This is a genomic window from Edaphobacter sp., assembly GCF_028283685.1.
Classification (GTDB): domain Bacteria; phylum Acidobacteriota; class Terriglobia; order Terriglobales; family Acidobacteriaceae; genus Edaphobacter.
Genome location: NZ_JAPWKF010000008.1, coordinates 115343 through 172872 on the forward strand (window position 1 = coordinate 115343; position 57530 = coordinate 172872).

Below are 57530 nucleotides of genomic sequence, written 5' to 3' on the forward strand. Positions count from 1 at the left end.
CAAGATGCTTGCCAGCCCGATGTTCGAGCGTTTGCTGATTGGTGGATGGAAGATCAACGGCATCTTCCAGGCGCAGTCGGGTAACCCGTTTACGGCGGTCAACTCAGCGACGACAGCTCAGTCGCTGACGTTCCGCCCCAACATGACCTGCAATCCGAACAGCTACGCGAACCGTGGCGTAGGAGCGACGGGCACGACGTTCTTCAATACGTCCTGCTTCTCGCTGCCGGCTCTCGGGGCGAAGGTCAACAACAGCCAGTCGGGTAACGAGCCGCGCGGTGCGCTGCTTGGACCTGGCTTCAATACGACGGATGCATCGATCTTCAAGATCTTCCGTGTCACGGAGACTCAGCATGCGGACATCCGCTTCGAGGTCTTCAACGTCTTCAACGAGGCGCACTTTGCGCAGCCTGGACTGACCTACGGCGCTTCCACCTTCGGGCGGATTACGTCGACGGTCGGAAACGACTCGCGCGTTGTGCAGATCGCGTTCAAGTACGGTTTCTAACCGGTGATGGCCCGGACCGCGGCAGTTCGGTCACGGTTCGGGCCATCACCAGCACCACAACGTGGATGCGCTCACGGGCGCCGAAGCGTTTTATGAGGCACTACATGTCAGCATCAGCGGTATCGTCAAAAGTTCAGGACGCAATCTGTAGCAGCGTGGATCAGATCAAGGACGAGATGATCTCGTTTCTGCAGGATCTGGTTCGCGTGCCAACGGTGAATCCGCCGGGCGAAAACTACATTGCGGGCGCCGAGGTGATCGGCAATCAGCTGAAAAAGTTCGGCTATGAGACGAGCTATATCGCTGCAGAAGGTTTGAAGGAACATACGGCGGCACATCCTCGCGTGAACGTCTTCGGACGGATGGCGGGATCGGTGCCACGGCCGTCCTTACACTTCAATGGACATTTTGATGTTGTACCGGTAGGGGATGGGTGGACGAAGGATCCATTCGCCGCGATCATCGAGGGGGGGAAGCTCTATGGTCGCGGCGTGTCGGATCAGAAGGCGGGCATCGCCGCCTCCATCTATGCCGTAGAGGCGATTCGCCGGGCGGGATACAAGCTGCGCGGCACCGTGGAGCAGAGTGGCAGCGTGGATGAGGAGAGCGGCGGCTTTGCCGGCGTGGCGTACCTCGCGCAGCAGGGCTGGCTGGGCAAGGACAAGAACGACTATGTCATCATCACGGAGCCGACGGATACGACGCGCGTGTACCTGGGGCATCGCGGGGTGTACTGGTTCAAGGTGACGACGCATGGGCGCATCGCGCATGGCAGCATGCCTCACCTGGGCATCAGCGCGATCGATCACCTGGCGGACTTTCTGCATGGTGTAACGCATGATCTTAAGCCGAAGCTGGCGACGCGTAAGACGGCGATCCCGGTTGAGCCGCCGAAGTCGCGGTTTGCCAGCATCAATGTGAACTCGGTCTTCGGCGGGCAGCCGGAGGAGGGGACGCAGTCGCCGTGTGTGGCTGACCGTTCGGGCGCGATCTTCGACCGGCGCTTTCTGACGGAGGAGTCCTTCGATCAGGTGAAGGGTGAGGTCGTCGAGATGCTGGAGACGTTCAAGTCGGCGAATCCGGAGTTCAACTACACGATGGAAGACCTGATGATCGTGCATCCGGTGCATACGGACGAGAGCTGCGACCTGGTGCAGACGCTGGGGAGCTGTATTGAACAGATCGCAGGCGCGAAGGCGGGTATGGCAGCCAGCCCGGGTACGTATGATCAGAAGCATGTGGTGAGGATTGCGAACGTGGCGCAGTGTGTGGCCTATGGGCCGGGGCTGCTGGCGCAGGCGCACCTGCCGGATGAGTATTGCATGATCGACGACATTGTGACATCGGCCAAGGTGATGGCGATGACGGCGACGCAGCTGCTGGGCATTGAGTAGTACGAAACGGATTAGTACGAAACGGATTCAGGGGGCAAGGGCATGAATGTTTATCTCGTCGCGTTGCTGGGCTACTCCGTCTTTCTGATGGGGCTGGGCATCGTGATGAGCCGGCGGGTGAAAAACTCGTCGGACTTCCTGGTGGCGGGGCGAAGCCTGTCGACAGGAAGGCTGTTTGCGACATTCCTCGCAGCAAATATCGGAGCAGGCTCGACCGTGGGGGCTACGGGCCTGGGCTACCGGATGGGAATGTCGGCATGGTGGTGGGTGGGCTCGGCGTGTATCGGCACGCTACTTTTGTCACAGCTGCTTGGTCCGAAGCTTTGGACGATAGCCAAGCAGCATAACCTGGCGACGCTGCAGGATTACCTGGAGTTTCGCTATGGCAAGTCGGTCAAGGCCGTCATCGCCGTACTGTTCTGGTTCGGTGCGCTGGCAATCCTGGCCGGTCAGCTGATCGCGATTTCGTGGATCCTTAATACTGTTGCGGGCATTCCCAAGTGGGAGGGGTGCCTGATCGGCGGTGTGGTGGCGATTGTGTACTGCACGGCAGGCGGTATGATGTCGTCGTCGTTCGTGAACATGTTCGAGCTGGCCGTAACGATGTCGGGTCTGCTGCTGGCGGTGCCGTTCGCCATTCATGCCGTGGGCGGCTGGTCGCACATGCATGACGTGATCCTGGCGAATACGGGAAGCGCGGCCAGGACGGAGCAGCTGTTCAGCATGACGGGAGTTGGGGCGAAGCAGATCCTGGCATGGCTGGCGATTCTGGTGCCGTCGTTCATGATCTCGCCGGGTCTGGTGCAGAAGGTATATGGCGCGCGCGATGTGCAGGCGGTGCGCCGCGGTGTGGGGCTGAACTCCCTGGGGCAGGCGGTGTTTGCGTTTGTTCCGGCGCTGCTGGGTCTGTGCGCGCTGGCGGCTCTGCCGCATCTGCCGAACCCGGAGCTGGCTCTGCCGGAGGCGATGAAGCTGCTGCTGCCGAAGTGGCTGGGCGTGTGGACGCTGGCGGCGATCTTCTCGGCTGAGCTGAGCGCGACGGATGCAATTCTGTTTATGCTGTCGACCTCGCTGGCGGTCGATCTGTACAAGACGTTTCTGAACCCCGGCGTGTCGCAGCAGAAGCTGCTTTGGGCGAGCCGGTTCGCCTCGGTGTCAGCGGGCCTTGTGGGCATCGTGCTGGCGTCGGTGCTGCCTTCGATTATCGCGGCGGTCTCGATCTTCTACGGCATGATTGCGGTGGCATTGTTTGTGCCGGTGGTTGCTGGGCTTTATTCGCGGCGGGTTCTTTCGGCGGCGGCGCTGACGAGTATCGTCTGCGCGCTGGCCGCGACGATTGCGACGATGCGGCTGACGGGCAATGCCGGCGTCGGCCTGCTGTCGCCGCAGGCGATCGGCATCGGTACGGCTGCGGTTGTGATGATTGTGTTTCGTCTGTTTGCTCCGTCTGCTCCTGCCGCCACGCTCGCGGCAACAGAGGAGACGGTCTCCTAGTGATGTTGCTGTGCTAAACGTGTTGCTTCCATTTTTTTTGAGGTCAATCGATGAAGCGTAGAGAGTTTACCCGTAATCTTCTTGGTCTTCCCCTGGCTGCTGCACTTCCTGCTGAGGCTGCGTTTGGTGCTGGTTTCGCGAAGGAGCCGCTGGAGCTGCCTGAGGGCGGCTCGATTACCGATGTTCCCGGCCTGAAGGTGGGGCATCACACGATGACGCAGCGGCCGACCGGATGCACGGTGTTGATCTGCGAAAAGGGTGCGACGGCGGGCGTGGATGTGCGTGGTTCGGCGCCGGGAACGCGCGAGACGGATCTGCTCTCGCCGATTAATGCGGTGCAGCAGGTGCAGGCCATCATGCTTTCGGGCGGGAGTGCCTACGGTCTGGCGGCGGCGACGGGCGTGGTGCGTTGGCTGGAGGAGCACAACCTCGGTTTTAAGATCGGCAGCGGAGTAGTGCCGATCGTTCCGGCGGCAATCCTGATGGACCTGGGTGTGGGTGACTTCAAGATTCGCCCGGGCGATGAAGAGGGCTACAAGGCGTGCGTCGCCGCGTCGACCGGGCCGGTGGCTGAGGGCTGTGTTGGCGCTGGAGCGGGTGCGACGATCGGCAAAATGTTCGGCGGCAAGTACCTGATGAAGTCGGGTCTGGGAACGGCGAGTCACAAGGTTCCCGGTACGGACATCGTCGTGGCTGCGCTGGTTGCTGTGAACGCGGTGGGCGACGTGGTCAATCCGTACAGCGGCAAGGTGGTTGCCGGAGCTCGCAGCGAGGATGGCAAGGGCTATCGCGATTCAATGAAGTCGATCATGGACGGCTATCGCGTGGCGGCCCGGACGGCTGCCAACACGACGATTGGTGTGGTCGCGACCAACGCGCCTTTCACCAAGACGCAGATGACCAAGATCGCGCAGATGTCGCACGACGGCTATGCGCGGGCGATCAACCCGGTCCACACGATGAGTGACGGCGACACGATCTTTTCGATGTCGACCGGCGAGTCGACGACCAAGTGCGATGAGACTGCGATTGGCGCGATTGCCGCGACGGTGATGGCGCGCGCCATCGTTCGCGCCGCGATGCAGGCGACGAGCGTACCCGAGCTCGGCCTGGTCGCCTATCGCGACTACGCTGGAAGGTTCTAACCCGCAGTAAAGAAGAAAAATAAAAAGCTGTTCTCTGAAAGGACGTGTCCCATGCTCACTGCCTCACGGTTGTGTAGCCTTCTTACGCTCTGCGGCCTGTCGCTTCCCATGCTGGCGCAATCGCGCGTGCCGCAGCATCCTCTGGACGGATTAACTTCGACTGAATACTGGACGGTGCACGATGTGCTGTTCCAGAGCGGCCATCTTACGGACAAGACGCACGTCGCGAGCCTGCTGCTGCATGAGCCGGTGAAGGACAAGGTGCTGGAATGGAAGCAGGGCGATGCCATTCCGCGCGAGGCTGACCTGATTCTCGAAGAGGACGGCAAAACGATCGAGGCGAGGGTGGATATCGCGGGGAAGAAGCTGGAGTTCTGGAAAGAGAACCCCACCGGCTCGGCGCCGGTCTCGATGCCGGAGATGATGGCGCTGGGTGCGGTGGCGAAGAAAGATCCGCGCGTCCTCGAGGCGCTGAAGAAGCGCGGCATCACCGACCTGGACAACGTGGGCTGCTTTGCCGGGCCGCTGTCGTTCATCGTCTTCCCGGAGCAGGAGCAGGGACATCGCATCGGCTGGGGAGCCTGCACCGACACGCATGGCACGTATCTCTCGTGGGGCCGCACGGTGGAAGGCCTGTACATCATGGGCGATATGACGACGAAGAAGATTCTGGACGTCATCGACAAGGGACCGATCCCGATGCCGAAGGACGATACGAACTTCGAGGAGGCCGACGCGGAGGCCCTGCCGGGAACGACGCCGCTGCTGGTGACGCAGCCGATGGGCGTGAGCTACAAGATCGACAAGGGCGAGGTGAGCTGGCAGAACTGGCGCTTCCGCTTCCGTCTCGATCCGCGTGTAGGGCCGGTGGTGAACCTGGTGAAGTTCCAGGATGGCGACAAGCTGCGCTCGGTGATGTACGAGGGCTCGCTATCGGAGATGTACGTGCCGTACATGGACCCGGAGGAGGGTTGGAACTCGAGGGCGTTTCTGGATGCCGGTGAGTTTCTGCTGGGCGGCCTGATCAAGCCGGTCGGCCCGGATGACTGCCCGGAGCGGGCGCAGTACTTCCGCGGCTTCGCTCCGACGGATAAGGGCGCTCCGGTGCTGAAGCCGCAGCTGGCCTGCATGTTCGAGCGCACGAGTGACAATCCGGCGTGGCGGCACTTCGAGGGCAGCTCGATCAGCGGGCGGCCAAGCCGGGAGCTGGTGCTGCGCACGGCGGCGGTCGTGGGTAACTACGACTACCTGATGGACTGGATCTTCCAGCAGGACGGTACGATTCGCGTTGCAGTGGGCGCGACGGGCATCGTGGAGACCAAGAGCGTGAAGGAGGAGATGGCCGAGCACCATATGGACGGCAAGCCTTCGAACGGAACGCTGGTGGCTCCGAACCTGGTGGCGGTCAATCATGATCACTTCTTCTCGTATCGACTGGATATGGATGTCGACGGGACGAAGAACAGCTTCATGGTCGACAAGCTGGTTCCGCAGACGATCCAGGCGCGTACGCGTAAGAGCATCTGGGCGGTGGAGTCGTCGATTGCGAAGACGGAGAAGGACGGCATACGCGATATCGACCTGCGCAATCCGGGGATGTGGATGTTCATCAATCCGAACGTGCATGGTGCGGTGGGACATCCGACTGGCTACGAGATTATGCCGGGGATGACGGCGGTTTCGAATATCTCGCCGGACGATCCGGCGCAGAAGGTGGGCGCGTTCTCCGAGCACCAGATGTGGGTGACGCCGTACAAGCCGGACGAGCTCTATGCAGCCGGAGTGTACGTCACCAACAGCAAGGGACTCGAGGGGCTGCCGGCGTGGACGAAGGCGAATCGACCGATCGAGGACACCGATATCGTCGGCTGGTACACGGTGGGCTTCCATCACGTGGTTCGTCTGGAGGACTGGCCGGTGATGCCGACCATGTGGCACGACTTCATGATTCGCCCGATGAACTTCTTCGACAAGAACCCTGTCATGACGCTGCCGCACCAGCCTTAAGGCAGTGTTCGAAGCAAGAGAGAAGGCGTCCACTGTTGCCGGTGGACGCCTTCTCTCTTTAAGGCTATGAAACAGTCGATGCGGCTGGTTAGCTGGCCTCGCGGCGGCTGAGCATCGCCATGGATGGCTGCGGAATGGGCATCTGCCGATGCGGGATGGAGGCTTTGCGCTTTTCGAAGACACTGGCGGCACAGTCCATGACGATCTTGCGGAAGATCTTCATGGCGGGAGTGTTGTTGTTCTCCAGCGTGGAGAGGCCGAGGGCAAGCCGGGGCAGGGATTCGGCGAAGGGCAATGCGACGACGTGGGGGAACTGGCAGGTGCTCATCGACGAAGAGGAGATGGCGATACCCTCGTCGGCGGCGGCGTAGGCCAGCTGCACGGAGCAGGACTGCGGTGCTTCGACGATGCGGGGCTTGATGTCGTACGGAGCGAGCAGATCGTGGAGGAAAGGCTGATGGAAGCGGCAGTCCTCGAGCCGCGAGGCGATCACCGGGGTGTGGCGGAGATCTTCGACGGAGATCATGCTGCGCTGGGCGAGGGGGTTCTGGGAGGAGACCATGGCGACCAGCGATTCGCGGACGATGATATCGAAGCGGACGCCCTTGATGGGGATGGCGCCGACCATGAGCAGGCCGTCGAGCTTGCCTTCGGCCATCTCGGCCATCTGTTGCTCGGTGGTGAGCTCGCTGACCTCGAGCTCGAAGTCCGGGTGAGCTGCGGTGAGGCTGCGGATGATGGCGGGCAGAAGGATGAACTGGCCTACGGGGCCGCAGCTGATGCGGAGCCGCAGACGGGTGTTGAGGCCGCAGAAATGAGCCTGCGCGGCTTCCACGGTGTTCATGATGGTCTGGGCGTACTCGCGGAAGGTGCGGCCTGCCTCGGTGAGACGGACCTGCTGGCGGTCGCGTTCGAAGAGCCTGACATTGAAGCTTTCCTCCAGGGATTTTATCTGGAAGGTGATGGCGGGCTGGCTCATGTAGAGCGCGCGTGCCGTCTTCCCGTAGTTCAGGAGATCAGCAAGTGTCAGAAAGCACTGGAGTTGCCTGATTCTAAAATCCAAAGTAGGGCCTCGGCGTGGAAACCTGATAGCGCTCTGCTGGGTTTCGGGAAAGATGAATTGTTGGGGGAAGGCGTCGCGGCCTTGGTTAATGCTATGCCTCATCGTGAAAATCGGAAAGACCATTTATGGAAAACCCGCGTTCAAGTATGCTTTGGCTTTTTCGGGTAGGAGAGACGGCCCCGGTACGGTTATCTTCTCTTTCTGGAACAAACGGCCTTCCGGGCTGCTTCTATATGATGGAGCGAAGGCCGGGGTGGGACGTTGCTTCCGGCGAGAGATGGAGGAAGCAATGCAGGCTGGACGCAAGAAGCTGGTAGGAGCGGTCGTATTCGCGGTCGTGGTGACGATTCTGGTCTGGCATCCAAAGGAGCCAACTGAGGCCGATGCGGTGATGGCGGCGTCGAAGGCTGCGGCGTTGGGATCGGGGATGGCGGGTGCAGCGGGGCCGAACTCCGGTTCCGGGCCACACATTGCGGGCTGCCCGATCTTTCCGGCGGATAACGTCTGGAACGTGCCGATCGACACGCTGAAGAAGGACAAGCACTCAGACGACTACATCCAGCGGATGGGTCCGGCGCTTCCGGTGCATCCGAACTTTGGTTCGGACCCGGCGAATGGCATTCCGATCACGATCATCAAGCCGAACCGTCAGCGCATTCCCATCACCTTTACCTATGGCGACGAGAGCGATCCCGGCCACTACCCGACGCCCGAGGGCGCATTGGTGGAGGGCGGATGGAACTCGCCCGAGGACTCGGACCGCCACGTGATCATGATCGACGAGGGCCGCTGCCTGCTGACCGAAGTGGGAGGCATGGTTAAGCAGAAGGACGGCAGCTGGGCGGGCGGCGCGGGCATCAAGATGGACCTGACGTCGAATGCGCTGCGCGCCGATGGCAAAACTTCGACCGATGCGGCGGGTCTGCCGGTGCTGCCGGGGCTGCTGCGATATGACGAGGTGGCGGCAGGCGAGGTGCGTCATGCGATCCGTTTCACGACGCCGAAGACGCAGCGCGCCTACGTGTGGCCGGCGCGGCACTTTGCCTCGCGTCTGACGGATACGACCTATCCTCCGATGGGCGAGCGATTCCGTCTGAAAGCGGACTTCGACATCTCGGGCTACTCCAAGGAGAACCAGGTCATCCTGAAGGGCCTGAAGAAGTACGGCATGATTCTGTCGGATAACGGTGGACCGTGGTTTATCATCGGCGAACCGGACAAGCGTTGGAGCGACGGCGATCTGAATAAGTTGAAGGCCATCAAGGGCGAAGACTTTGAGGCGGTCGATGAGTCGGACTGGCAGATGCATGCCGATTCGGGGCGAGTCGATCCCGTAGCCCTGCGGTAAGGCGTCCAGCGAAACTTTTAGCGGCAGGAGAGATTGATGGCTCACATCGAAAGCTATACGTGTGACGTGTGTGGCACCAAGAAGGAGACCGATGGCTGGTGGCTGGCGTGGGTGGATTGCTTTCCGGGACTTAGCCCGGAGCAGGACCAGCCCCTGATCAAGCTGACGCGGTGGCAGGGACATCATGCGCACTCCGACGGTGTAAAGCACCTGTGCGGTGCGCGCTGCGCGGGAACGATGATGGATCGCTGGATGGCGAATCAGCACGAGGACCCCGAGGCCCACTGCGAGCACTAGGCAAAGAGATCAACTGAAGGAATTGACTGAAATAAAAGAGGGGAGAGGCCGAATGGCTTCTCCCCCTCTTCATTGGCCGCTACGTGCCGGTTAGTGCTGCGGGGCCGCCGGCTGCTGCTGTTGTGGCTGCTGCTGGTTCTGATTGTCCGGCGTGGCCTTGTTGTTGGTGATGTCTTCGCCGTTGTAGATGATGCGGCTGGTGGCGCGGAACTGCTTGTAGTCGGTGTAGCGCACGATGTTGCGCATGTGCACGTCGTCGGAGGTGGCACCGTTGGCCGCGGGGAAGTGGAGGACACCCTCGGCCTTGGTGTAGGTGGGGAACCAGTACTTGCCGTCGACCTGCTCGTAATAGGTGGTGAAGGGGGGCTGGAGGTCGGCATGTCCGCGGCGGGTGTCCTGGGGGACGGTCTCTCCGTTGACGAGGACGATCTGGTAGTCCTGCTGATCGACCCAGACCTTGCCCTGGAAGTAGTGTTTGCCCTTCTCGAGGGTTCTGGGACCGGCTGAGAAGACGTAGGTGTCGAGTTCATCGACCTTCTGGCGTCCGAGGTACTTGATGTCGTACTGCGACATCTCTTCGGCGGTGAGGACGAAGGGGAGGCGGTGTTCGACTTCGTCCATGTCGGCGGGCGTCATGATGACGCGTTCGAGGGTATTCTGCGGGGCGAAGACGACGTGCTCTTCGCGGCGGCCGTCCTTGCTGAAGGTGATGTCGGTGACCTGCTGGTACTCGCCGTCGGGCCGGTTGTTGTCTTCGGAGATGGTCTGGATCTTCACACTCTGGCGGAAGATGTAGTTCTGCCGGGCGCGGTTGAACTCGCTCTCGCGCTCGCCGAATTTGCGGATGAGCTCGTCGACGGTGATGCCGGTGGGCGGCGCGGGATCGAGGCGGCCGAAGCCGTCGCTGTCATCGGCCGCAGCCGCTGCGTACAAATTTGGGACACCCGCGAAGGCCGCAAGGGGAGCCGCCGATAGCGAGAGTACCGTGGCAGCGACAACTGTCCGCAGAAGAGCGCGAGTCGTGGCAGAGGTCGGCAGAGAGTGTGCGGGCGAGCTGTTCAGCGACTTTTTCATGGGCTTCTCAGGCGGCGGAGCGTTTCGTCTCCCCTGCTCTTATAAGGATAGACGCGACGGGAGGAGGTTTGGTTGATGGTCCGGAGCCTGGCAGTGGGGATGGCGGGGATGTGGATGCCGGCGGTCTTTGGGATCGTGACCGTGGGGCTGCTGGGAGCGATCGGGGTGTTGCGGGGGCATCTGGCGGCGGAGCGGAGGTCGTTTCGACGGGAGCGCCGGTATCGCGAGGAGATGGAGGCATATGTACGCCTGGACCCACGGATCGGGGCGACGGGTGAGCGCGCCGAGATGGCAGCCAGGGTGTGCGTGGCGATCTCCGGCAAGAGCCAGTTTCGGCGTGTGGCGATGCTGCTGCGGGACGCGGAGGCGCGGCTCTACGTGGCAGCTCATGCGGAGATGGAGCCAGATGTGCTGGAGGCCGTGCGCCAGTGGGCGGAGGTGGCGCAGCAGAGAGAGCTGAGCGGAGGCCTGTCGGCGGGGATACGGCTGGGGGTAAGGAGCCTGGTGGTCTGCTTTGGCGAGCCGGCCGGCCGCGGGGTGGTGGTGCCGGTCTGGATGGAGGGCTCGCGGGTGGCGGGGGCGCTGGTGGTGATGGCGTCGAGCGTGCTGGAGGTGCGGCGGCGGGATGCGCACGAGGCGGTGGTGGCGCTGGAGGCGCTGGCGACGAAGCTGGGCCGCTCGATGGAGCGGTCGGAGATGCTGATGCGAGCGGTGGAGCTGCCGGTCGCCGAAGTGGTTCGGAGCCAGTCGGCGGTGATCGGCGAGGTTGCCTGATCTATCGGTGGGGAGGGAGTTAGCGTGGTTCCTCCACGACGGTGCGAAGGCGTAGGAAGTGGGGAGGGTGGGATAGACTTACGCCGGGAGAGACGGCGCGATGAGGATGTTTCTGGGTTCGTTGGCCGCGGCGGTGGTGCTGTCGGCTGGGCTTCATGCAGGTGCGGTTGGGCCGGTGGGCAACGCTGCGGCAGCACAGGACGATGAGTCGACAGGCGGCAGGCGTGCCATAACGTTTCAGGATCTGCAGCGGATGAGGCGGCTGGGCGATCCGCAGATCTCCCCCGGCGGCAAGTGGGTGATGTTCTCTTCGGTGGATGTGGATCTGAAGGCGAACAAGAAGACCTCGCACCTGTGGGTAGTTCCGCTAGATGTGGCGGCGACGGGGCCGGGCAAGGAGCGGCAGATCACCTTCTGGAAGGAAGGGGAGAGCGGCGGACGGTTCTCGCCGGATGGCAGGCGAATCCTGTTTATCTCGGCTGATGGCGGAACGTCGTCGCAGATCTTTCTGGCGGATTGGAACGAGGCGGAAGGGAAGATCGGTTCGCCGAAGAAGCTGACGCACGTGAGCACGGAGGCGGATGGCGCGGTCTGGTCGCCGGACTCGGCGCGGATATTGTTTACGTCGCGGGTTTATCCGGAGTGCTCGGACGAGTCGTCGTGGCTGGACGAGGATAGCTGCAACAAGCGCCGCGACGATGCTGCTGCGGCGAGCCCGGTGAAGGCGATGGCCTTCGATCATCTTCTGTATCGGCACTGGGACCACTATGTCGGGCCGAAGCGCAGTCATGTGCTGGTGGTGAGTGCCACAGACGGCAATGCGGTGCGTGACCTGACGCCGAAGCGCGATGTGGGAGATGCCGAGGCCCCGACGTTTTCGCTGGGCGGCCCAGTGGGCTATGCGTGGGCGCCGGATTCTCACGAGATCGCGTATGTCGCCAACCTCGACCTGGTGCCTGCGGCGAGCACGAATAACGACGTGTTCACGCTGAAGCTGGATGAGCAGGGCGCGAAGCCGGTGCGCGTGTCGTCGAGCCCGGGTAGCGATGATGCTCCGGCGTATTCACCCGATGGACACTGGCTGGCATTCCGTTCACAGGCGCGGGCGGGCTATGAGAGCGACCGCTTCCGTCTGGTGGTCTTCGACCGCACGGCGGCAGGGAGCGCGGGTGGATCGGAGGTGACGGCGCCGAAGGAGATTCTGCCGCGCTTCGATCGCTGGGTGGATGAGTTTGTGTGGGCGCCGAACTCGAAGACGATTTACTTTGCCAGCGGAGAGATGGGCGACGAGAACATCCTGTCGGTGGGCGTCGACCTGCCGGAGGCGACGGCGATTGCCAACAGGGCGGAGTACGGCGAGCTGCAGGTGTCGAAGGATGGCCGCGCGATTGTGACGTCGATGATGACGGTGCGGGCTCCGGCCGCGATCTCGTCGATTGCACTGGATGAGGAGGGGCATGGCGGCGCACCGGTGGTGCGTTTGACGCACATGAACGATGCGGTGCTGAGCGAGTTGGAGATGCCGAAGATGGAGAGCTTCATGTTTCCCGGAGCAGAGAAGACGACGGTAGAGGGCTTCCTGATTCGTCCGCCGCACTTCGATGCGACGAAGAAGTATCCGGTGAAGTTTCTGATCCACGGCGGACCGCAGGGAGCGTGGGGGAATGCGTGGAGCTATCGCTGGAACCCGGAGCTGATGGCGGCGTCGGGCTACGTGGTGGTGATGGTGAATCCGCGCGGATCGACCGGCTATGGGCAGAGCTTCATTGACGGTGTGAATGGCGACTGGGGCGGTAAGGCCTACGTCGACCTGATGAAGGGTTTGGACTACGCGGAGGAGCACTACGGCTTTATCGACAAGACGCGGGAGTGCGCGCTGGGCGGCAGCTACGGCGGCTTCATGGCGAACTGGATGCTGACGCACACGAACCGGTTTGCGTGCATTGTGACGCACGATGGCATGTTCAATCCGCAGTCTGCCTACGGCACCACAGAAGAGCTGTGGTTCAACGAGTGGGAGTTCCGCGCACCCGGCGACAAGGAGCCGGGACAGCCGTGGCGCTACTTCGATAAGCCGGTGGCGAGCGATCCGTTCCGCAAGTGGTCGCCGATGCTCTCGATCAGGAATGCGAAGACGCCGACACTCGTGATTCATGGGCAGAAGGACTATCGGCTGGACGTGAGCGAGGCGCTGCAGCTGTTTACGGCGCTGCAGCGGCAGGGCGTGCCGTCGCGGATGCTGTACTTTCCCGATGAGGGGCACTGGGTGTTGAAGCCGCAGAACTCGCAGCGATGGTACGACGAGGTGGGCGAGTGGTGCGATAAGTGGACCAAGTCCAATACTTACTCGACGGGGATGGGGCAGTGATGGCGTTTGCGCGGGCAAAAAAAAGAGAGCCGCTGAACGAAGCGGCTCTCTTTGATTACGCGGTTGGTGCGCTGGCGCGGAAGATGCGCACGGTGTACGACCTGAAGAAGTTGATGAAAGCTCGCGCGGAAGAGGGTGCGGCGGGTGAAGCAGCGATGGATCGCATTATTGCTCGGCTGAAGGAGTTGAAGTACCTGAGCGACACGCGTTTTGCCTCGGACTATGCGCGGCTGCGCAAGGAGAATGAAAAGTTCGGCAAGAGGCGGGTGCAGCAGGGGCTGACCCAGAAGGGCGTGCAGAAGGAGCTGATCGCGTCGACCCTGGAGAAAGAGTACGGCGACACGGATGAGGTGGTGCTGGCGCGGGAATATGTCGCTCGCAAGCGGATGAAAAAGCCTGAGGGGGTGGATGCGAAGAAGCAGGCGGTGCGGGTGATGGGGCGGCTACAGCGCGCAGGATTCTCGGCTGGGACGGTATTCAAAGTGCTGCGGGAGTGGGATGTCGAGGTGGATGAGTCAGTGGGTGAGGATGATGACGCTTTCGCGGCAGCGGATGAATAGAAGCAAATTCCTCCGCTGCGCTGCGGGATGCAAATTCAATGCCTGGAGAACCTTAGACTGCTCGCAGGATGCGGGCGGGTAGATAGAAGAGCGCTGCGATCAGTTCGAAGGTGCCCCCTACGACGACGCCGACGAGGCGGAAAGGGAGCAGGATCAGCCAGATCAGCGGGTACAGCATGAGCGCGACGATGGCCAGGGGCCAGCAGGTAACGAGCAGGATGCAGAAGAGGAGTAGCTTGATCATCGGTGTGTGTCTCTCCTGAAGAGGAATACGCTGGGTGGCGCGGAAAGTTCCGCACGGTGGATGATGATGGTGGGATGGCGGCGGGCAACTTAGAACGGATTGTGGCGGTGGATTGGTCGGGCCGCGTCGATGCGGCCGGGCAGCGGCGGCATATCTGGGCCGGGGTTTGGACCGCGGGTAAGGTGACGCTGGAGGCGGGACGGACACGCGGCGAGCTGACGGACTGGCTGATTGCGATGGCGCGGGAGACTCCGCGGATGGTGGTGAGTCTTGATTGCTGCTTCAGCTTTCCGGCGTGGTTTCTGGCGGAGCATGACTGCGCCACGGTCTTCGAGTTCTGGCGGAAGGTTGCGGAGGGGCAGGGGGAGCGCTGGCTGGCGCGTGAGTGCGAAGAGGTGGCTCGCGATGTCAGATTCTGGGGCGCTCCGCATAAGCGGCCGGAGGAGTTCTGCGGGGAGAACCTGCATCGGTCGATGAGATTCACGGACATGGACAACAAGATCACGCCGAAGATGCTTGCGGGCGATCCGGAGCGGGCGGCGAAGGTGCGCGGCATTACGCCGAAGTCGCCGTTTCAGATAGGCGGGTCGGGGAGCGTGGGGACGGGGAGCCTGCGGGCGATGCCGTCTCTGCTGAAGCTGCACGAGGCGGGATTTTGTGTGTGGCCGTTTGAGCCGTCGCACCTGAATGCGAACAAGCCGCAGCCGTTGCTGGTGGAGATGTACACGCGGCTGATGACGGGTGCGGTGAAGAAGAGTAATGCCGAGGCGCGGAAGGCTTATCTGGCGGCGAGGAAGAAGACAGATGCGGTGTATGCCGGGCTATCGCGTGGGGTGGTGGCGAAGGCTCGGGGGAGTGAAGATGCATTCGATGCCCTGGTGAGCTGTTTGGAGATGGTGCGGTGGAAGGATGAGTTCGTCGGGTTGAAGGCTACGAAGGATGAGGTGCTGCGGCTGGAGGGGATTACCTGGCGGGCGGGGATTGGCGTTTAGAAGAGCCAGAAGCGTTTCGGCTGCGGAGGAATGCCAATTTTCGTGGGTCATGGTTTGTGCTCCGCAACTAACCGTCACTGGGGCGTGACGGTTAGTTTGAGCTTGTGCATATCGGTATAGGTAAGGACGAAGGAATCGCCTTCTTTGTAGTACGTGGAGGGTTTTACGTCGAAGGATTTCTGGTCGCCTTCGATGGCGACGGTTAGCCCAGGTAGCGTCCACTTGGTGGCGGTGAGGTCTTCGAGTTTGGTGCCTTCGGCTTTCAGGCGGATAGTGATGGTGCCGTCGGTGGCGATCGTCATGGTGGTGTGGTCGACATCGACGTTGATCTTTGGCGATTGCCAGACGTAGAACCAGCCGATGGAGCCCGTGGGGATGCGCCACTGCGCGGTGGCGGGGTGGAACTGCGTGTCGTGCGGAGCGTCCTTGGTGAGCTTGGTGTCTTCGCCGCCGAGGATGATCTTGTTGCCGATCCAGGCGGTAGCGCTGCGATCGTCTGTGATCTGGCGGCGGACCATGTGTTCGCCGGAGAAGGTTGTCATCTTGGCGAGTGCGGCGGCGGACGGGTTGGCGCCGAGCACGGCGATGTGCGGGGCGAACCAGAGGTCACCGAGGTGGTCGGTGTTGGCGTCGGGGATGGGGAGGGGAGCCTTGTCGGCGGGCAGGAGCGCGCGCATCCAGACGCCGGTGTAGGCGACGTAGGTCTCCATATCCATGCCGTAGGAGCGGTCGTAGGGACCGGCGATGTTGCGGAGGCCGGGCTGGTAGAAGTCGGCGATGTCGTCCCAGAGATGGCCTTCGATGTTGCGGCCTGCTTCGCGGATCTCGGCGGTGGAGCCGTAGCTGCGCCAGAGGGCGAGGCCGAAGAGATCGGTGCCGTAGTAGGTGGGCGAGTTGTACTCCTCGAAGGAGTTGTAGAGGTGGTAGAGGCGGGAGACCTCGCGTATCCAGGCGGAAGACTTCTGCTTCCACTCGTCGTTGTTGTCGTGGTTGGCGGCGAAGTCCCAGAGAGCGCCGTACATGAGCGCGATGTTGGAGTAGCTGGGTTTGAGGCGGCCCTGCTTCATCTCTCCGGTGATGGCAGTATCGATGGCCTTGTACATGTTGAGGGCGACGCTGGCGGGGATGCGCTCGGGGTACTCGATGAGGATGAGCTCGAAGGTGGTGCCGATGAAGACGCGCCAGTTGGGATCGTAGTTGGCCCACATGACGGTGTGTTCGCCTGCGGGGTCGGGCTCTTCGGGGGTGCGGCGGAAGGTGCCGTACCAGGGCGTGGACTGGTCGAGAAACTGCTCTTTGAGGACGGCGTTGAGCGCGTCGGCGGCGCGCTCGCGGTCGCCCTTGCCATCACGCATCAGCAGGCCGAGGGCGTAGTTGCTGGTCTCGCGGACCATGTAGCGTGCGCGACGGCCGGTATCGGCGTGTCCGCTGAAGCCTGTTGGGGCACGGACGAGGTGAGCGTCGGCGTCCCAGGAATCGTCCATGGACTTCATGGCGGCGTCGAAGATGCTGCGGGTGTTGGGCGGAAGCTTGTCGATGCTGACGTTACGGGCATGCGGCGCGGCGGCGTGGAGGAGCGGGGCGGAGAACGTGGCGAGAGCCACCACGAGGGTGATGGCTCTCTGTGTCAAAGACGGCATGTGGATCAGTCCTCGTGTTCAGAGACTAGAAGGTAAGCTTACCGCCGAGTTGGAGGGTACGGCTGGCTCCGTTGGTGGAGGTGATGGTGCCAACGGTCTTGGTATTGGTGATGGTTGAGGCCGGGTTGGCGAAGGTGGGGTGATTGAAGACGTTGAAGGCATCGACCTTGATGACGAGATTGACGCCCTCGTGCAGGACGGTGTTCTTGGAGACCTCGGTGTCCCAGTTCTGGTAGCGCGGCCCCCAGAGCATGTCGTAGGCGGAGTTGCCGTACTGGAAGTCGGTGGCGTAGAAGGCGGCGGGATTGAACCACTGCTTGAGGGTTTTGCTGGAGGGGTAGAGTGCGGCCCCGGCGACGCGGTTGGCGCGTCCGGAGACGCCGCCTTGAAGGCTGGAGGCCTGGGCTGCGGAGAAGGGCGAACCGGACTGGAAGGTGGTGATGCCGGAGATGGACCAGCCGCTGACGAGAGTGTTGGCGATGCCGGTGACCCCGGTGAGCAACAGCTTGTTCTTTCCGAAGGGCAGCTCGTAGGCATAGCTCATCTGCAGCTGGTGGGGACGGATGCCGCTGATGTTGCCGTAGGAGTCGCTTGTGGTGAGCGAGTTCTGGAAGTTCTCGTTGCCGAGGACGCGGATGTACTGGTACTCGGCGTTGATGGTGAGGCCGTTGGAGTACTGCTTATGCAGTCCGACCTGAGCGGCGTTGGAGTTGGAGCCGAAGATGGGGGAGTCGTAGAGAGAGATGGTGGAGAAAGGCTGGATGGGACGGCGTGTCTGGATGTTTCCAGGGGCCGGGGTGACGGCGTTGAGGTCAGGATTGACGTTGCCGCCGCCGTGGTAGTTGTTCTGCTTGAGGGCGCGCGAGCCGACGTAGCCGATGCGGAGACCGAAGTTCCAGGGGAGCTGGCGCTCGACGGCGAGGTTCCACTGTTCCTGGTACGGGGTAACGGGCTTGCTTTCGGTGGCTGCGGTGGGGTTGGTGGCGATGGCTCCGGTTCCGGGGAAGGGAGTGGACATGGTGATGGTGGGCGTTGTGCCGGTGGGCTGGGAGAAGGTCTCGACGGAGTAGAAGGGAAGACCGGTGAAGACCGGGTTGCCGGAGTCGAGGGTGGGGAAGAGGTTGTAGTAGATGCCGAAGGCTCCACGGACGACGGTCTTCGGAGTTGGGGAGTAGGCGAAGCCGAAGCGAGGCGCGACGTTGTTCTTATCCTGGCCGAGGTAGCTCCAGATGTTTGCAGGCAGGCCAATATTGGTGGAGAGCGCGACGGGGACTGCGGCAGTGACGGAGGGGAGCGTCGCCGAGGGGAACTGGCGGCCGAAGACGACGACCTGCTTGAGCGAGGGGACGAACATGGAGTTCAGGCCGTAGGGGTTCTGCTCCTGCCACTGGAGGTCGTAGCGGACGCCGAGGTTGAGGGTGAGGTTGGGCCTGACGCGCCAGTCGTCCTGGAAGAAGCCGGTGTACTGGGACTGCAGAAAGCGGATGGTGGAGGCGGGAGGATTGGCTCGCTGCGTCTGGGTGGGATAGCCGAGCATGAAGTCGGCATAGGCGTTGCCGCTGTACTGTCCATTGAAGGAGAAGGATCCGCGCTGCGGCGAGAGGACGGCCTGATTCCAGTGATTGGAACGCAGGAAGGAGAAGCCGGTCTTGAAGCTGTGGTTGTGCTGCACCTTGGTGAGGACGAAGCTGAGCTGGAAGGTCTGGTCGAGGTCCTTGGAGCCTTGCTCGGCGACGGAGGTGATGTTGGTGATGGAGATCTGCGGCGCGCCTTCGATGGGCTGCGCTCCAAGGCCGGGGATGATGGACGCGAAGTCTGTGTTGATGTTCTGGGGATTGCGGTAGATGGGGACGTGGTTATAGGAGCCGATGAACTGGCCGATGAGTGTGGGCGAGAAGATGTGCGTCCAGCCGACGATGGTGTTCATGTTGCGTTCGCCGATACCGGACATGCCGCCGAATTTACTCGTGGTTCCGATTGAGGGATTGGGTCCGAAGAGGCCGGCGATGTAGCTGGCGAAGATGGTGTCTTTGTCTGTGAGCCGATGATCGAGCCGGAAGCTGTAGCGGTCGACGTTTTCGGCAAGCGGTACATTTTCGATGAGGTTGACGCCGGTTCCGGGGAGATTGGGCAGGGGGTAGAGGGCGTTCTGCAGCGCGGTCGTGACCGAGTTGAGGCGCGATGCCGGGATCTTGTTTCCGGGGAAGGGGGTCCTGGTGGTGGGATCGATGATGGGAGTGGAGATCTCGGAGAAGTCGCCGGTGCGCTCGAGCACGGTCGGCATCTGGCTGGAGAGCGTAGAGGCCTGGCGGCGGCGGAAGCCTTCGTAGTTGAAGAAGAAGAAGGAGCGGTCGCGTCCGTTATAGAGGTGCGGGATCAGGATCGGGCCGGAGACGTTGCCGCCGAACTCGTTGCGGTTGTACTTGGGCAGCGGGCTGGCTCCGGCGAAGTAGTTCTTGGCGGCGGTGACGCGATTGCGGTTGAACTCGGAGACCATGCCGTGAAACCGGTTGGCTCCTCCACGGGTGACGACGATGACCTGCGTGGGCTGCGCGAACTCGGCGGGAGCTCCGGTGGTGAGGGTCTTGAACTCGCGGATGCCGTCGAGGGGAGGATATTCGCCGTAGCCGCGCTGAAGGTAGGCGCTGGTGTTGGTGGCGCCGTCGATGGAGAATCCGGTGGAACCGTAAGCGGTGGCGCCGCCGACGGAGGGTGTGACGCCGTAGACGGGAATGGAGTCCTGCGCGCCGGCGTTCTGAATGCCGGGTGCGAGGGCCATGAGTCCGGTGATGTTGAGGCGGCCGTTGAGCGGCGTGTTGGTGATGGTCGCGGTGTCGATGACGAGTCCTACGGAGGAGTCCTGCGTCTGGATGGGCGGGGCCTCGGCGGTGACGGTAACCTTATCGGTCTGCGAGCCTACGGTGAGGACGGCGTTGATCTCGGCTTTCTGATTGATCTGCAGGGTGACTTCCTGCTGGTAAGTCTTGAAGGAGGCGAGTTCGATGGTGATGCGGTAGCGGCCAGGCTGGAGCAGAGGGAGATTGAACTCACCGGAGTCGCTGGTGGTGGAGATGCGGCTCTCGTTGGTTTCGAGGCGAAGGGCCGTGACATGTGCTCCGGAGAGGACGCCGCCGGTGGAGTCGCTGACGACTCCGGTAATGGTTGCCGTGATGCCCTGGCCAAAGAGATGGTGAGGGATGAGAAGCATGACGGCGGTAAGGACAAACAGTCGTCCAAGACGGGTCAGCATAGGTGGTCCTCCAAGGCAAAGCCTGCTTCAGAAACTTGAAATGGTTTTTGGTTCGTTTTCAGGTGTGTTCAGAAATCAAGCGGTGCAATGGTCCAGACTTCGAACAAATGGATTTGTCCCCGTGGGTTTGCCACGCTAAGGGACGCCCACAGCCGTTGTCAAGCTCGAAGAAGGTTCTGACGACGAGCGATTCTTGCGGGACCGATAACGGGGCCGGTGAGGAGGGAATCGAGAGTCGCTGATAAACTTAAAAGTCTATGAACTACAGGTCCGGAAGCCAGATTCGCGAAGATTTTCTGCGGTTTTTTGAGGGCAAGGGGCACCGTCGGGTGCACTCGTCCTCGCTTGTTCCTGCGAACGATCCGACGTTGCTTTTTACCAACGCGGGCATGAACCAGTTCAAGGATGTCTTTCTCGGTCTGGAGAAGCGGGAGTACACGCGGGCGACGACCTCGCAGAAGTGCGTTCGCGCAGGCGGCAAGCACAACGATCTGGAGAACGTCGGCTTCACGCGGCGGCACCATACCTTCTTCGAGATGCTGGGTAACTTCAGCTTTGGCGACTACTTCAAGAAGGACGCGATTGCGTATGCGTGGGAGCTGCTGACCTCAAAAGAGTGGTTCGGCATCGACACGTCGAAGCTGTACGTGACGATCTTCGAGGGCGACGAGTCGGTTCCGCGCGACGCGGAGGCTTATCAGTTCTGGCTGGATGTAGGCGTGACGGCTGACCGCATCTACGAGATGGGCGCCAAGGACAATTTCTGGGCGATGGGCGAGACCGGCCCGTGCGGCCCCTGCAGCGAGATCTACTACGACCTCGGGCAGGAGGCGGGTGACGATCCTGCGGTGAACAAGTCGTTTGGTGAAGATGACTCGCGCTATGTCGAGATCTGGAACCTGGTGTTCATGCAGTTCGACCGCACCGTGACGCCGGGTGGGCCGCTGCTGACGCCGCTGCCGAAGCCCTCGATCGATACGGGCATGGGGCTGGAGCGCATTGCCAGCGTGCTGCAGAGTGTGCTGTCGAACTTCGAGACGGACCTGTTTACTCCTTTAATTAAGAAGGCACATGAGCTGACGGCTGCAACGATTGAAGGCGATGTGCTGCAAAATGCTTCGCTGCGGATCATTGCGGACCATGCGCGTGCCGCGACGTTTTTGATCTCGGACGGCGTGCTGCCTGCGAATGAGGGGCGCGGCTATGTATTGCGCAAAATCATGCGCCGCGGGATTCGTCATGGCCGGTTGCTTGGGCAGGAGAAGCCCTTCATGCACGAGATGGTGTATGCGGTGCGCGATGAGATGGGCGCGGCGTATCCGGAGCTGAAGGAGTCGGCCGATCGTGTGGCGAAGGTGGTACTGGCGGAAGAGCAGCAGTTTGCGCGGACTCTGGAGCTTGGTCTGCGGCAGATGAATGAAGAGACGCTGCGTTCGGGTGCGGCGGCCTTCAAGCTGTACGAGACGTTTGGCATGCCGCTGGATTTTATGGTGGATGCAGCGCGTGATGCGGGCATTGCGTTCGACATGGAAGGCTTTGAGCGCGCCAAGGAAGAGGAGCAGGCGCGTGCGCGTGCAAGCTGGAAGGGCGGATCGCAGAAGTCTGCGGCGCCGGTGTACCGCGAGCTGGCGAAGACGGAGTTCGAGGGTTACTCGTCTCTGAAGGTCGAGGGCGCGAAGGTGCTCGCGCTGGTGAAGGATGGCGAGGGCGTGCCAGCTCTGAAGGCTGGTGAGACGGGCGACGTTGTGCTGGATGCGACGAGCTTCTACGCAGACTCGGGCGGACAGGTGGGCGATATCGGCTGGCTGTACTCGGACGATCACAACACGGTGGTTGCCGATGTGCTGGGTGCGAACAAGCCGGTGCAGGGAGTGTTTGCGCACAGGGTGAAGGCGCGTGAGACGCTGGCGGTCGGCGATACGGTCGATACGGTTGTGAATGGGGACAATCGCCGCGCGACCGAGCGCAATCACACGGGTACGCATCTGCTGCATGCGGCGCTGCGCGAGGTGCTGGGCAAGCATGTGAAGCAGGCGGGATCGTTGAACGATGCGACGCGGCTGCGCTTCGACTTCTCGCACTTTAGCGGTGTGGCGGAGGAGGAGATGCAGCAGGTCGAGGACATTGTGAACCAGCAGGTGTTGAAGAACACCCGGGTAGAGACGCTGGTGGATGTGCCGATCGATGTTGCAGTGAACGAGCTGGGAGCGATGGCGCTGTTTGGCGAGAAGTACGGCGACCGCGTACGCGTGGTGAAGATCGGCGATTTTTCGACGGAGCTTTGCGGTGGTACGCATACGGGCGCGACGGGTGAGATCGGCCTGCTGAAGCTGGTGGGCGAGAGCTCGGTGTCGAGCGGCGTGCGTCGCGTGGAGGCGTTGAGCGGTACGGGTGCTCTGAACGAGTTCCGGCGCGGCTATGACGTGATCCGCGTGGTTGGATCGCTGGTTGGCGGCGCGGCGGAGTCTCCTGCCGATGCGCTGAAGAGCAGGATCGCGGCGCAGGAAGAGGAGATGAAGAAGCTGAAGCGCGAGCTGGAGCAGGTGCGCATGAAGGCGGCATCTTCTTCCGTGGCGGATGCAGCTTCGTCTGCGGTCGAGGTGAAGGGCGTTAAGGTTCTGTCGCAGCGCGTGGACGCTCTGGACAAGAGCCAGATGCGCAACCTTGTCGACGAGCTTCGCGGCAAGCTGGGCTCGGGTGTGGTGGTGCTGGGCGCGGCGAGCGAGGGCAAGGTCTCGCTGATCGTCGGCGTGACCAAGGACCTGACGGGCAAGGTGCAGGCGGGCAAGATCGTCGGACAGATTGCCGCGCTTGTGGGCGGCAAGGGCGGTGGACGTCCTGATCTCGCAGAAGCTGGCGGAAGCGATGCCGGTGCGCTGGATGGCGCGCTGGGTAAGGCTGCCGGTGTCGTCGAAGGCCTGATTGCTTAGTCGATGCGATGGACACACATGCGAGGGCGCGGCTTCGGCTGCGCCCTTTGTTTTGTTCGTAATTTGTGGGAGATGAGTCGCTGCGATGACTGTGCGAGTTGCAGGTTGGGCCGTTGGGGGTATCGCGGGGTGTACCCGGGTGTCTTTTCACAGTCGTGCGGATGGCAGGCGAATCTTAAACTGTGGATGATGGCGGTGTGCAACAAAGTGCGGAGTCTTGGGGTGTGGTGCGCTCTCTGTGCCGTTGGGTTGAGCTGTGTGCCAGCGATGGCGACGACGTCGAAGACGACGAGCGCGGCGTCGCGAAAGCATGCGGCTGCACCACTGACTCCGTGGGAGAAGGCGACGCGTGGGCGGGAGCGGCTGGAGGCGATGCCGCTGGCAAGCCGCACGAAGGCTGATTATGCGAAGGTGCTCGATGACTATCGCATGATCTATCACAGCGATCCGCAGAGCAAGTATGCGCCGCCTGCGGTGAATGCGGTGGCTGAGCTGCTGACGTCGCAGGGCCACGAGCTGAACGATACGAAGAGTCTTAAGGATGCGGTTGGGCAGTACGAGTTTCTGCGCAAGCAGTATCCCGGGAGTTCGCTGCGGGTGAGTGCACTGCTGGCCGAGGGGCAGCTCTACGAAAACGACCTTGGGGATCCGGCGTCAGCGAAGCAGTGCTACCAGCAGCTGCTGAAGCAATATCCGAAGAGTGAGCAGACGGAGGAGGCGCGGGCAGGGCTGGAGTCGCTGCAGCGCAGGGCTTCGGGATCTTCGGCGAAGAGCGCGACGGCAAAGGGAGAGCGGCGCGGAACGAACACGCAGTCGATCACGCGGGCTTCGGCAGCGGAGAATCGTGTTGTTGCTCCAGTGCCTGTACGCGCTCCGGATACGAAGCCTGCGGATGATGGCGCGGCACGAAAGGGTGTCTCTGCCGCTGAGGATGTGATCAGCGATGCCAGAGAGACTGCTCCATCGAATGCGCCGCAGCCGTCGAGTGCGCCACAGCCGGGCGTGACGCATGTGGCTGCGACGTCGGGAGCGAAGCATGGCGAGCTGGCGCAGGTGACGGGTATTCGGCACTGGTCGACGCCGAACTATACGCGTGTGGCGATCGACCTGGGCGACGACGTGACGTACGAGGCGGCCCGAGTGCCGAACCCGGATCGCATCTACTTCGATCTGCATGGGACACGTTTGGCGCAGTCATTGGCAGGCAAGAGTTTTGCCGTTACAGACGATGGTTTTTTGAAGCGGATTCGCGCGGCGCAGTTCTCGAATAACATGACGCGCGTCGTGCTGGATGTGAACGATGTGACGGAGTACTCGGCTTTTCTGCTGCCGAATCCTTACCGGTTGATCATTGATATTCACGGTAACGGACAGCCTCCGCAGCATGTGGCCAGCGGAAACAGCGTGCCGCCGCCGTCTTCGTCCCAGGGCGAGACGGCCGTGGCTCCGCCACCCACGACGGCGCCCGACGAGAAGACGAGCTCGCACAGGCCGGTACCGAACTCCGTTGCAACGAATAATGCGGGAACGACAAGCGAGGTCGCCGAGGTCAGCGATCAGCCGGGACGGGAGGATGCGACGAGCACGCCGACTTCGCAGCCGATTGCGGCAGTGGTGCCGGGCAGCCGTCCGGCGACGACCGCACCGAGCACGCGCAAGAGCCGCCGCAGCAAGGAGCCCGTCGACCCCGCGACGCCGGCGCGTGCTGCGGCTCCCACGGCAGACGGACAGACCTCGCTGGTGCGAGCGCTGGGCCTGAAGATCGGGCGTATCGTGATCGACGCCGGGCACGGTGGGCATGACTCGGGCACACTGGGCGTCGACGGTATCCAGGAGAAGGATGTGGTGCTGGACGTGGCGCTGCGGCTGGGCAAGCTGCTGCACGAGCGGCTGGGCGCAGAGATCATCTATACGCGCTCGGACGACACGTTTATTCCGCTGGAGACGAGGACGGCTATCGCGAACAAGTCGCAGGCGGATCTGTTTCTGTCGATTCATGCGAACTCATCGAGCGATTCGACTGCGCGTGGCGTGGAGACGTACTACCTGAACTTCACCTCGCAAGCGGATGCGCTGGAGGTGGCGGCGCGTGAGAATGCGGTCAGCGACCAGTCGATCTATCAGTTGAGCGACCTGGTGAAGAAGATTGCGCTGAAGGACAAGATCGACGAGTCGCGTGAGTTCGCGTCGGACGTGGAGGCGAACCTCTATGCAGGCCTGGAGCGCGGCAATGCGGGCCTGAAGAACCGCGGCGTGAAGAAGGCTCCGTTCGTCGTGCTGATCGGCGCGAATATGCCGTCGGTGCTGGCGGAGATCTCGTTTGTCACCAACCCGAAGGACGCCGAGCAGCTGCGCGAACCAGAGTATCGGCAGCGCGTGGCGGAGAGTCTCTATAAAGGTGTCGCCAAGTATGAGGGCGGATTGAGCGGATCGCGCACGTCCGTGGAGCGGGCGAGTACCAGCCGCTGAGCGGATAGCTTCACGAGCGGAGAGTACTGCTAAGGCTGACAAACTCTCCGATAGCAAGAGCAACGGCATAAGTCATAAAGAGAAGTGCGGCGTATCGGCCTGCTGAGGCAGGCTGCATTCGCGGCAGGAATATTCTCGGGTTCGTGAGCGCAATGACTTCGCCGAACATGCCGGGAAGGGCGATCAGGAGCATCGCGGTTGCCCAGGATGCGCTGGGGATGTTCATGAAGCGGAAGAGGATGATGCAGAGCATCGAGGATAGCGCGGCGGTGAGTAAAACCGCCGTTCTATAGACTGTCGGCCTGCCTTCAAGGATCGTTCGACCGCGCAGAGAAAAGTAGATGGTGCCGATGATCCAGAAGGCGACTCCAACGGCAAGCAGAAGGACGAGGTCGGGTCTTTTCATGTCGATGCTCCGGCGTTAGTATGTACCGAGTGGTACAGGTATATGTACCATGCGGTACATCACTTATGCAACGACGGGAAAATGAGCTGCAACGGGAGCTTCTGGAAGGATGCCTCGGTGCATTTGTTGAAGCTGGCAGCCTTGAGATCAGCCTTGATCGGCTGGCGGAGAGAGTCGGCACGAGCAAGCGAATGCTGATCCACCACTTCGGCTCGCGGGAGAATCTGGAAGAGCGTGCGACGGCGCTTCTGGAAGACCGCCTGCGGGCGAGGTTCGCGCCGGGGACGCTGCCTGCGCGTGCGACGGTAGAGACAGTATTGCTGCACCTGTGGGACTCCTCGACGGCACCGCCGTCTCGCGGAGTTTTGCTGCTGGTGATGAACCTGACGCAGAGGGCGTGGGGAGGGTCGAAGCGTGCGCGCGTGTTCTACCTGGAGCAGCAGCGGCTATGGGAGGATCTGCTGCTGCAGTATCTACCGGATCGCGAGGTGGTTCGTGATCTTTTGCAAGCGTTTCAGGGAGCGTTGCTGGCCTTTCTCATCACGGGCGATGACCAGGGAGGACGGAAGATGTTGCGTCGTTTTTGTTCGCGAGTCTCAGCAAAGGCGAAGCAACGTCGCGGTGCAGCATTGAGATAGAAGCTTTGCGATTCCCCTGTTCTTCAAGATATTTACGAGATGTGGTCTAGTGCCGTGGAGCTTTTTGTGCGTTGCCGGTGTCTATCCAGAGATGGTGCGCAGAGAGAGTGCACGTTCGCATTGTGCTTTGGGGCTGGTGTAATCTGCCCTAGCAGGTCGGTATTTTATGGTTGATTCGGTTCTTCGGTCGTCAGTTCGGGCAGCGCGGATGTTTGGTGTGGCGGTGGTGCTTGGCGCTGCGGCTGTCGGCATGAATGCGCAGGATGGAAAGACGACGCTGGTGGAGCCTCCCGCGCCGTTGCTGCCGCAGCAGGTTGGGGAGTGGGTTCGCCAGGCGGATGCGCCTGCGCCCGCGAGCGATGCGAAGACAGACACCATCCTTAATGAAGACGGACTGAAGCGCGAGGAGCACGGCGTCTACCGGGTTGGCGCAGCTGGTCCGCAGATTGCGGTGACGGCACGTCAGTTTGTGGATGCGACCGGAGCGCACGCGGCGTACAGCTACTACGAGAGGCCGGGCTCGACCTATCGCGGTACCGGGTTGGGGAGTGAGACGTCAGCCTCGAGTGAAGGCTATCTCTTCCGCAGCGGAGCCAGCGTGGTGGAGGCCAGCGGCGGTCGTGGGCCGAAGATCGAGGGTCTGCTTGAAGGCATTGAGACGCGGCTGCCGAAGATTGGCGGACCAAAGGGTCTGGCTCCTGTGCTGCCGACGTACGTGCCAGCCAAGGGGCTGGAGCGTGATTCGGTGAAGTACGCGCTGGGGCCGGTGAGCTATGAGGCCACAGGTGGTGTGCTGCCGGGTGCGATTCTGGGATTCGACAAGGCAGGGGAGGCGGTGACGGCGAAGTATGCCGGGAAGGGAACGCTGACGTTGCTGACCTATCCGACGCCGCAGATTGCGGGCGACCGCCTGCGGGCGATCGAGGGGGAGATTCACCCCAGGGGACAGGGCATGGGAACGGTCGTGCTGCGCCGTGAAGGGGCGCTGGTGCTCATGACGTCGGGTCGATGGACGGAGAGTGAGGCCAAATCGCTGGTCGCCGGGATTCACCCGCGCAGCGAAGTGACCTGGAACAAGCAGATGCCGCCCGAGTTTCACGCGGAAATCGGCAAAACGTACAGCCTGCTGAGCAGCATCATGATCTTCTGCGGCTTTGGTGTGCTGGCGGCCGTGATCCTGGGACTTTTCCTGGGCGGCGGCAGGGCAGGATGGCGGGTTTTGCACGGCAAGCCGGCGGCTTCGGAGCCGGAGTTCCTGCGCATCGACCTGAGCGGCAGCGTGGCCCCGGTGTCTACCGAGGGGAACCATCCCGGGGCTTAAATTCCTGCACTGGAAGCGGTGCAGTCCCGCAGCTAACCGCCTGATTTAATAGTGGTTTGAATCTTCAGGAAGACGCCAAAAGCGAATATACTGCGAAAGTCAAGGGGCATGTTGTTGTTCTAGTTAACACGTTAACTCTTTTTAAAGCAGCGATTTATGGCGGCGACCTTTAAGTCTTGACACGTCATTTTGCCAAACATAGTATTTCGCCAGAAAGTTCTGATGGCTTTGCCTCCGTTGGAACTATTCTCCCTAAAGAAGAGGCTGCCCTGTTGCCGGGCGGCCTCTTTGTTTGTTTGGCGGTGAGTCGAGCGCGGTTTGTGTGTCCTGTGATCATGGCGAAACGCATCGGAGACGGATCACGGATGAGGGCAGATGAGAGACGATGGCGGCGGGTACGAGTGGGGCAGCGGGCTGTCTTCGTCGTAGAATAAGAGTCATCAGAAGGAGTTCTGCGAACAGATGGCGCACATGGTGTTTTGCACGAAGTACAAGGCGGAGATGGAAGGGCTGGACGAGCCGCCGTTTGACTCTGACTTTGGCCAGAAGATCTTCAAGAACGTGTCGAAGAAGGCGTGGGGTGAGTGGATTGAGCGCCAGAAGATGCTGCTGAACGAGTATCGCCTGCAGCCGTGGACGCGCGAGGCGCAGGAGTTCCTGGTGGAACAGATGAATGAGTTCTTCTTTGGCGAGGGTGGAGCGCTGCCGAAGGAGTACGTTGCGCCGACGCAGTAACCTCTGCTCAGTGTTACACTAAGTTCTGCAACATAACCCCGCCGTGGTCTGTCTGGACCACAGCAAAGAGTCGGGACGTGGCTCAGCCTGGTAGAGCGCACCCTTGGGGTGGGTGAGGTCGCTAGTTCGAATCTAGTCGTCCCGACCATTTACTTCCTTAAAATTTGGCATGGAAACGTAGCCGTATGGGTGCGACTGCGGGCAGGATAAGGCTGACCTGCCACACGGGTCCGGCTTCAGGAGTTGGGCTGAAGTCCTCGATGCCGCCGGGCCGTCGGACTGCATGTGGACCGGTTGCTGGCCAGAGTCGGCTGCCATAAGCCTTCTAATCTTCAATATTTTGGTCGATATCATTAGATCCATGAATCGACGAAAGATGCTTTCCCTTTCTGCTCACACTGCACTGTTTGCCTCTCTTCCTCGAATGGGCTTTGCCGCTCCGGTTGCCGATAATGGACGTGCCGTGGCACTCCCCACGGCGGATCAGGTGCGGTGGCAGAACCTCGAAGTGGGTATGTTCGTTCACTTCAGCAATGAGACGTATCTGAACGGACGGCCGAGTTCTTTCTCTGTGCCTCCATCGGAGGTCAACCCAGTCAATCTCGATACGGATGCGTGGGCGAAGACTGCTGTCGCAGCGGGGGCACGGTACATCGTGTTTGTGGCGAAGCATCAGTACGGTTTCTGCTGCTGGCAGACAAAGACGACGGACTTTGGATTGAGCGGCTCGCCCTGGAAGGGTGGCAAGGGCGACATCATGCGTGAGCTTGAAAGCTCGTGCAAAAAGTTTGGGCTTGGGCTCGGTGTCTATCTGTCGCCGCGCGACGATCACTTTGGAGCAGCGACCGGCGGCATCTGCAAAACTCCTGAGGAGCAGGCGAAGTACGACGCGATCTATCGTGAGCAGCTTACGGAGCTGCTGAGCGGATACGGGGAGTTGGTGGAAGTGTGGTTCGACGGAGCGACGGCCACGCCGGTTGGCGATCTGCTCAAAACGTATCAGCCACATGTGGCTGTCTTCCAGGGGCCGAACGCGACGATCCGCTGGGTAGGGAATGAGGATGGGTTTGCGCCCTATCCGTGCTGGAACGGGATCGAACGGAGCTATGCAGAGCATGGAACCGGAACAGCGCTGGATGGAACTCCGGACGGCGATGCCTGGCTGCCGAACGAGGTGGATGTGTCGATCCGGCGGCCGGACTGGTTCTGGACAGCGACGAATGCGAAAAAGGTCCTGACCGAGGATCAACTGCTGTCGATCTACTACCGGTCGGTGGGCCGGGGAGCGCAGTTGCTGCTGAACCTGCCGCCCAACACGACCGGCCTGTTCGACGAGAAAGATGCCGAGGCGGCGGCACGGTTTGGCGCGGAGGTAAAGCGGCGCTTTGGCAAGTCGCTGGCCGAGACGTCAGGGCATGGGAGTGTGGTGACGCTGAAGCTGAAGAGCCCTGCGCGGATCGATACGGTTGTGCTGCAGGAGGATACGACGCTGGGGGAGCGAGTGCGTGCGTATCGTCTCGAGGGACGTGCGAACAGCGCCTGGAAGCCTCTGGGAGAGGGAACCGCGATCGGGCAGAAGCGCATTCAGCCGGTGACGCCGGTGACGGTTGATGCCGTAAGAGTCGTGGTGACCCGCTCGGCAGGACTGGCGGCGCTGCGTCGGCTGGCAGTCTTCGATACAGGCGTCGCTCCGCCGGCGGACTGGAACGCGCCATCGTCTATCTGGGCTCCGGATCTGGTCGGGAGTTGGAAGAATGGGCACTTCGAACTGGATCTACGCGGGCATACGAAAGAAGCAGCGCAATATCGCCTTCGGCTGATGCCGAGCGAAGGTGCCGTGACGGCGATCAAGGATGTGGTGCTCATGCTTGGCGGAGCGTCGCAGCCGAAGATGTTGAAGCGGGTTCCAGGCAAGCCGAACGAGCTGATCGTGGATGTGACGGGAATGGGCGATTCGGGTACTATCTCCGGCACCGTGGAAGGCGCGGCAACCGGACAGATTCTGATGGGCAAGCTTTAGCGTAAAGATCGTCGCATGAAACATGCATTAGCGATGAACCGTCATCGGGCCGAGATCCGATGACGATTCATCGTTATGCGGCAACTGCTGTTGTGGGAGCTATAGCTGCGCATATCAGGATAAGAACGATGGGCGGCGGCACATCAGCCAGGAGATACTTGCCGAGGCTTCACCCGGCAAAGCCGCCATCGATATGGCGCACTCTCTAATGGTAGAGCTTGGCCTCCTGTATTTCGGCAGTCTCGCCTGCGTATTTCATCAGTTCGAGAAGCTGGGCTCGAAGCTCTTTGGCCTTCTGCTTGTACTCCTTGCGGCCTGCCAGGTTCGTCAGCTCATACGGATCGTTGCGCTGATCGTAGAGCTGCCATTCCATGTAGGAAGGGTTGGCGGCGTTGATCCCGCCTGAGACGTCGGCGACGCAGTAGGTCCAGTCTTTGGTCCTGATGCTGCGCGCTGTCATCGATTCGCTGATCTGGACCAGCTGTTTGTTCGGCCACGCCTGACGGGCTTCGATTCCGTCGAGCAGTGGGAGGACGTTCTGTCCTTTCCATGAAGAGGGGACGGGGACGCCCGCGGCTTTCAGCAGGGTGGGGGCGAAGTCGATGATGGAGACGAGCTCATTGATCTGTTGCGCCCGGTTGAAGCCGGGGCCGTCGATGAGGAACGGGACGCGAAGGCTGCTGTTGTGGGTGGAGCGCTTGTACTCCTGGTTGCGCGTCATGAAGTGGCAGCCGTGATCGGAGAAGAAGACGAAGATCGTGTTGTCCTTCTGCCCGGTCTCTTCGAGTACTTTGTGCAGACGGCCCACGGAGGCGTCGATGCTCTCGCACGCGCCGTAGTAGTCGGGAAGCTGCTGGTGCCAGTCGCCGGGAAAGGCCCGAAGGTCCGGCGGAACATGTGCGTTGATGAAACGCTCTGCAGACCCCTTGGGGCCAACCATGCGATTCATGTCGTTCTGCTGATGGGGCTCGAGCTGCGAAACAAACAGGAAGAAGGGCTTGTCGTGTTTCTGGCGGAGGAAGTGCTCTGCGCGATCCGTGATGAAGTCGACGCGGTACTGGTCCTTGTAGGTGATCTCTTTTCCGTCGCGATCATAGATCGTGCCTTCATAAGGATGCGTCGTGTGTTCGAGAGCGTTCGCGCCTTCCCACAGATCGAGGAAGCCACCGCGCCACTCCTCGGGAACAGGACCGGGGCCACCTCCCTCGGACTTTCCTGGAGCGAGGTGCCACTTCCCGATTAAGTTGCTGGTATAGCCTGCCTTGCGAAGTTCGCCTGCGAGCGTGGGAAGATCCTGCTTCATGCCGGGGCCGTTGTGCCAGACGTTTGTTTCGGTCGCATAGCGGCTGGTGAAGAGCACCGAACGGGAGGGAGCGCAGACGGGCTGATTGGTGATGCAGTGGGTGAAGTTTGTCCCGCGCTCCGCCATGGCATCAAGGTTCGGTGTCTGTGTGGAGCTGTTGGCTCCGTTCGCTCCCACAAAGTCCCAGCGGAACTGGTCGGAGAGATAAAGAATGATGTTTGGCTTCACAGTCTGATCCGCTCTTCCGGATGATTGGCCCAGCGCTGCACCTGAACCAAGTACGGCGCTACCTGCGGCGGCAGTCGTGCTTTGAAGAAACTTGCGACGATTCATAACGGTTGTATTCTTCCCCCGCATCCATTTTCGGTTATCTGCGAATTATCCGCAGCTTTTAAGAAGGCTTCCGATTGTTGCAACTCGTTTCGGATAAGAAAGGGCGAGCCTGGGGCATCGATTGAGAGGAGAGTGGAAGTCTTCCATCAATCGGCTGACATTTGAAAGAGCTTCAACGAGCGTCGCCTCTCACGAAGACTTTGTGTTGCCTTGCGATGACATCGCAGGCACAGTGTCTGGATGTTTTCGAGATCGCACTCGCCTCCTCCTTCAACAACTGGAACGATATGATCTGCCTCCCAGAGGGTTCGTCGAATGCATGTCTTCAACCCCCAGTGGAGCATGAGGGCCTCCCGATTGTTGCCACGCGAGCGCTTCAATTTTCTCTGCATCTCGATGGTATTCACGGAACAAGCGGAGCAGATTCCACGATCCCGGAGTAAGACCTGTTCGCGTAGATATGCTGGCTGGGTACGCAGTTTCCATTCGTGTACACAGAACGTCGAGCAAAAGGTGAATCGGCCACGTGGTACCTCAAGAGAGCACCAGCGACAGATTCCGCGACCGTTTGGACCTCGAGGGTTCGAGTTGCGGTCGACCCAGCCACCTTTCATCGTTCGAGCAGTACTCACACTTACTTTGTAACCGCCAGACGGATAACAGGCAATGGCGAGTGGATATCATGGACACTCGACGGCAGGATCTGCAGGAAATGTTCGGAAGCCGCGTATCCGTGAAAGACTGTTGGCGATGTCGGAAGAGATCTTGGGCTTGCCAGGTCCAGATCGAGAGCCTCATGTAAGGTCATGCCGTCGTGGCCGACTAAATGATGCCGAATGCTCAACGGTCTGATTCAGGGGAGATTAAGCTTTCCGGGCGAAAATATCTGCTATGAGAGTTCTTGTGGTTGAGGATGAGCTAAGGCTCGCAGCGAACATCGTCGCAGGACTTCGCGAGGCCGGGTTCGCTGTCGATCACGCCGCAGATGGTATCGAAGGGTTCGACTATGCAGAGCAGAATCTCTTCGATCTGATCGTCCTCGACCTGATGCTGCCGGGCCGCGACGGCCTGAGTGTTTTGAGAGCCATTCGCCTGAGGGGTATTCATACCCCCGTGCTGATCCTTACGGCTCAGGAAGGGAAGTCTTCGATAGTCGAACTCCTCAATTCAGGTGCGGACGATTACCTGGCCAAGCCGTTTGATCTGGGTGAGTTAATCGCGCGCGTCAAGGCGCTTATCCGGCGCTCCAAGGGAACCTCTTCCCCGGTGCTGCAGGTCGCCGATTTGAGCATCGATACAGTGCGGCAGACCGTGAGCCGGGGAGGCGAGGACATCGATCTCTCTCCTACGGAGTATCGGATCCTGGAGTACCTTGCGCATCGGCCACGAGCCGTCGTCTCGAAGAAAGAGTTGCTTGAGCACCTCTACGACTATGACTGGGAGCATCACTCCAATGTGGTGGAGGCCCATGTTTCGAACCTTCGGCGAAAGTTAACCGTGAAGGAGACAGAACCGATCATCGAGACCTTGCGGCATCGCGGCTATCGACTCCGTGAAGGAGGAGAGCCATGACCTCAAGTGCGTCCATCACGAAGCGCCTCACGTTGGCTGTCCTGCTGCTGGAGTTTGTTGCAGCCCTCGTTCTTATCGCAACAGTCTTCAATCACGAGCGCCACGTTCAGTTCACAGTGTTTATGACGAATCTGAGGGCGAGTGCCAGCGCTCTCTTTGGAGCTCTTCAGGAAGCTGACAGCAACGATGCAAACATTGCTTTGGACACCCGCGGTCTCTCGCTACCACCGAGAGCCATCTACAGTGTCAGCGACTCCATAGAAGGTGTCCTCGGAACTCAAGGGCAGGTGCCACTTATTACGGCAGCCCCTGGAACGTTTACAGAGAGCAAAGTCGGAGGGCGGGCCTACCTTTTCTATGTGCTGACAGGGGAGCGGGCGATCGATCCAGGCAAGCCCTTCGCTGTCATCCATCATGTGCGGATTGTATTCGGACTGCCGATCGGACGAGTCTGGCACGAGATCATCGAGGCCGTGCGATTCTTCGCGATAGCGACGATTGTGCTTCTTGGAATCACTGCATGGTTGCTCACCTGGCTGATTCGCAGGTTCCTACTGCCGATATGGCAGCTGGCTGTCGAGGCCGACAATATCAACACGGATAACTGGGTCTTCAACGCGCCGGCAAGCAGCAAGCGTTTTGTCGAGCTGCGCCCGCTGGCCTCTGCAATCGAGACATCGGTGCTTCGTCTTCAACACTCCTTCGAAAAGCAACGCAGATTCACCAGCGACGCGGCTCACGAACTTAAGACAGACCTCGCAATCGTCAAATCTTCGCTGCAGCTTCTCCAGATGAAACGCAGAACGGTGGAGGAGTATGAGCACGGTCTTTCTTTAGGACTGAATGATATCGGGCGCCTGGAGGCGACGGTTCAGAAGATGCTGACTCTTGCACGCCTGGAGCAGACACCCAAGAATGACGCGCAGACCTGCGACCTCACGGAGGCCGTTTATGAGGCAATCTCGCAGAGTCAGCCTTTTGCGGAGATCAAGCAGGTTCCGGTGATGCATGATCTTCAGGTACGCGATGCGATAGTGCCGGTGGGCAAGGAAGATGCGATCCTACTCTGCTCGAATGTTCTCGTAAATGCATTGCAGCATTCGCCGTTGCATGGACGAGTTGACGTCACGATGGCTCTGAATGCTGGGTCGATCTCCCTACAGGTTCGGGACCAAGGTGAGGGGATCAAGCAGGAAGATCAGCCGTTTCTCTTTGACGCCTTCTATCGTGGAGACGAATCGCGCAGCAGGAAGACAGGAGGGACGGGGCTCGGACTCTCGATCTGTAAAGCGATCTGCGATCGCTCCGGTGGGAGTATCTCTATCGCGAATCATCCTGGGGGCGGGGCGATTGTAGAGATCACGTTGCCAGCCGTTCGGAAGGACCATGCAGAAGGCCGGTCCACTTAGGAAGCCTTTAGTTTCTCTCGACCTGCTGCGCACGAAAACGGCTCATCCGTAGATGAGCCGTTCGAAGCGGGAGAGAAGGGCTAGGGTTTGACGACCATCACCTCAAAAGTGTCGGGCATAACGATTGGGCGAGGATGTGGCATCGCAGTAGTAGGAGCAGGCGCCATCCCAAACTCTGCTGTAGCCAGATAGATGCGGTTACTCAAGGCGTCGAAGGCCATCGTTCTTGCACCCTTCGCTGTCGGCAGGGTAGCTACAGTGGGGAAGTCTGGCCTGGTCGTATCGACGACGCTTAGCGTACCGTCGCCACCATTTGAGGAAAACGCCAGGGCATGTTTCGTATCGAAGCCGGCTGCGTCGGGGGAGTCTCCAATATTGGCCAGACCGAGGAGTTTACCGGTTGCGTAATCCACGATTGCCATCTTGTTTCCATCGCACACGGAGAAGACACGATGCCTGCCGCGATCGATCGCCATTCCGGAGGGAGACTCGCATCCCTTGAGAGGCCATGTCGCGACAACCTTCCGGGTCGACGCATCCAGCTTTACAATCGCATTCTGATCTTCGATGTTGACGAATACTGAACCGTGCCCGTCAGTTTGAGGAAACTCAGGTTTGCCGGGCAAGGAAATGGTCGCCACCACTTCGTCGGTGGCCGTATCCAGTACCGTCACATTCTTGCTCTTGCCATTGAACGCCCAGACTGTCTTTGTCGTGGGTTCGTAAGCAATGCCGTCTGGATTGGTGCCGGCCGGCACGGTCTTGATAACGGTCAGCTTCTCTCTGTCGAAGACGCCGATGGCATTTCCTGCTCCATCGCTGATGTAACCGACGCGCCCATTCGGATCAAGGGCGATGCCGTGCGTGCTCTTGAATCCTGTAACCGCGCCGAGAGCTTTTCCGGTTGTGGTGTCGATGACCTCAACGCGGGAGTTATGCGCGATGTAAAGTCGATGCGCAGAATCGTCGGAGAGCATGTAATCCCAGCCGCCATGACCGCCGACCTTCCAATGCTCGACGACTTTGGGTTGCTGTGCCGTAGCGCTTACGGCGGTGGCGCACAATAGAGCAAGGCCAATCGTTCCTGGGCGAAGACGCATCATTCAATACTCCTGATAGTTTCGACATGACTGCCGGAGCTTGAAGTATCGAGGGAACTGCCTTAAGCCAAGCTGAAGATCTACGGAGCCCAATTTTATTTGCAGGTATTCTGCCAACAATCCTGGAGCTCCCTGGATCATCTTCTGCAATCGGTGGGCGAGGGCGATGCGGATGTCTTGCGGGAAGGGCGTATGCACGGTCTTGTTATCGAGCGCCCCGGTGGAACGCGACCACATGCCGGACATCGCCGAGGCACGTGCCGGGGCGCAGAGCGCGTTGGTGCAGAAGGCGTTTTCGAAGCGGACGCCCTCGCGGCCGATGCGATCCATGTTGGGAGTCTTCAGCAGGGGGTGTCCCGCGAGGCTGGTGCAATCCCAGCGCTGGCCCTCGGTGTAGAGAAAGACAAGATTCGGCTTCTTACCATCCGACGATACGGCCTCCGCCATCGATGAGTTGACGGCCGCGCCAAGGGCACAGGCGGCTCCGGCCTGCAAAAACTGACGCCGATCGAGCTGCTTCTGCGTGACATCCATTCTTCCTCCCAACGCGCCCGATCCAGCGAATGCGCTCTGTCTTTGTTTTAGTGCGGCCTTTGGTGAGAAGGCCAAGCCTTAGCGTTATCGCACAAGGGAATTCCTATCCGCAAGCAGGCATCATTAAGGCCACGCTGGTGATTTAGCCTTCAGTATTCAGGTCTCCGCGGGAGCTTGATGCGCAGGTCGGTGTCGTCCTCGTATTTCACCTGGTTTCATGCGGGCAGCGCGTCGGCTACAGCTACTGCCAGGATAGGGTAACGGCAGCCGGCCGGGACGCGACGCACGGCCACGAAGATGCTGCGTGGCAAGAAGGAGAAGAGCCGGAAGACATCATGATTGGTGCAGATCCACCAAATCGTTGGCGGGATCGCAATAAGGCTGTGGTATTGTCCAAGCGTGGAGCCTGCTCGACATTCCTCCTCGCGTGCTGCGTGGTCGGCGTCCAGGCCGCCAACGTATCGCTACGTCTCTGACGATCCCAATAAGCATGCGGACAATCTCGTGGGATGGTCCCAGCTCTACGATCAGCTCTCGGTCGGCGGTTTCTCCGGAGAGATCATCGGCGCCTGCTTTCACTCTATCCATCTCTTTCGCGAGACCACGAACCTGAGCCTGCGCCAGTCCTGCGTCGTGCGCTCCAATGGCTGGTGGTTCGGCATCCCTGTCTCCGAGAACGATTCGTTTCGCGTTGATTCGCGGCGCGTTGACGATGGCGCAATCGCTATCCGTCGCGGGCATCAGCCTTTTGAGCTCATCACGCCATCGAGCTTCCATATCTTCGGTCTCGTCATCGGCCAAAAGACACTCGCCGAACATCTGCGTTCCGTGCTGCCAGAAGAAGACGCGCTCGCCTGCCTGGGACTTGAGACGATGCAGGCCGGCGAACGTGCGCAGAGATCGCTGCGCCATCTCTTTGGCGAGATCCTCGGCGAGATCCAGCGGCGGCCTGAGGTGCTGCAGTCCGCCGCCGCCTGCGAGTCGATTCAGAACTCCGTGCTCGAGGCCGTGACCGACCTCTGCGTCTCCGTCGAACACGCGCCGGAGACGCCGCGAAGCGAGATTCAGCACTCACAGATCGTGCGCAGCGTCCGCCAGTTTCTGCTCGACAACAGCGACCGCGCCATCTCCGTGCCGGAGCTGTGTTCGGTCTTCAACGTCAGCCGCAGGACACTGCAGTACGCCTTCGATCGCGTGCTGGGCATCGGTCCCAACGCCTACCTTAAGATCCTTCGGCTCAATGGAGTACGCCGCGATCTGTGTCGCAAGGAACAGCGCATCTCCGTGCAGCAGGCCGCCTCCGACTGGGGTTTCTGGCATCTCAGCCAGTTTGCCAAGGACTACCGCACTCTCTTCGACGAACTGCCCTCTGCAACGGTGAAGCGGACAGAGAACGCTGCTCGTTGAATCAGATTTCACCGACTTTTTATCGTTTCTTCCTTCATTTTGCCGAAATTCGATAACAGCTTTTCAAGCGCGCTGGCTATGCTGCACACACATCACCTATGCGCCAGAAAAGTTTTCTACCCTCAGCCCTCGTCGCCGTCTGTCTGTTCGTGTTCTCAGCAGTGGCTCTTCGTGCCCAGTCAACGCAGGGCACGATCCTCGGAACAGTGAAGGACAAAAGCGGTGCCGCTGTCCCCGACGCGACCGTTGATCTCGTCAGTGTTGAGACGGCTACGAAGAAGACCGTCAAGACCAATCAGGAAGGTAACTATCAGTTCCTGAACCTGAACGCCGGTCAGTACGATCTCCAGATCACAGCGCAGGGCTTCAACTCGCAGAAGGTGAATCATCTTCGTCTTACCGCACGCCAGGAGCTGCGCTCCGATGTTGCGCTTGCTGTGGGCAACATCGCCCAGGAGGTCTCGGTGGATGCCGGTGATGTCGGTACTATTCAAACCGACTCGCCCTCCATCGATGCGACACTCTCGAGCGCCGCAGTTCGTGATCTGCCAGCAAACTATCGCGCCAGCTCCAGCGGCACCAGTCCGCTGTCGATGATCCAGACTCTGCCCGGTGTGCAGTCCGACGGCGGCAACAATTCGACTCCCACCTACTCCGTGCAGGGCGGCCTGCCGTTCCAGACCGACGTCACTGTAGACGGCATCACCACCCGCAGCGCGACCGGTGGCAACTCGCCCATCGCAAATGCCTTTCCCTCCGGCGACTCCATCGCCGAGATGCGCGTTGACGGTGTGATGAACTCGGCCGAGTTCGGCCAGCCCGGCGAAGTGACGACGACGACCAAGGCCGGCACGAATAAGCTGCACGGCGGTCTCTTCTGGTATCACCAGGACGCTTCGCTCAATGCCAAGGACTACGGCGCTCTCTCCAAGGCGCACCTTGTCACCAACGACTTCGGCGCTTCGCTCGGTGGCCCGGTCGTGATCCCGCACCTCTACAACGGCCACGACAAGACCTTCTTCTTCGGAACGTATGAGGGCTATCGCAGCCCGCGCACGACCTCCGAGCAGTACTATGTGCCCACCGCTGCCATGAAGCAGGGCGACTTCAGCAAGGTCGTCGGGCTCGATTCGCTGTCGAACCCGTTCACCGGTGGCACCTATGCGAACAAGGTGGTTCCGATCAACGCCGTGGCGCAGAAGTTCCTCTCCTTCTTCCCCGATCCCAACGTCGGCGATGTCTCCACCTACACGCCCGGTGTCTATAACTACTCGACCAACAAAGATACCTCGCTCTTCTCGAACCAGTTCGACATTCGCGGCGACCAGTACATCGGCCAGAAGGCGCTCATCTTCGCGCGCTTCACCTGGAAGAACTACAACCAGAACAGCGCCCAGGTTCTGGCCGTGCCCTCGAGCACGACGACCTACCAGGACCGCATCTTCCTCATCGCTGGCAACTACAACTTCTCGCCGAATCTGATCAACGAGTTCCGCTACGGCTTCACCTTCGACAGCAACGGCGCGACGAATCCCTACGACGGCAAGGCCTTCACCGAAAGCTCCGGCCTGCAGGGCCTGCAGAATCTCTTCTACAACGGTCTGCCTGAGTTGGACTTCAACTACCTCACATCGTTCAACCCCGATCGCCTCAGCTCGGTGACCAAGTCGCGCACGCACGTCTTCACCGACAACTTCACCTGGGTGAAGGGAACCCACACCATGAAGTTCGGTGTGGACATCCGTCGCATCGAAGCAATCACGCCACTCGGCTTCAACGGCGCGGACAACTACGGCACCTTCAACTACTCGCCTGCCACCTTTACCGGCAGCGAGTTCGCCGACTTCCTCATCGGCGCGCCCAGCACAACCTTCTACGACGTCGTGCAGGCCGACAACGACGGCAAGACCATGCACTATCACGCCTTCGCGCAGGACCAGTGGCGCGTCAGCAATCGCCTCACCCTCAGCTACGGCCTGCGTTACGAGTACCACCCGGCGTATCACGATCCCACCGGCAACATCGGTAACTTCGATCCCTCCATCGCCAAGTCCGGCCGCGTCGTTTATCCGGATGGCTACGGAAACCTTGTCTCGCAACCCTACCTGGCCAGCTTCAACTCCTGCGGTCTCGGCCAAAGCTCCGGTGTAGGCGCGCAGAACGGTGCTGCCTGCACCCCGACTGTCAGCAACTCGCAGGCAGGTCTGCCCAGCGGTCTGCGTACCGCCATCAAGACCCGCTTCGCTCCGCGCTTCGGTTTCGCGTATCGCCTCACCGACGACAACCGTACCGTGATCCGCGGCGGCTATGGCCTCTACAACATCACCCTGCTCGGCTCCAACTTCTACTCACTGACCGGAACGCTGCAGGCCAACACCACGCAGTACGCCAACACCAAGACGGCCACCGGTCCTTCCTACGTGTGGCCCAGCATCTACGCTGGCTCCGGCTCCAGCTCCAACTCGGTCAACTATGGTCAGGCGTACTTCGGCACGGCCAACGACATCAACTGGAAGGATCCGTACTCGCAGCAATTCTCACTCTCGTTCGATCGCGATCTCGGCAAGGGCTATGGTCTGCGCGTCTCCTACATCGGCATGACGACGCACCACCTGGTCTGGGCGCCGAACCTGAATGACCTGCCGTACTCCTCGACCGTTTCGGCTTACAACCAGCCACTCTCGGCGCGTCCCTTCCCCAACTGGGGTGTGATCAACACGCGCTCCACGGGCGCTGACTCCAGCTATCAGTCCGGCCAGATCAACTTCAGCCACCACACGACCAACGGCCTCACCTTCGACTCCACCTACACCCTGGCCAAGAGCCTCGCCGATAACCAGGGCCCCGGCAGCAGCAGCTTCGCCAGCGAGTCCGGCGGCAGCCGCGCCTCCTGGGCAGGCGATCCCAGCGTCGACTACGGCCAGGTCTTCGGTACCCGCCGTCACCGCTGGAACACCACTCTGCTCTACGCGTTGCCCTTCGGACGTGGCAAGCAGTTTGGTGGCAACATGAACCGTCTGATGGACGCCGCCTTCGGTGGCTGGCAGATCAGCAGCATCATGCTCTGGCAGACCGGTCCCTTCCTCTCGCCGTACTTCTCCAGCGGTCAGGGTGACCCCTCCGGTACCGGTTCGGGTCTCAACGCCGCCGCCAACGGAGCTGCCTATCCGGGCCGCTCGCAGAAGGTCGATCGTGTCGCCGGTGTCAGTGTCACACCCACCAACCGCACGGTCGGCGCATGGTTCAATAAGGCCGCCTTCGCCTGCCCCGGCAATGCCAGCTGGACAGAGGGCACGCCTTGCCACACTGGTCGCGGTCAGGCCGGAGACCCCTCCCCGATCGGCCGCTTTGGCAACTTTCAGAACGGCTCGGTCGTCGGCCCCGGAACCGTCAACCTCTCCGGTGGCCTCAGCAAGAGCTTCGCCATCACCGAGCGTGTCTCGCTCCGTGCCGAGGGAACCTTCACCAACATCCTCAACCACACCAACCTCGGCACGCCGAACATGGATATCTCCAGCAGCACGTTCGGGCAGATCACCAAGGCCAGCACGGCGGACTTCGGCAGCCCGCGTACCGGCCAGGTCTCCATGCGCCTGCAGTTCTGACAAACTGGAATAGACAACCCAAGAGGAACCGGAGTTATCTCCGGTTCCTCTTGTCCTTGAGAGGCCGATGAAAACCCGACGAGACTTTCTCCGCTTCGCCGCTGCTGCGGCAGCAGGCACCGGCATCCTGCCCCCCGCCATCCAGCGCGCGCTTGCCATCCCCGCTGCGCGCCGCACCGGCACGATTAGCGATGTAGAGCACGTCGTCATTCTCATGCAGGAGAACCGCTCCTTCGACCACTACTTCGGCACCCTGCGCGGTGTGCGCGGCTTCAGCGATCCCCGCCCCGCTCGCCTGCCCAACGGCAAGACCATCTGGCACCAGCCCCCCGTCGAGGTGAAGACCAAGCACTACCATGACCGCGGTCTCTCCCCCAGCGCCGATCACGTCCTGCCCTTCTACATCAATCCGCAACAGACCACCGAGTTCCAGGCCGGCACAGATCACGGATGGAGCAGCGGCCACCTCGCCTGGAACAACGGCCACTGGAACCAGTGGGTCAACCAGAAGCAGGACGTGATGACGATGGGCTACCTCAAGCGCCAGGACGTCAGCTTCCATTACTCCCTCGCCGACGCCTTTACCATCTGCGACTCTTATCACTGCTCCGTGCACTCGGCCACCTGCCCCAACCGCATCTATATGTGGTCCGGCACCATCGACGCGCAGAACGCCTACGGCAGCAAGGCCAACGGCCCCGGCTTCGACGAGCGCCACAAGGTCAACGGCTACACCTGGACCACCTACCCCGAGCGTCTCGAAAAAGCCGGTGTCTCCTGGAAGGTCTACCAGGGCGGCAGCGGCGAGCCCAACACGCCTACCGATAACTACACCGACAACTCGCTCGAGTTCTTCGCGCAGTATCACGTGCAGGAGGGTGCATCGCCCACCAGCCCACTGGTGCAGAAGGGCGTCACTGACCGCACACTCGTCGGCTTCAAGGAAGACATCGCCTCCGGCAAGCTCGCGCAGGTCAACTGGGTCGTCGCGCCCTACAAATACTCTGAGCACCCTGAGGCCTCTCCGACGGACGGCGCATACTACATCTCGCTCGTCCTCGACGCGCTTACCTCAAACCCTGAGGTCTGGGCGAAGACCGTTCTGCTGATCAACTACGACGAGAACGACGGCCTCTTCGATCACATCGTTCCGCCTATGCCGCCGAAGAGCCAGGCGCGCAATCGCTACGGCTTAGTCTCCGACGATCTTCTCGACGGGCTGCGCGACGAGTTCATCGACATGACGAAGTACCCGCACGAGCGCCGCCCCATCATCCCCGACGCCGACCCCGGCGGCCTGCAGCCCGTGGGCCTCGGCCCCCGCGTACCCATGCTCGTCGTCTCGCCCTGGAGCACCGGCGGCTGGGTCTGCTCCGAGCTATTCGACCACACCTCCGTCCTTCGCTTTCTCGAAAAGCGCTTCAACATCGTCGAGCCGAACATCAGCAGCTGGCGGCGCTCCCTCTGCGGCGACCTCACCTCGGCCTTCGACTTCTCGCAGAAGCCGCTCGTCCACAACACCTCGTTCCCTGCGCCGAAGCCTATCCAGTCGCTGCATCAGCCCTACAGCGTTCCCGAGCCTCAGACGATGCCCGTGCAGGAGCCCGGCACCCGGCCCGCGCGCGCTCTGCCCTATGCGATCGAGACCGCCTGCCGCGTCAAGCAGGACAGCGTCGAACTCGAGCTCATCAACAAGGGCAAGTCCGGCGCTGCGTTCTATGTCTATAACGGAGTGCAGCCCACCGAAGATCCTCGCCGCTATACCGTCTCGGTCGGCAACAAGCTCACCGATCACTGGAACGCTCTCACCGGCCAGCCCTTCGACCTCACCGTCTACGGTCCCAACGGCTATCTCGTTCACCAGAAGGGAACCGGTGGCTCGTCCGAGCCGAGCGTCACGCTCGAGTACGACACGGCAAAGCGCGCACTCACGCTCACACTGCAAAATCCCGCCTCCGCTTCCGTCACCCTCAGCATCAACGAGGGCTATACGAAGCAGGCATTCAGCAAAGACCTTGCGGCCAATATGCAAACCTCGTTGAACATACCGCTGCCCGCAACGTGCCGCTGGTACGACGTGACGGTCAGCATCTCCGGCAACGACGCCTACCAGCGCCGCTTTGCCGGGCATCTCGAAGACGGTACCCCAGGCATCAGCGATCCTCAGGTACTCGCCTAGCCGCCGTGGCATACACTGGCCTCAGATGAGACCGATGGCGCTTCTCTACCCCTTCGCTCTCGCGGCCGTTCTCAGCACCGGCCTGCGAGCGCAGACTACCGCCGATGCCTTCACCGGCTCGCGGCAGTTGCTGGTCGCCGTGACGCCGTCATGGGCCGCCGTCGATGGCAACCTGCAGCGCTACGAACGCAGTGCGGACAATAAGCCGTGGCAGCCGGTCGGCAGCTCGATTCCAATCGTCGTCGGCAAGCACGGACTCGGCTGGGGAAGCGGCCTCGCCGCTCCAGCAAGTGCTGGTGACCCCATCAAGAAAGAGGGCGACGGTAAATCTCCCGCTGGCATCTTCGCACTAGGCACGTCCTTCGGCTACGCCGACGCCAAGCCCTTCGGCTCGAGGTTGCCGTATCTCAGCCTCACGCCATCCATCGAGTGCGTCGACGACGCGTCCTCGAAGTTCTACAACCGCATCGTCGACCGCTCCGCCGTCACGCCCGACTGGAACAGCTCCGAGCACATGCGCAACACCGGCGAATCCTATCGCCTGGGCATCGTCGTCGATCACAACGCGATCGCCGACGGCTCCTCCGCAAAGCCCGTCACCAATGGAGGCTCCTGCATCTTCCTGCACATCTGGCAGGGTGCGGGCCACGGCACCGCCGGATGCACCGCGATGGCCCCCGTCGCCATCGAATCCCTGTTCCAGTGGATCGATCCCAAACGCAGGCCGCTTCTGGTGCAGCTCACCGCCGACGACTACGCGCGACTGATGACAGCATGGCATCTTCCCACCGTCACCAACCTGCCCGCACGCTAGCTACTTGCCTAAGTCCTCGAACCGTATGTTGAGGATCGGATACTCGCGCCAGTCCTTGTAGTCGAAGTGCCACCACTCCGTCGGATTGATCTCGAAGCCCTGCTTCACCATGGTGTGGCGCAACAGATCGCGCCGCGCCCGCTCCTCGGCGGTGCCGCCTTCATAGAACGCGTAGGCGCGGCTCGTCATCTCGTCATACCCGCTCGTCATCACGACTTCCTCGCCGGTCTTCAGGTCATACAGCGAGAGATCGACCGCGCATCCGCGATTGTGACGCGAGCCTTGCTTCGGATCGGCCACGAAGATCTTCTGATGGTTCGGCGTCGCGTCCCAGAAGATCTTCGTCACGTACCACGGCCGGTAGCCATCATGGATGATGACGCCGTAGCCCTGCGCCTTCAGCTCCGGCAGCGTACGCAGCAGGGCCTCCGCCGCTGGACGTTGCAGAAACGCCCGCGCCTCGGTGTACATCGGCGTGCCCATAAAGTTGTTGGAGGTGGCGTAGCGGATGGCCAGCTTGATCGTAGGATCGAGCGTCACCAGCTCCACCAGGTCAGGCTGGCGAAAGCGCCCGTCCTCACGCGGAGGCGCCGCTTTTAGCGCTTCCGCGCGCAGCTCCTCCACCGGGTGCAGCGGCGTAATGCGAAAGCTCTTCTGTTGTGCGCTGGCGGTTGCGCAGACGAGGCCGAGGAGACACGCGAGTCGAAGTCGAAGCATGGTCTTCCAGCAGACTACCGAAAAGCGACCGCCCGTGCCCTCTTTGCGTCTATGCCGCTCCTTTACAGGAAGCGAACTCCCGTCCACTGCTCGCAAAGCTCCCACAGCTTGGCCGCTGCTGCGGCATCGCGGGCCTGCGGAGCGACCTTCGCCACGCCGACCTTCTCGCCGCGCATCTCCTCGTAACCCTGCGGACCGTAGTAGCCGCCGTTCTCAGCATCGGGCGAAGTTGCGGCAAACAGCGTCGGCAGAGCGCCCTCCGCATCCGTGTTCAGCACGATGCTGATGGCATGTCCCACGATCGTCCGCACCGTCTTGAAGGCCGCCGAGCGTCCATCGCCGCGGAACAGCTCCGTCGCCGCTACGCCGGGATGCGCCGCGATGCTCTTCATCGGCACGCCCTTCGCCTGCAGCCGGCGGCTCAGTTCCAGCGAAAACATCAGGTCGCCAAGCTTCGATTGCTGGTATGCCTGCATCGGCGAATAGCTGCGCTTCGACTGCAGATCGTCCAGCCGAAGATTGGTGCGCTTATGCGCGATCGAGGCGATCGTCACCACGCGCGAGGGATCATCCTGCGTCGCACCGCGCTCCAGCGCAGGCAGCAGCAGGCCCGTCAGCGCAAAGTGCCCCAGCACATTGGTGCCGAACTGCATCTCGAAGCCGTCTGCGGTCTCCATGCGCTTCGGCACGGCCATCACCCCGGCGTTATTGATCAGTGCATAGAGAGGTTGTTTCCTGGCCAACTCCTTCTCCGCGAACTGCCGCACCGAATCGAGCGAGGCCAGATCCAGCACCTCCAGTTCCACGTGGGCAGACGGAGCCTCATCGTGCAGCTTCGCCAGGGCGGCCTCGCCTCGCTTCCGGTCGCGGCAGGCCAGCACCAGCTCGGCCTCGCGCCGCGCCAGCTTGAGTGCCGCATGATAGCCAATGCCCGTGTTGGCGCCCGTAATGATGAACCGCTTGCCGCGGAGATAGGGCAGGTCTTCAGCCGTCCACTGCTTGCTCATGCGCTTAAGATGCGCCATATCTGTAAAGGTCACCATCGTTTTCGTCAGTCGGTTCAGCTGGTGCCATAGAATGTCCCCTGTGACAGTGCTCGTCTTTACGCTGCTGGTCCTTGCCGGATCGTTCAGCGCTGGTCTGCTTGGCGCTTTGACCGGCCTCGGCGGCGGCGTTGTGCTGGTCCCACTGCTTACGCTCGTCTTCCATGTCGATCTTCGCTATGCCATCGGCGCCTCGCTGGTCTCGGTAATCGCGACCTCCTCCGGCGCCGCTGCCGCCTACGTGCGCGAGGGCTACTCCAGCGTCCGTATCGGCATGTTCCTCGAGGTCGCCACCACCATAGGCGCGATCGTGGGAGCCTACTTCGCCGCCCGCGTCCCTACCAATGCCCTGGCGATCCTCTTCGGCTGCGTCCTGCTCTACTCCGCCTGGCTCTCGTGGAAGACCAGCCGCCTGAAACACGAGGAGATTCCCATCCGAGGACCCGCTCTCCGACCGGCTGCGTCTCTCCGGCACTTACCCCGGCCCCGGCGGCAAGATGATGGACTACCAGGTCACGCGTATCCCGCAAGGCTTCTCCACCATGTTCGGAGCAGGCGTGCTCTCCGGCATGCTGGGCATCGGTTCGGGCGCGGTCAAGGTGCTGGCCATGGACCAGATCATGCGCATCCCGTTCAAGGTCTCCACCACCACCAGCAACTTCATGATCGGCGTCACCGCCGCGGCCAGCGCAGGCATCTACCTGCGACGGGGGTACATCGATCCCGGCCTCGCCGCTCCGGTCATGCTCGGTGTGCTCGTCGGCTCGCTGCTTGGTGCGCGCCTGCTTACCCGTGCTCCGGTCACCATGCTGCGGTATATCTTTGTCGTCGTCATCCTTGTGCTCGGCGCCGAGATGATCGTCAACGGCGCCATGGGGAGGATGTGATGCGCTTCGTGCTCGACGACAAACGCATGGAGCAGGCCATGGGCCTTCTGCTTCGCTTCGGCGTCGTTCTGGCCTCTACGCTTGTGCTCGCCGGGGTCGCCTTCTATCTCGAAGACCACGCCCGCCAGGCCGTCGACTACCGGGTCTTTGTCCCCAATCCGCTCAACCTCGCCCACCGCCGACAACTGCTGCTGGGCATCTCGCACGGCGATGCCGCGGCCATCATCGAGGTCGGTATCCTGTTCCTGATTGCCACCCCCATCGCACGCGTCGCCTTCGCGGTCGTGGCCTTCGCACTCGAACGCGACCGCCTCTATACCGCCATCAGCGCAGGTGTACTCGCAGTGCTCGTCTACAGTATTTTCTTTGGAAGATAGCTGCTCAGACCGTGGTCGACTTCGCTCGCAGTGCCGATTCGATGCCCGAGTTCACCTCGGCGCATGCAAACTCCGCCGCCACGCGAATGCCGTTCATGATCGCCTTCTCGTTCGACGAGCCATGACCCACGATGCAGACGCCGCGTACACCCAGCAGCGGCGCACCACCGTACTCCGAGTAGTCCAGCCGCTTTCTAAAGGCGTCGAACGCCTTACGCGAGAGCAGAGCGCCCACCTGCGAGGTCACGGTCGATTTCAGCGCTTCGCGCAGCGAAGTCGTAAAGAGTTTGGCCGCGCCTTCAATGCTCTTCAGCGCGACATTGCCCACAAACCCATCGCACACCGTCACATCGCAGTGGCCGGTGAACAGATCGCGCCCCTCGACGTTGCCGATGAAGTTGATGCCGCTCTGCGAGCGCAGCAACGGCAGTGTGTCGCGGGTCAGCGTATTGCCCTTGGAATCTTCCTCGCCGATCGATAGCAGTCCCACGCGAGGATTCGTGATCTTCAGCACATTCTGTGCGTACATGTGACCCATCACGGCGAACTGCGTCAGGTTGTCGGGGTCTGAATCCACATTGGCGCCTACATCCAGCAGCAGGGAAGGCGTTCCCTGCGTCGTTGGCACGATCGTTGCCAGTGCCGGGCGGTCGACGCCCGAAAGCATACCCAGCACCATCTTCGCCGTTGCCATCGCTGCGCCCGTGTTGCCAGCCGTAAAGAAGCCTGCAGCTTTGCCCTCACGCACCATCTTCAGGCCCATGCGCATGGTCGAGTTGCGTTTGGAGCGTACTGCCTGTGCGGCCTTGTCGTCCATCGTGATCCACTCGGATGCGGGTACGACGAAGACATCGAGATGTTTCTGGTGCTTAAGCTGCTGTCGCAACAGCGGCCGAAGAATCTCTTCCGGGCCTACCAGGTGAACCCTGAGCCCATATTGGCGGGCTGCCAGGACAGCCCCGCGAACCTCCGGTTCGGGAGACTTATCTGAACCCATTGCGTCTACAACGATGTCGATAGGCATCAGGGAAACGATAACAGGTTCAACACCTTATAGCGTCAGTTCTCCATAGGATGTAGCTAGCGCACAAACAGAAGAAGATAGGGGGATAACTTAAACAGGAAATAGCCGTTTCCCTCAGGGAGAAACGGCTGTTACAGAAAATCCTGTGTCTCGAAGAGAGACGAAGCTTAGCTGGCTTCCTTGACTGCCAGGACCTCACGGCCCTTGTACGTACCGCACTTGCGGCATGCGCGATGCGGCAGCTTGCGCTCGTGGCAGTTCGGGCACTCGGAGGTGCCGGTAGGGGTGAGGAAGTCGTGGCTGCGGCGCTTCGCCGTACGCTGCTTGGAGTGACGCCGTTTCGGATTAGGCATTGCGGTATCCCTTTCAATCGCACACGCGCCTGCCTCTCGGCAGTTGACGGTGCGGAAACTCGATTAGTGCTTGACCTCGATTTTGTCAGCCAGGCCCGCCAGAGCATTCCAACGCGGATCAGACGGGGTCTGTTCGCAGGAGCATATTGCGAGGTTCTGGTTCTGACCACAGCGAGGGCAGAGACCTTTGCAGTCCGCCTTGCATAAAGTCCGGGTGGGCAGGGAGAGCAACACCTGCTCGCGCACCACGTCCTCCAGCAGAAGACCGCTTTCTTCATAATACCCGATTTCCGTCTCATCGGGGGTAATGGAATGTTCGCCCGGCTCGGAATCCGCCTCCGAAGGCCGGAAGATCAGGTCAAAGTCCCCCGAAAGCGACTGCGGGACCGGTTCCACGCACCGCGCACACAGGATCTCGAACTCGCCCTGGTAGCTCGCCCGCAGGCGGATGTCGTTGACCTGGGAGTTCTTGCCGCGCTCTTCGCTGCGATGCTCGATCAACAGATCAGCCTCCCCCTTAATCGGCATCGGGGAGACCTGGCGAATGTCAGGACTGTATTCCAGCGCACCGGGAGCGATGGTCTCATCGATCTCGAGCGGCTCATCGAACAGTAGTTCAGGGGTTATCAGCACATGTTAAGCCTAGGACTTTGCCGCGGCCGGGTCAAATGTCGATTCGGCCAGCGCTACCGCTGAAACTCAGAGCTCCGCTGGAACGTAATAAACCAAAAGAGAAATAGTTTCTGATTTGCAAAGACAATCCTCGTCCGCCTGTTTTAGTGTGGACGTGCAATGCGTAACGGAGGATGGATGCTGGTACGAAGACTGGCGCTGCTCGCAGCGGTCACCTGCAGCACAATCGCGGCAACGGGTCATGCGGCGACGCTCGTGGTCAACAGCTTTGGAGCAAAAGGCGACGGCACGACTGTCGACACCGTGGCCATCCAGAAGGCGCTCGACAAGGGCGCTGGCAAGCATGCCACCATCACCTTCAAGCCCGGCACCTACCTCATCGGCTCCATCTTCGTGAAGTCCGGCGAGACCCTCAACATCCCTGCCGGCGTCAAGCTCATCGGCATCCAGAAGCTCGAGGCCTACCCCCTGATGCCCACGCGCGTCGCCGGCATCGAGATGACCTGGCCCGCCGCGCTGGTCAACGTCTACAAGCAGAGCGACGTCGTCATCACCGGCGAAGGCACCATCGACGGCGACGGCAGCTACTGGTGGAAGAGCTACTGGGACCTGCGCAAGATCTACGAGCCCAAGGGGCTGCGCTGGGCCTCCGACTACGACGCCAAGCGCCCGCGCCTGATCCAGGTCTTCGACTCGAAGAACGTGAAGCTCGACGGCATGCACCTCGAGCGTTCCGGCTTCTGGACCGTGCACATCTGCTACTCCGAGGACGTCGTCGTCGACCACATCACGATCCGCAACAACATCGGCGGCAAGGGGCCGTCGACCGATGGCATCGACATCGACAGCTCGAAGAAGATCCTCGTCCAGCACGCCGACATCGAGGTCAACGACGATGCTCTCTGCCTCAAGGCTGGCCGCGACGCCGACGGCCTGCGTGTCAATCGTCCCACCGAGGACGTCGTCATCCGCGACAGCGTCATTCGCACCGGCGCCGCTGCCGTTACCTTCGGCTCCGAGACCTCCGGCGGCTTCCGCAACATCGAGGCCTATAACCTGACCGCCTACAAGGGCGTCGGCAACGGTGTCCTCATCAAGAGCGCCAAGGTGCGTGGCGGCCTGGGTGAGAACCTGCGCGTGCACGACCTGCACCTCACCGACGTACGCATTCCCATTCAGGTGAATCTCAACTGGAACCCCAGCTACAGCTATGCCGAGATGCCGAAGGACGCCACGGACGCGCCGCCGTACTGGAAGGTGTTGACGACGAAGGTGCCGGAAGACAAGGGCATTCCGCACTTCGCCGACGTCCACATCTGGAACATCGAGGCCACGGGCGCGAAGACCGCGATCGCCATCGCCGCCTATCCGCAGGCTAAGCTGAAGGACTTCCGCATCGATCACGTCAGCATCGCGGCCGACAGCGCGGGCAGCATCGCCGACACCGACAATCTCGTCCTTGACGCCATCACGTTGAAGGTACCCGCAGGGGATCGCCTCAAGACCGAGGACAACGTCGGTCTCAAGGGACTCGATGCGGTGACCTATCCCTAGGTAGTCTTGTAGTCGGGTAAACTCAACGCCGTTGCTGGGTGCAGCATTTCGCGGCAGGTCCGCCGCCCGCGTTCGGCAGCAAGTAAGCGATCCACTTCATCCAGGAGCAAGAACACGATGCGCCGTTACGCCCAGATCATCAAGCTGCGTCCCGAAGTCAAAGAGGAGTACATCCGCTATCACGCCGATGTCTGGCCCGGCGTGCTCGACCGCATCGCGCAGTGCAACATCCGCAACTACTCCATCTACCTGCACGACGATCTGCTGATCGCCTACTTCGAGTACCACGGCACCGACTTCGACGCCGACATGAAGCTCATGGCCGCCGACTCCGAGACCCAGCGCTGGTGGAAGATCATGGACCCCATGCAGGTCTCTCTGCCCGAAGCCGCAGCCGCCGGAAAGCACTGGCTCGAGGTTCCCGAGGTCTTCCACTTCGACGGCCCGCCCGTCGTGTAAAGCACCCGGGGACGTCTGCTCGCCTCACGCCGCAGCATTCTCTTCGATCCCGTTTGGTGAATATCAGGTCCGTTGCCGTCTGTGGCAGAGATCGTTTCTCTACCGGTGCTGACAGGATGGTGGCAGCAGGCATGACGTACGCTGTCCCTCGGATTCTTTCCGAAGGAGATCGTCGCTATGAAGATGAAAGACCTGTTTCTCGAAGAGCTGAGGCGCGAAGAGGCTGGCACGCGCAAAGCTTTGGAGCGTGTGCCGGAGGGGCAGAACGATTGGGCCCCGCATGAAAAGTCGATGCAGATGGGCTACCTGGCCTCGCTGGTCGCCACCATGCCGGCGTGGATCGACATGATGATCAACCAGGACGAACTGGACTTCGCCCCGGTCGATCCTGCCAAGCAGCGGAAACCCCTCGAATGGACGAAGACCTCCGAGCTGATTGACCTCTTCGACCAGAACATGAAGAGGGGCATCGCCGCCCTCGAGTCCACCACCGACGAGCACCTGATGACTAATTGGAAGCTGCTCGCCGCCGGTCACCTGATCTCCGACGAGCCGCGTTACGTCAACATCATGAACGGGATGCTGATGCACTGGGCGCACCATCGCGGTCAGCTTACGGTCTATCTCCGGTTGCGGGAACAGGCCGTGCCAGCTATCTACGGTCCCTCGGCAGACGAGAAGCTCGCGTTCTAGGTCCCGGCTGCTGGTCTCCGCGGTTCCGCAACCTGGTTTCCGCTATTTGTGAAACAGCCGGATACCGGCGATCCCCACCGCTCCCGCAGCCACGCAGGCGGGAGCGTTCTCCTCCGTTACGCCCCCCAGGGCATAGACCGGGATGGGGCCAGCTGCCTCACAGGCCGCCCGCAGTACATCCAGCCCTGCGGCCGGGCTGACCGTCTCTCCGTCGACGATCTTGCCGAAGACCGGGGCAAACAGAATCGCATCGGCCTGGTTGCGGCGCGCGATCTGGACCTCTGCCAGTGAGTGGCAGGAGACCGTCACCGTCGGGCGGGGCAGGCTGAAGACGGCATAACGCCGCCGAACCTCTTCCGGCAGCAACACAGCGTTCGACGGCAGGTGAACGCCATGCGCCTCGGATTCGACCGCTGCCCGCAGGCAGTTGTTGACCAGCAACCGTGTCCCGGGATGGGAAGCGATGGCCTCGATCATGGGCCGGGCGATGTCGCCCAGCTCCAGCGGCCCCAGATCCTTCTCCCGCAGCTGGATAAGGTCGATCCCCTCCGCGGCCCAGCGCGCGGCCTGTTCCGCAAGGCCCCGACGTCTTTGAGATTCATCACCCGGCAGCAGCGAACGGTCAGTAATGGCACAGCGAAGCATGCCGTTAAGTGTAGACGGAGGATGTTGATGACCGCCCACGTTCATCAGGTGGGGTGTCGCCGTGTGGTAGTTTTTAGGCAGAGAGTGTTCAAAAGGGGAACAGGGGCCGGGGTCTTGGCGAAGACCGGGTGCTGCTCCTGGCGACAGGTAACTGGGTCTTTGCGGCAGGGATGTACCTGCCCCGTCCATGAAGGAAAGGCCACTTCGCTGACTGTTGCGGTCGCGGCTCGGTGCTGCAAGGGTCTGGGGAATTCAGGGGTTTATGAGCGGTGTGTACGATCTGATCGTTATCGGGTCCGGCCCGGCCGGACAGCGCGCGGCAATCTATGCCTCGAAGCTAGGTAAGAAGGTTGCGCTGGTTGAGATGCGCGAGGTGGTTGGCGGCGTCTCGATCAACACCGGAACCATTCCGTCGAAGACGATGCGCGAGGCTGTCCTCCACCTCTCCGGCTACAACTACAAGTCCATCTATGGCATGAACTACCGGGTCAAAGAGCGGATCACCATGGCCGATCTCGCCTTCCGGGTTCAGCATGTCATCAAGACAGAGATCGATGTCACCGAGGCCCAGCTCTCGCGCAATAACGTCGAGATGCTGCTCGGTGTGGCCAGTTTTGAGGACGCGACCCACGTCCGCGTGACCAACTCCCGCGGCTCTACCGTCTACGAGACCAAGAGCACCCTGATCGCCACCGGCACCAAGCCGGCCAGCTCGCCCAAGGTGCAGATCAACGGCAAGACCATCATCAACAGCGACCAGGTACTGGAGCTGACCAACCTGCCCAAGACCATGATCGTGGTCGGCGGCGGCGTCATCGGCGTGGAGTACTGCTGCATGTTCGCCGCGCTCGGCGTCCGCGTAACCCTCATCGAGCGCCGTCCGCGCCTGCTCGAGTTTGCCGACCAGGAGATCGTCGAAGCGCTCAGCTACCACCTGCGTGACGCCCGCGTGACCATGCGCCTGAACGAAGAGGTAGAGTCGGTCGAGCAGGCTGCCGACGGCAGCGTTGTCGCCAACCTCGAGAGCAAGAAGAAGGTCTCCGGCGATGCTCTGCTGTACGCCGTCGGTCGCCAGGGCAACGTCGACGAGCTGAACCTCACCGCCGTTGGTGTTGAAGCGGACTCGCGTGGCCGTATCCCGGTCGACAAAGACTTCCGCACCAAAAATCCGAACATCTTTGCCGCGGGCGACGTCATCGGCTTCCCCTCGCTGGCCTCGGTTTCGATGGAGCAGGGGCGCATCGGCGCTGCGCGCGCCTTCGGCGACGAGACCATCGTCTCCAACCCCAGCTTCTACCCGTACGGCATCTACACCATCCCGGAGATCAGCTTCATCGGCAAGACCGAGGAGCAGCTTACCGAGGAGGATGTGCCCTACGAGGTTGGCGTGGCCTACTACCGTGAGATCGCCCGTGGCCAGATCCGCGGCGATACCACCGGCCGCCTCAAGCTGATCTTCCACCGCGAGAACCACTCCGTCCTCGGCGTTCACATCATCGGCGAGGGCGCCAGCGAACTGCTGCACGTTGGTCAGGCCGTCATGGCGCTCGGCGGAACCATTGAGTATTTCGTGGATACAGTCTTCAACTACCCAACGCTTGCAGAATGTTATAAAGTAGCGGCTTTCAATGGATTGAACCGCGTCAGCAAGTTTGATTAATTCCAATACTGCGAATCCGGAACAGAGGAAGCGATGGCAAAGTCGGTTGGGGTCACGTTATCAGAGCAGATTCATGCGGGGCTGGTGGTCGATCACCAGCTGGTAGACGGTCTGCAGCGGTTTCCGGAAGACGAAGAGAACTTCGGCGCGCTGGTGGAGATGCACACCGAGGCACTGGTCGATGCCATCTGCAAGCAGATCATCGCCGCAGCCAACGGTGAGAGCGAGATCGCCTCGGTCGGCGTCGCCGTCCCCGGCCTGGTCAAGAACGGCGTCGTCGAAGAGGCTCCCAACCTGCCGCAGCTCAAGGGCGCGCGCCTCCGGGACATGATCAGCCTGAAGCTGCACGACCATGACATCGCCACCCCGGTCACTCTGCTCAACGACGCCGACGGCGTCGCCGCGGGCCTGGCCGCCGGTCACGGCAAGCTCGACTCCGTTGTCCGCGTCTGGACCCTCGGCATGGGCATCGGCTATGGCCGTTATCCGTTCACGCCCGGCGTCTGGGAGGGCGGCCACACGGTCGTCACTCTCGACGAGAAGGAGACCTTCTGCGGTTGCGGCGGACGCGGGCACCTGGAAGGCATCATGGGGCACCGCTCCATGCGCATGCGCTTCCTCGACATGGAGCCAGAAGAGGTCTTCGAGGCCGCCAAAGCAGGCGACCAGCGCTGCATGGACTTCAAGCGGCTGTACCACAAGGCCCTCGCCGCCGCTACCGCCAGCTCGGTCCACATGGCTGGCCCCGGCAAGTTCTACCTCACCGGCCCTTACGTCCACTTCCTCGACCTGTCGATGCTCAAGGACTATACCCAGCAGATGGTCAAGATGAGCCCGCTGCAGGGCTACTCCCTCGAGATCGTCGAAGAGAGCCCGGAGATCCGCGTCGTCGGCTCAGCCGTCAGCGCGGAGCAGGCCGCCGGGCTGTAGCTGATCCAGCTGTTGTTGTCCCAGCTGCTGTTGTAATTGATCCACGCGCATTTCGAGTCGCACGGCTATCTCGATTGCTCGCCGCTTTTAGGAGAGAACGGTGGGAGTGGCTGGCGCCGCTCGACCTTGCCATGGGCCGCGCGTTCGTACTGGACAGGCCAGAGGCCGGGCTTGTGCAGAATTTCTGCCGCGTGAAGTGGCCAGTAAGGGTCGCGAAGCAGCTCCCGAGCCAGCAGGACAACATCCGCCTGTCCCGTCCGCACAATTTGATCCGCCTGCTCAGGCGCTGTGATCATCCCGACCGCGCCGGTCTGTATATCGGCCTCGCGCCGGATACGTTCTGCGAACGCAACCTGGTAGCCCGCGCCGACAGGAATCTGTTGGCGCGGATCGTTGCCGCCGGAAGAGCAATCGACAAGGTCGATGCCCTCTGCCTTGACGAGCTTCGCGAAGGCGACGGAGTCGTCTACCGTGAGTCCACCGGTCGGGGACTCGGCCGAGGGATCAACCCAATCCGTTACTGAGAGTCGAACCCATACGGGCAGTTCGCTCGGAAAGCTGGCTCGTACAGCGCGGATGACCTCGAGGGGAAAGCGAGCTCGATTTTCGAGGCTGCCACCATACTCGTCGGTGCGGCGGTTGGAGAGCGGCGATAAAAACTCGTGCAGAAGATAGCCATGCGCACAGTGGACCTCCGCCAGAAGAAAGCCGGCAGATACGGCTCGCCGTGTAGTGGCGGCGAAGTCCTCGATGACTTTATCCATGCCGGCACGATCGAGTGCGGCGGGAGTCGGATAGCTCGGGGAGAATGGATCGGTTGTTGGACCGACCGGCTGCCATCCGCCCTTTGCGATGCTGACCGCCTCCAATGGCGTCTCCCATGGTCTTGCCATGCTCGCTTTGCGACCTGCGTGGGCGAGTTGGATCCCGGGAACGGAGCCCTGATCCTTCACGAACGAAGCGATTCGAGCCAGAGGAGCAATATGCGCTTCGGACCACAATCCAAGATCGCCAGGAGTAATGCGGCCCTCCGGGTTGACCGCAGCGGCTTCCGTGAAAACGATGCCTGCGCCACCTACGGCACGGCTTCCTAAATGTACGAACTGCCAGTCGTTCGAGAGGCCATCCATGTAGCTGTACTGACACATGGGAGAGACTGCAATCCGATTGGGGAACGTTACGGAACGCTGCGAGAGTGGAGAGAAAAGATGGTCGGGGACGCGTGTCATTCCCGTTAGATGCCTTTGAGTCTGACAAAGTTCTGGAGCAATGGCGGTCATGCGCCGGTGGATGAAGTCTCCACGCCAGATGACTTTTTCATTTCTGGCAGTTCGGGCAGAAATGCGTGCTTCTGCCTCCGACCACGATCCGCTCAATCGTCGTCGAGCACGTCCGGCACGGCTCGCCTGTGCGCGAGTAGACGTAGTGGTGCAGCTGAAAGAATCCCGCCACGCCATCTGCATCCACGTAGTCCGAGACCGACGATCCGCCCAGCTGGATCGCCTTCTTCAGCACCTTCTGCAACGCCGCACGCAGCCTCGTCAGCTCGTCCCGTGTCAGCCGCCCGGCGTGTCGTCGCGGACGAATTCCCGCGTGGTGCAGTGCCTCATCGGCGTAGATGT

At 61.3% G+C, this 57530-nt stretch carries 48 protein-coding genes, 1 tRNA gene and 1 pseudogene (2 of these 50 running past the window's edge); 32 read left to right on the forward strand and 18 right to left on the reverse strand.

The genetic code is table 11. The annotated features are described in order from the left end of the window. The 5 genes from PW789_RS15455 to PW789_RS15475 all read left to right on the forward strand — a co-directional run. Positions 1-508 carry the 3' portion of a hypothetical protein gene (locus PW789_RS15455; RefSeq protein WP_299378113.1) on the forward strand. 110 nt of this gene lie to the left of the window's left edge, so only the last 508 of its 618 coding nucleotides appear in the window; the start codon falls outside the window, past its left edge; its stop codon occupies positions 506-508. Between the two features lie 104 nt (positions 509-612). Next, complete coding sequence (locus PW789_RS15460) at positions 613-1902, forward strand: acetylornithine deacetylase/succinyl-diaminopimelate desuccinylase family protein (protein ID WP_299378116.1); 1290 nt, start codon at positions 613-615, stop codon at positions 1900-1902. Positions 1903-1944: 42 nt separating this feature from the next. Continuing rightward, entirely contained in the window at positions 1945-3396 is a 1452-nt protein-coding gene (locus tag PW789_RS15465) for a sodium:solute symporter (RefSeq protein ID WP_299378118.1), read from the forward strand. A gap of 50 nt (positions 3397-3446) precedes the next feature. Beyond that, positions 3447-4541, forward strand: coding sequence for a P1 family peptidase (locus PW789_RS15470; protein WP_299378121.1), 1095 nt, complete (start codon positions 3447-3449; stop codon positions 4539-4541). A 51-nt stretch (positions 4542-4592) separates the two neighbouring features. Continuing rightward, positions 4593-6548 carry a hypothetical protein gene (locus tag PW789_RS15475; RefSeq protein ID WP_299378124.1) on the forward strand — a complete coding sequence of 652 codons (1956 nt, stop codon included), beginning with the start codon at positions 4593-4595 and terminating at the stop codon, positions 6546-6548. A gap of 88 nt (positions 6549-6636) precedes the next feature. Here the strand turns inward: PW789_RS15475 and PW789_RS15480 are convergent, their stop codons facing one another. Continuing rightward, entirely contained in the window at positions 6637-7734 is a 1098-nt protein-coding gene (locus PW789_RS15480; protein ID WP_367182577.1) for a LysR family transcriptional regulator, read from the reverse strand. A gap of 166 nt (positions 7735-7900) precedes the next feature. Between PW789_RS15480 and PW789_RS15485 the strand changes: the two genes are divergently transcribed. Then, positions 7901-8959 carry a hypothetical protein gene (locus PW789_RS15485; protein ID WP_299378128.1) on the forward strand — a complete coding sequence of 353 codons (1059 nt, stop codon included), beginning with the start codon at positions 7901-7903 and terminating at the stop codon, positions 8957-8959. Between the two features lie 36 nt (positions 8960-8995). Further along, entirely contained in the window at positions 8996-9256 is a 261-nt protein-coding gene (locus PW789_RS15490) for a hypothetical protein (RefSeq protein WP_299378131.1), read from the forward strand. Between the two features lie 90 nt (positions 9257-9346). Here the strand turns inward: PW789_RS15490 and PW789_RS15495 are convergent, their stop codons facing one another. Beyond that, positions 9347-10330 carry a hypothetical protein gene (locus PW789_RS15495; RefSeq protein ID WP_299378134.1) on the reverse strand — a complete coding sequence of 328 codons (984 nt, stop codon included), beginning with the start codon at positions 10328-10330 and terminating at the stop codon, positions 9347-9349. Between the two features lie 231 nt (positions 10331-10561). On the opposite strand from PW789_RS15495, the gene PW789_RS15500 reads away from it, so the two are divergent. From PW789_RS15500 to PW789_RS15510, 3 genes are all read left to right on the forward strand, one after another. Beyond that, on the forward strand, positions 10562-11104 hold the full coding sequence (locus tag PW789_RS15500; RefSeq protein WP_299378136.1) for a hypothetical protein: 543 nt from the start codon (positions 10562-10564) through the stop codon (positions 11102-11104). A gap of 100 nt (positions 11105-11204) precedes the next feature. Next, positions 11205-13472 (forward strand): S9 family peptidase, encoded by a 2268-nt coding sequence (locus tag PW789_RS15505; protein WP_299378140.1) that lies wholly within the window; start codon positions 11205-11207, stop codon positions 13470-13472. Beyond that, the gene (locus PW789_RS15510) at positions 13472-14032 is read left to right on the forward strand and encodes a regulatory protein RecX (protein WP_299378854.1); all 561 of its coding nucleotides are present in this window, start codon (positions 13472-13474) and stop codon (positions 14030-14032) included. The genes PW789_RS15505 and PW789_RS15510 overlap by 1 nt, the downstream gene beginning before the upstream one ends. Before the next feature lie 52 nt (positions 14033-14084). On the opposite strand, the gene PW789_RS15515 is transcribed toward PW789_RS15510, so the two are convergent. Beyond that, a complete protein-coding gene (locus tag PW789_RS15515; RefSeq protein WP_299378143.1) occupies positions 14085-14276 on the reverse strand; it encodes a hypothetical protein in 192 nt (63 codons plus the stop codon). A gap of 2 nt (positions 14277-14278) precedes the next feature. Here PW789_RS15515 and PW789_RS15520 point away from each other — a divergent pair, with 2 nt between their 5' ends. Further along, the gene (locus PW789_RS15520; protein WP_299378146.1) at positions 14279-15268 is read left to right on the forward strand and encodes a hypothetical protein; all 990 of its coding nucleotides are present in this window, start codon (positions 14279-14281) and stop codon (positions 15266-15268) included. Between the two features lie 74 nt (positions 15269-15342). Here the strand turns inward: PW789_RS15520 and PW789_RS15525 are convergent, their stop codons facing one another. Together PW789_RS15525 and PW789_RS15530 are read right to left on the reverse strand one after the other, a co-directional pair. Further along, positions 15343-16908 (reverse strand): hypothetical protein, encoded by a 1566-nt coding sequence (locus PW789_RS15525; RefSeq protein WP_299378148.1) that lies wholly within the window; start codon positions 16906-16908, stop codon positions 15343-15345. A 25-nt stretch (positions 16909-16933) separates the two neighbouring features. After that, a complete protein-coding gene (locus PW789_RS15530; RefSeq protein ID WP_299378150.1) occupies positions 16934-20158 on the reverse strand; it encodes a TonB-dependent receptor in 3225 nt (1074 codons plus the stop codon). A gap of 257 nt (positions 20159-20415) precedes the next feature. Between PW789_RS15530 and alaS the strand changes: the two genes are divergently transcribed. Both alaS and PW789_RS15540 read left to right on the forward strand, forming a co-directional pair. Then, a complete protein-coding gene (alaS, locus tag PW789_RS15535; protein WP_299378152.1) occupies positions 20416-23088 on the forward strand; it encodes an alanine--tRNA ligase in 2673 nt (890 codons plus the stop codon). Between the two features lie 267 nt (positions 23089-23355). Continuing rightward, positions 23356-25557, forward strand: a complete 2202-nt coding sequence (locus tag PW789_RS15540; protein ID WP_299378154.1) for an N-acetylmuramoyl-L-alanine amidase — start codon at positions 23356-23358, stop codon at positions 25555-25557. Positions 25558-25567: 10 nt separating this feature from the next. Here the strand turns inward: PW789_RS15540 and PW789_RS15545 are convergent, their stop codons facing one another. Beyond that, a complete protein-coding gene (locus PW789_RS15545; RefSeq protein ID WP_299378156.1) occupies positions 25568-25963 on the reverse strand; it encodes a DUF5367 family protein in 396 nt (131 codons plus the stop codon). A 65-nt stretch (positions 25964-26028) separates the two neighbouring features. Between PW789_RS15545 and PW789_RS15550 the strand changes: the two genes are divergently transcribed. From PW789_RS15550 to PW789_RS15570, 5 genes are all read left to right on the forward strand, one after another. Continuing rightward, positions 26029-26601, forward strand: a complete 573-nt coding sequence (locus PW789_RS15550) for a TetR/AcrR family transcriptional regulator (protein WP_299378159.1) — start codon at positions 26029-26031, stop codon at positions 26599-26601. Between the two features lie 208 nt (positions 26602-26809). After that, positions 26810-27922, forward strand: coding sequence for a DUF6599 family protein (locus tag PW789_RS15555; protein ID WP_299378162.1), 1113 nt, complete (start codon positions 26810-26812; stop codon positions 27920-27922). A 462-nt stretch (positions 27923-28384) separates the two neighbouring features. Next, a complete protein-coding gene (locus tag PW789_RS15560) occupies positions 28385-28657 on the forward strand; it encodes an oxidative damage protection protein (protein WP_299378164.1) in 273 nt (90 codons plus the stop codon). 71 nt (positions 28658-28728) lie between these two features. Then, positions 28729-28805 (forward strand) — tRNA-Pro (locus tag PW789_RS15565). A 228-nt stretch (positions 28806-29033) separates the two neighbouring features. After that, positions 29034-30677, forward strand: a complete 1644-nt coding sequence (locus tag PW789_RS15570) for an alpha-L-fucosidase (protein WP_299378167.1) — start codon at positions 29034-29036, stop codon at positions 30675-30677. A 205-nt stretch (positions 30678-30882) separates the two neighbouring features. Here the strand turns inward: PW789_RS15570 and PW789_RS15575 are convergent, their stop codons facing one another. After that, positions 30883-32313: a sulfatase-like hydrolase/transferase gene (locus PW789_RS15575; RefSeq protein ID WP_299378170.1), complete on the reverse strand. Its 1431-nt coding sequence runs from the start codon at positions 32311-32313 to the stop codon at positions 30883-30885. Positions 32314-32459: 146 nt separating this feature from the next. Beyond that, on the reverse strand, positions 32460-32927 hold the full coding sequence (locus tag PW789_RS20205; RefSeq protein WP_367182578.1) for an HNH endonuclease: 468 nt from the start codon (positions 32925-32927) through the stop codon (positions 32460-32462). A 277-nt stretch (positions 32928-33204) separates the two neighbouring features. Between PW789_RS20205 and PW789_RS15585 the strand changes: the two genes are divergently transcribed. Beyond that, entirely contained in the window at positions 33205-33885 is a 681-nt protein-coding gene (locus PW789_RS15585; protein WP_299378173.1) for a response regulator transcription factor, read from the forward strand. Next, complete coding sequence (locus PW789_RS15590) at positions 33882-35294, forward strand: HAMP domain-containing sensor histidine kinase (RefSeq protein ID WP_299378176.1); 1413 nt, start codon at positions 33882-33884, stop codon at positions 35292-35294. The genes PW789_RS15585 and PW789_RS15590 overlap by 4 nt, the downstream gene beginning before the upstream one ends. A gap of 80 nt (positions 35295-35374) precedes the next feature. Here PW789_RS15590 and PW789_RS15595 read toward each other — a convergent pair whose 3' ends face one another. Together PW789_RS15595 and PW789_RS15600 are read right to left on the reverse strand one after the other, a co-directional pair. Next, positions 35375-36397, reverse strand: a complete 1023-nt coding sequence (locus tag PW789_RS15595; protein WP_299378178.1) for a YncE family protein — start codon at positions 36395-36397, stop codon at positions 35375-35377. Next, the gene (locus tag PW789_RS15600) at positions 36398-36928 is read right to left on the reverse strand and encodes a sulfatase-like hydrolase/transferase (protein WP_299378180.1); all 531 of its coding nucleotides are present in this window, start codon (positions 36926-36928) and stop codon (positions 36398-36400) included. It abuts the gene before it with no gap. Between the two features lie 399 nt (positions 36929-37327). On the opposite strand from PW789_RS15600, the gene PW789_RS15605 reads away from it, so the two are divergent. From PW789_RS15605 to PW789_RS15620, 4 genes are all read left to right on the forward strand, one after another. After that, positions 37328-38335 carry a helix-turn-helix domain-containing protein gene (locus PW789_RS15605; protein WP_299378183.1) on the forward strand — a complete coding sequence of 336 codons (1008 nt, stop codon included), beginning with the start codon at positions 37328-37330 and terminating at the stop codon, positions 38333-38335. Between the two features lie 98 nt (positions 38336-38433). Then, positions 38434-41940, forward strand: a complete 3507-nt coding sequence (locus PW789_RS15610) for a TonB-dependent receptor (RefSeq protein WP_299378186.1) — start codon at positions 38434-38436, stop codon at positions 41938-41940. A gap of 67 nt (positions 41941-42007) precedes the next feature. Continuing rightward, positions 42008-44119 carry a phosphocholine-specific phospholipase C gene (locus tag PW789_RS15615; RefSeq protein WP_299378189.1) on the forward strand — a complete coding sequence of 704 codons (2112 nt, stop codon included), beginning with the start codon at positions 42008-42010 and terminating at the stop codon, positions 44117-44119. 34 nt (positions 44120-44153) lie between these two features. Continuing rightward, positions 44154-44933, forward strand: a complete 780-nt coding sequence (locus PW789_RS15620; RefSeq protein WP_299378191.1) for a L,D-transpeptidase family protein — start codon at positions 44154-44156, stop codon at positions 44931-44933. On the opposite strand, the gene PW789_RS15625 is transcribed toward PW789_RS15620, so the two are convergent. Together PW789_RS15625 and PW789_RS15630 are read right to left on the reverse strand one after the other, a co-directional pair. Then, positions 44934-45650 carry a M15 family metallopeptidase gene (locus PW789_RS15625; RefSeq protein ID WP_299378194.1) on the reverse strand — a complete coding sequence of 239 codons (717 nt, stop codon included), beginning with the start codon at positions 45648-45650 and terminating at the stop codon, positions 44934-44936. Positions 45651-45712: 62 nt separating this feature from the next. After that, positions 45713-46675, reverse strand: a complete 963-nt coding sequence (locus PW789_RS15630) for an oxidoreductase (RefSeq protein WP_299378197.1) — start codon at positions 46673-46675, stop codon at positions 45713-45715. A 52-nt stretch (positions 46676-46727) separates the two neighbouring features. Between PW789_RS15630 and PW789_RS15635 the strand changes: the two are divergent. The 3 genes and pseudogenes from PW789_RS15635 to PW789_RS15645 form a co-directional block, all read left to right on the forward strand. After that, positions 46728-47060: pseudogene (locus PW789_RS15635) on the forward strand (TSUP family transporter); the annotation flags it as partial. A gap of 130 nt (positions 47061-47190) precedes the next feature. Further along, a complete protein-coding gene (locus PW789_RS15640; protein ID WP_299378201.1) occupies positions 47191-47580 on the forward strand; it encodes a sulfite exporter TauE/SafE family protein in 390 nt (129 codons plus the stop codon). Then, the gene (locus PW789_RS15645; RefSeq protein WP_299378858.1) at positions 47580-47957 is read left to right on the forward strand and encodes a DUF1634 domain-containing protein; all 378 of its coding nucleotides are present in this window, start codon (positions 47580-47582) and stop codon (positions 47955-47957) included. Before PW789_RS15640 ends, PW789_RS15645 begins: the two co-directional genes overlap by 1 nt. 4 nt (positions 47958-47961) lie before the next feature. Here PW789_RS15645 and plsX read toward each other — a convergent pair whose 3' ends face one another. The 3 genes from plsX to PW789_RS15660 all read right to left on the reverse strand — a co-directional run bounded on the left by plsX (position 47962) and on the right by PW789_RS15660 (position 49967). Next, positions 47962-48981, reverse strand: a complete 1020-nt coding sequence (plsX, locus tag PW789_RS15650) for a phosphate acyltransferase PlsX (protein ID WP_299378203.1) — start codon at positions 48979-48981, stop codon at positions 47962-47964. 167 nt (positions 48982-49148) lie between these two features. Further along, on the reverse strand, positions 49149-49334 hold the full coding sequence (gene rpmF, locus PW789_RS15655; protein ID WP_299378205.1) for a 50S ribosomal protein L32: 186 nt from the start codon (positions 49332-49334) through the stop codon (positions 49149-49151). A 63-nt stretch (positions 49335-49397) separates the two neighbouring features. Then, on the reverse strand, positions 49398-49967 hold the full coding sequence (locus tag PW789_RS15660) for a DUF177 domain-containing protein (protein WP_299378208.1): 570 nt from the start codon (positions 49965-49967) through the stop codon (positions 49398-49400). A gap of 177 nt (positions 49968-50144) precedes the next feature. On the opposite strand from PW789_RS15660, the gene PW789_RS15665 reads away from it, so the two are divergent. The 3 genes from PW789_RS15665 (at position 50145) to PW789_RS15675 (ending at position 52673) form a co-directional block, all read left to right on the forward strand. Continuing rightward, complete coding sequence (locus tag PW789_RS15665; protein WP_299378210.1) at positions 50145-51521, forward strand: glycosyl hydrolase family 28 protein; 1377 nt, start codon at positions 50145-50147, stop codon at positions 51519-51521. Between the two features lie 117 nt (positions 51522-51638). Next, the gene (locus PW789_RS15670) at positions 51639-51980 is read left to right on the forward strand and encodes an L-rhamnose mutarotase (RefSeq protein WP_299378212.1); all 342 of its coding nucleotides are present in this window, start codon (positions 51639-51641) and stop codon (positions 51978-51980) included. Positions 51981-52157: 177 nt separating this feature from the next. Beyond that, the gene (locus PW789_RS15675) at positions 52158-52673 is read left to right on the forward strand and encodes a DinB family protein (protein ID WP_299378214.1); all 516 of its coding nucleotides are present in this window, start codon (positions 52158-52160) and stop codon (positions 52671-52673) included. A 42-nt stretch (positions 52674-52715) separates the two neighbouring features. On the opposite strand, the gene PW789_RS15680 is transcribed toward PW789_RS15675, so the two are convergent. Continuing rightward, positions 52716-53363 carry a thiamine phosphate synthase gene (locus tag PW789_RS15680; RefSeq protein ID WP_299378217.1) on the reverse strand — a complete coding sequence of 216 codons (648 nt, stop codon included), beginning with the start codon at positions 53361-53363 and terminating at the stop codon, positions 52716-52718. 217 nt (positions 53364-53580) lie between these two features. On the opposite strand from PW789_RS15680, the gene sthA reads away from it, so the two are divergent. Both sthA and PW789_RS15690 read left to right on the forward strand, forming a co-directional pair. Then, positions 53581-54978 (forward strand): Si-specific NAD(P)(+) transhydrogenase, encoded by a 1398-nt coding sequence (gene sthA / locus PW789_RS15685; RefSeq protein WP_299378219.1) that lies wholly within the window; start codon positions 53581-53583, stop codon positions 54976-54978. 33 nt (positions 54979-55011) lie between these two features. Next, positions 55012-55908: an ROK family protein gene (locus PW789_RS15690; protein WP_299378222.1), complete on the forward strand. Its 897-nt coding sequence runs from the start codon at positions 55012-55014 to the stop codon at positions 55906-55908. Positions 55909-55973: 65 nt separating this feature from the next. Here PW789_RS15690 and PW789_RS15695 read toward each other — a convergent pair whose 3' ends face one another. Both PW789_RS15695 and mutM read right to left on the reverse strand, forming a co-directional pair. Next, positions 55974-57137, reverse strand: coding sequence for an NADH:flavin oxidoreductase/NADH oxidase (locus tag PW789_RS15695; protein WP_299378225.1), 1164 nt, complete (start codon positions 57135-57137; stop codon positions 55974-55976). A gap of 88 nt (positions 57138-57225) precedes the next feature. Next, a protein-coding gene (gene mutM, locus PW789_RS15700) for a bifunctional DNA-formamidopyrimidine glycosylase/DNA-(apurinic or apyrimidinic site) lyase (RefSeq protein WP_299378228.1) crosses the window boundary here: on the reverse strand, positions 57226-57530 show its 3' end. Its footprint extends 505 nt past the window's final position; only the last 305 of its 810 coding nucleotides appear in the window; the start codon falls outside the window, past its right edge — the gene reads right to left on this strand; its stop codon occupies positions 57226-57228.

Coding starts and splice junctions, on each gene's coding strand:
- PW789_RS15545 (WP_299378156.1), bottom strand. CDS start 25,963: ATGAAAAGACCCGACCTCGTCCTTCTGCTTGCCGTTGGAGTCGCCTTC.
- PW789_RS15465 (WP_299378118.1), top strand. CDS start 1,945: ATGAATGTTTATCTCGTCGCGTTGCTGGGCTACTCCGTCTTTCTGATG.
- PW789_RS15610 (WP_299378186.1), top strand. CDS start 38,434: ATGCGCCAGAAAAGTTTTCTACCCTCAGCCCTCGTCGCCGTCTGTCTG.
- PW789_RS15600 (WP_299378180.1), bottom strand. CDS start 36,928: ATGGATGTCACGCAGAAGCAGCTCGATCGGCGTCAGTTTTTGCAGGCC.
- sthA (WP_299378219.1), top strand. CDS start 53,581: ATGAGCGGTGTGTACGATCTGATCGTTATCGGGTCCGGCCCGGCCGGA.
- PW789_RS15475 (WP_299378124.1), top strand. CDS start 4,593: ATGCTCACTGCCTCACGGTTGTGTAGCCTTCTTACGCTCTGCGGCCTG.
- PW789_RS15560 (WP_299378164.1), top strand. CDS start 28,385: ATGGCGCACATGGTGTTTTGCACGAAGTACAAGGCGGAGATGGAAGGG.
- PW789_RS15550 (WP_299378159.1), top strand. CDS start 26,029: ATGCAACGACGGGAAAATGAGCTGCAACGGGAGCTTCTGGAAGGATGC.
- PW789_RS15620 (WP_299378191.1), top strand. CDS start 44,154: ATGGCGCTTCTCTACCCCTTCGCTCTCGCGGCCGTTCTCAGCACCGGC.
- PW789_RS15615 (WP_299378189.1), top strand. CDS start 42,008: ATGAAAACCCGACGAGACTTTCTCCGCTTCGCCGCTGCTGCGGCAGCA.
- PW789_RS15590 (WP_299378176.1), top strand. CDS start 33,882: ATGACCTCAAGTGCGTCCATCACGAAGCGCCTCACGTTGGCTGTCCTG.
- PW789_RS15525 (WP_299378148.1), bottom strand. CDS start 16,908: ATGCCGTCTTTGACACAGAGAGCCATCACCCTCGTGGTGGCTCTCGCC.
- PW789_RS15625 (WP_299378194.1), bottom strand. CDS start 45,650: ATGCTTCGACTTCGACTCGCGTGTCTCCTCGGCCTCGTCTGCGCAACC.
- PW789_RS15505 (WP_299378140.1), top strand. CDS start 11,205: ATGAGGATGTTTCTGGGTTCGTTGGCCGCGGCGGTGGTGCTGTCGGCT.
- PW789_RS15460 (WP_299378116.1), top strand. CDS start 613: ATGTCAGCATCAGCGGTATCGTCAAAAGTTCAGGACGCAATCTGTAGC.
- PW789_RS15495 (WP_299378134.1), bottom strand. CDS start 10,330: ATGAAAAAGTCGCTGAACAGCTCGCCCGCACACTCTCTGCCGACCTCT.
- PW789_RS15585 (WP_299378173.1), top strand. CDS start 33,205: ATGAGAGTTCTTGTGGTTGAGGATGAGCTAAGGCTCGCAGCGAACATC.
- PW789_RS15570 (WP_299378167.1), top strand. CDS start 29,034: ATGCTTTCCCTTTCTGCTCACACTGCACTGTTTGCCTCTCTTCCTCGA.
- PW789_RS15665 (WP_299378210.1), top strand. CDS start 50,145: ATGCTGGTACGAAGACTGGCGCTGCTCGCAGCGGTCACCTGCAGCACA.
- PW789_RS20205 (WP_367182578.1), bottom strand. CDS start 32,927: ATGAAAGGTGGCTGGGTCGACCGCAACTCGAACCCTCGAGGTCCAAAC.
- PW789_RS15490 (WP_299378131.1), top strand. CDS start 8,996: ATGGCTCACATCGAAAGCTATACGTGTGACGTGTGTGGCACCAAGAAG.
- PW789_RS15595 (WP_299378178.1), bottom strand. CDS start 36,397: ATGATGCGTCTTCGCCCAGGAACGATTGGCCTTGCTCTATTGTGCGCC.
- PW789_RS15500 (WP_299378136.1), top strand. CDS start 10,562: ATGGAGGCATATGTACGCCTGGACCCACGGATCGGGGCGACGGGTGAG.
- PW789_RS15630 (WP_299378197.1), bottom strand. CDS start 46,675: ATGGCGCATCTTAAGCGCATGAGCAAGCAGTGGACGGCTGAAGACCTG.
- PW789_RS15480 (WP_367182577.1), bottom strand. CDS start 7,734: ATGGTCTTTCCGATTTTCACGATGAGGCATAGCATTAACCAAGGCCGC.
- PW789_RS15675 (WP_299378214.1), top strand. CDS start 52,158: ATGAAGATGAAAGACCTGTTTCTCGAAGAGCTGAGGCGCGAAGAGGCT.
- alaS (WP_299378152.1), top strand. CDS start 20,416: ATGAACTACAGGTCCGGAAGCCAGATTCGCGAAGATTTTCTGCGGTTT.
- PW789_RS15670 (WP_299378212.1), top strand. CDS start 51,639: ATGCGCCGTTACGCCCAGATCATCAAGCTGCGTCCCGAAGTCAAAGAG.
- PW789_RS15575 (WP_299378170.1), bottom strand. CDS start 32,313: ATGAATCGTCGCAAGTTTCTTCAAAGCACGACTGCCGCCGCAGGTAGC.
- PW789_RS15645 (WP_299378858.1), top strand. CDS start 47,580: ATGCGCTTCGTGCTCGACGACAAACGCATGGAGCAGGCCATGGGCCTT.
- rpmF (WP_299378205.1), bottom strand. CDS start 49,334: ATGCCTAATCCGAAACGGCGTCACTCCAAGCAGCGTACGGCGAAGCGC.
- PW789_RS15470 (WP_299378121.1), top strand. CDS start 3,447: ATGAAGCGTAGAGAGTTTACCCGTAATCTTCTTGGTCTTCCCCTGGCT.
- PW789_RS15640 (WP_299378201.1), top strand. CDS start 47,191: ATGATGGACTACCAGGTCACGCGTATCCCGCAAGGCTTCTCCACCATG.
- PW789_RS15485 (WP_299378128.1), top strand. CDS start 7,901: ATGCAGGCTGGACGCAAGAAGCTGGTAGGAGCGGTCGTATTCGCGGTC.
- PW789_RS15680 (WP_299378217.1), bottom strand. CDS start 53,363: ATGAACGTGGGCGGTCATCAACATCCTCCGTCTACACTTAACGGCATG.
- PW789_RS15515 (WP_299378143.1), bottom strand. CDS start 14,276: ATGATCAAGCTACTCCTCTTCTGCATCCTGCTCGTTACCTGCTGGCCC.
- PW789_RS15695 (WP_299378225.1), bottom strand. CDS start 57,137: ATGACACGCGTCCCCGACCATCTTTTCTCTCCACTCTCGCAGCGTTCC.
- PW789_RS15530 (WP_299378150.1), bottom strand. CDS start 20,158: ATGCTGACCCGTCTTGGACGACTGTTTGTCCTTACCGCCGTCATGCTT.
- PW789_RS15510 (WP_299378854.1), top strand. CDS start 13,472: ATGGCGTTTGCGCGGGCAAAAAAAAGAGAGCCGCTGAACGAAGCGGCT.
- PW789_RS15690 (WP_299378222.1), top strand. CDS start 55,012: ATGGCAAAGTCGGTTGGGGTCACGTTATCAGAGCAGATTCATGCGGGG.
- PW789_RS15555 (WP_299378162.1), top strand. CDS start 26,810: ATGTTTGGTGTGGCGGTGGTGCTTGGCGCTGCGGCTGTCGGCATGAAT.
- plsX (WP_299378203.1), bottom strand. CDS start 48,981: ATGCCTATCGACATCGTTGTAGACGCAATGGGTTCAGATAAGTCTCCC.
- PW789_RS15540 (WP_299378154.1), top strand. CDS start 23,356: ATGGCGACGACGTCGAAGACGACGAGCGCGGCGTCGCGAAAGCATGCG.